Below are 55,604 nucleotides of genomic sequence, written 5' to 3' on the forward strand. Positions count from 1 at the left end.
TGATCTTGTCCTTGCGCTCGAGCATGCGCAGCAGCTCGGCAGTGGCCTCCTGCGGGCTCTGGAAGCGCTCGATCAGCTCCATGGCTGCTTCGTTGGCGCCGCCGTGCAGCGGGCCGCGCAGCGAACCGATGGCCGCGGTAACGCAGGAATACAGGTCGGACAAGGTCGAGGCACACACGCGGGCGGTGAAGGTCGAGGCGTTGAACTCGTGCTCGGCGTAGAGAATCAGTGACACGTTCATGACCTTGACGTGCAGCTCGCTCGGCTTCTTGCCGTGCAGCAGGTGCAGGAAGTGGCCGCCGAGGGTGTCTTCATCACTGGTGCAATCGATGCGCACGCCATGGTGGGTGAAGCGGTACCAGTAGCACATCACCGCCGGGAAGAGCGCCAGCAGGCGGTCGGTCTTGTCGCGCTGGGCTTCGAAGGTCAGTTCGGGCTCCAGGGTACCGAGCACCGAGCAACCGGTGCGCATCACGTCCATCGGGTGGGCATCACGGGGGATACGCTCAAGCACTTCTTTCAGGGCTTGCGGCAGGTCGCGCAACCCCTTCAGCTTGTGCTTGTAGTCGGTCAGCTCGGCCTGGGTTGGCAGCTCGCCGTACAGCAGCAGGTAGGCGACTTCTTCGAATTCGGCGCCGGCGGCCAGGTCGCGCACGTCATAACCACGGTAGGTCAGCCCGGCACCGGCCTGGCCCACGGTCGACAGTGCCGTCTGGCCAGCCACCTGGCCGCGCAGGCCTGCGCCACTGAGTACTTTTGCTTCGGCCATGGTGTTTCTCCTTTCTTGAATTTGTTATGGAATCTTTCTGGCTAATCGGGTTTGCCTGTGCCGGCCTCTTCGCGGCTAAAGCCGCTCCTACAAGGTCCTGCACAGGTCTTGAGCGCCGTGGGGTCTCTGTAGGAGCGGCTTTAGCCGCGAAGAGGCCGGCACAGGCACCATCGCTTACCCTTTCTTCTGCGCAAACAGCGCATCAAGGCTTTGCTCAAAGGCGTGGTAACCAATGGCATCGTAGAGCTCCATGCGGGTCTGCATGGTGTCGATCACGTTCTTCTGCGTGCCGTCGCGGCGCAGCGCGGCGTACACGTTTTCGGCCGCCTTGTTCATGGCGCGGAACGCCGACAGCGGGTACAGCACCAGCGACACGTCGACCGAGGCCAGCTCTTCGGTGGTGTACAGCGGCGTGGCGCCGAACTCGGTGATGTTGGCCAGGATCGGGGCCTTCACCCGGGCTGCGAAGGTTTTGTACATCTGCAGTTCGGTAATGGCTTCCGGGAAAATCATGTCGGCGCCAGCTTCGATGCAGGCCTCGGCACGGTCCAGGGCGGCGTTCAGGCCTTCGACGGCCAGGGCGTCGGTGCGCGCCATGATCACGAAGCTGTCGTCGGTACGGGCATCGACTGCGGCCTTGATACGGTCGACCATTTCCTGCTGGGTGACGATTTCCTTGTTCGGGCGGTGGCCGCAACGCTTGGCACCGACCTGGTCCTCGATATGGATGGCAGCAGCGCCGAACTTGCTCATCGAGCGCACGGTACGGGCCACGTTGAAGGCCGAAGCACCAAAGCCGGTGTCGACATCCACCAGCAATGGCACGTCGCACACGTCGGTGATGCGGCGCACGTCGGTGAGTACATCGTCCAGGCCACTGATGCCCAGGTCCGGCAGGCCCAGGGAGCCTGCGGCCACGCCGCCACCGGACAGGTAGATGGCCTTGAAGCCGGCGCGCTTGGCCAGCAAGGCATGGTTGGCATTGATGGCGCCAACCACCTGCAGCGGGTGTTCAGCGGCTACGGCATCGCGGAAACGCTGACCTGGGGTGCTCTTCACAGTCATTTCTCACCTCGTGGGCTGTTGTTGTGGGCGTCCAGATAATGACGCTCGATATTGCGCTTGGACGCGCCGATGTGGCGGCGCATCAGGAGTTCGGCCAGTTCACCGTCACGGTCGGCGATGGCATCCAGAATGCGGTGATGCTCGGCAAAGGCCTGGCGTGGCCGGTTGGGCGTGGCCGAAAACTGGATGCGGTACATGCGCACCAGTTGGTACAGCTCGCCGCAGAGCATCTTGACCAGGGTCTGGTTGCCGCTACCCTGAATGATCCGGTAATGGAAGTCGTAGTCGCCTTCCTGCTGGTAGTAACCCAGGCCCGCCTGGAACGCGGCATCGCGCTCGTGGGTGTCGAGCACCCGGCGCAGCTCGTCGATTTCGGCCTGGCTCATGCGTTCGGCAGCCAGGCGGCAAGCCATGCCTTCCAGCGATTCGCGAATTTCGTACAACTCGATCAGTTCGGCGTGGTTGAGCGACACCACCCGCGCGCCCACATGCGGTACGCGCACCAGCAGGCGCTGGCCCTCCAGGCGGTGGATGGCCTCGCGCAGCGGCCCGCGGCTGATACCATAGGTGCGCGCCAGCTCTGGCTCGGAGATCTTGCTGCCGGGGGCGATCTCACCCTTGACGATGGCCGCCTGAATGCGCCGAAAGACGTTTTCGGACAAGGTTTCCGTTTCGTCTGTCAACACAGGGCTAAGGGTGGAAAGGTCTTGCATATTGTCGACACCTTGAAAATCTCTTCGCCAGAAATTAGCGAATCAAGCCCTGTAAGTCAAAGACAAAATCAATATTGTCGACAATCGTCTAAGAACGAACTAACGCTGGCCAAGCGCTGTCAGATCGCGCACCGCTGGCGTCAAGACGTCGGCGTGATAGAATGCCGCGCCTCCGATGGGGTATGGATAGCCTGTCTGTCATACATTCATGCTTGTTGACAGATGAACGAGGAAGCTTGCGCAGTAGTTGCCAGTCACCTTGACCTGAACCTTGCCTAGAACCTTGCACTGCACCGCGCCAGGATTATGAGACTTACACCTGTTTTATTGCTGCTATGCCTCACCCTGCTGCCGGCCCTTGGCCACGCGGCGGGCAAGACCGTGTACGGTCTCAACGAATACGCACGCTTGGGCGACCTGGACCTGGAAGTGGCGGCCAAGCTCGATACCGGCGCCAAGACCGCTTCGCTCAGCGCCCGCGACATCAAGCGCTTCAAGCGCAATGGTGAAAGCTGGGTGCGTTTCTACCTGGCGATCGATGCCGCCCATTCGCACCCGATCGAGCGGCCCCTGGCGCGCGTGAGCAAGATCAAGCGCCGGGCGGGCGACTATGATGCCGAATCCGGCAAGGCCTACACCGCCCGCCCGGTCATCGAACTCGAAATCTGCATGGGCCAGGCCTTGCGCACTATTGAAGTCAACCTCACCGACCGCAGCGCCTTCCAGTTCCCGCTGCTGATCGGTTCCGAGGCACTCAAGCACTTCGATGCGCTGGTTGACCCAAGCCTTAAATACGCGGCCGGCAAACCTGCCTGTGCCACCGACGCTCCCAAAGCAGAGTAATCCCGATGCGCTCTCTTACCCTCCATCTGAAAGTCCTGATCACCGTACTGGTGCTATTGGGCGTGGCGGTCACGGCTTATCAGATCTTCTTCCTCGGCATCCCGGTGACCGAAGATGAAACCGACGACCTGTGGAACATCGACGCCAAGGTCGAGTTCGTGGCCAGCACCAAGGACCCGGTCAAGGTGCAGATGTTCGTGCCGCCGCTGAACCGTGACTACGTCAGCCTCAACGAGAGCTTTATCTCCAACAACTACGGTGTCAGCGTCAACCGTGCCGATGGCAACCGCAAGGTGACCTGGTCGGCCCGCCGCGCCAACGGCAACCAGACCCTCTACTACCGCCTGGTGCTGACCAAGCGCTACAGCAACGAGAAGACCACGGTCAAAGGGCCGACCTTCCGTGACAGCCTGGCCATCGAGGGCCCGGAGAAGATCGCCGCCGAAGCGCTGATGGCCCCGATTCGCCAGCACTCGGCCGACGTCGAGACCTTTGTCAGCGAGACCATCAAGCGGGTCAACAACCTCAACGATGACAACGTCAAACTGCTGCTGGCCGGTGACACTTCGCCGATGAAGAAGGCCCAGGTCATCGACCTGCTGCTGTCGATTGCCCACGTGCCAATGGAGAAAGTGCACACCATCCGCCTGGTGGCAGACACCCCACAAACCCCGGAGCTGTGGCTGCGCAGCTTCAACGGCAACGACTGGCTGTACTTCAACCCGGACACCGGTGAGCAAGGCCTGCCGAATGATCGCCTGCTGTGGTGGACCGGTGACGACAACCTGATCACCGTCGATGGCGGCAAAAAGGCCAACGTCACCTTCAGCATGAACAACAGCGAGATGAACGCCATCCGCCTGGCCAAGCTGACCGACGAGAACACCGACGCCGACTTCCTCGAATACTCGCTGTACAGCCTGCCGCTGCAAACCCAGCAAACCTTCATGATCATGGTGATGATCCCGATCGGCGTGCTGGTAATCCTGGTCCTGCGCAACCTGATCGGCATCCAGACCCTGGGTACCTTCACCCCGGTGCTGATCGCCCTGGCCTTCCGCGAAACGCAACTGGGCTTCGGTATCGTGCTGTTCACGGTGATCACAGCCCTGGGCCTATCGCTACGTTCATACCTGGAGCACCTGAAGCTGCAGATGCTGCCACGGCTGTCGGTGGTACTGACATTTGTCGTGGTACTGATCGCGGCCATCAGCCTGTTCAGCCACAAGCTGGGCCTTGAGCGCGGGCTTTCGGTGGCACTGTTCCCGATGGTGATCCTGACCATGACCATCGAGCGCCTGTCGATCACCTGGGAAGAGCGTGGCGGTGGCCACGCCATGAAAGTGGCCATCGGCACCCTGTTCGCCGCCTCGCTGGCGCACCTGCTGATGATGGTGCCGGAGCTGGTGTACTTCGTGTTCACCTTCCCGGCCGTGCTGCTGATTCTGGTGGGCTTCATGCTGGCGATGGGCCGTTACCGCGGCTACCGCCTGACTGAGCTGATGCGCTTCAAGGCATTCGTGAAGAAGGCAGACGCCTGATGTTTGGCCTGATCAAGACGTGGAAGGCCCTGGAAGCCCGGGGCATCATGGGGATCAACCGGCGTAACGCGGACTATGTGCTGAAGTACAACAAGCGCAGCCTGTACCCGATCGTCGACGACAAGATCATCACCAAGGAACGCGCGCTGGCGGCCGGCATCCATGTACCGGAAATGTACGGCATCATCGAGACCGAAAAAGAGATCGAGAAGCTCGACCAGATCATCGGCGGGCGCAACGACTTCGTCATCAAGCCCGCGCAAGGCGCTGGCGGTGACGGCATCCTGGTAATTGCCGACCGTTTCGAAGACCGCTACCGCACAGTGTCGGGCAAGATCATCAGCCACGAGGAAATCGAACACCAGATTTCCAGCATCCTCACCGGCCTGTACTCGCTGGGCGGGCACCGCGACCGCGCGCTGATCGAGTACCGGGTGACCCCGGACCAGATCTTCAAGAGCATCAGCTATGAAGGCGTGCCGGACATCCGCATCATCGTGCTGATGGGCTACCCGGTAATGGCCATGCTGCGCCTGCCGACCCGCCAGTCCGGCGGCAAGGCCAACCTGCACCAGGGTGCCATCGGTGTGGGCGTCGACCTGGCCACCGGGGTCACCCTGCGCGGCACCTGGCTGAACAACATCATCAGCAAGCACCCGGACACCACCAATGCGGTGGACGGCGTGCAACTGCCGAACTGGGACGGTTTCATGAAGCTGGCCGCCGGCTGCTATGAACTGTGCGGGCTGGGCTATATTGGCGTGGACATGGTACTGGACCAGGAGAAAGGCCCCTTGATCCTGGAGCTGAACGCCCGCCCGGGGCTGAACATCCAGATTGCCAACGACTGTGGGCTGACCCAGCGCACCCATGCCATCGAGGCGCACATCGAGGCGCTGGCCAAGGAAGGTGTTTCCGAGGATGCCGAGCAGCGGGTTCGGGTGGCACAGGGGTTGTTCGGGCACGTACATCCGGGCTGAAAATGCCGGGGCTGCCCTGCAGCCCATCGCCGGCAAGCCAGCTCCCACAGGTAACGCATGATCCTGAGGGCTGTGCCGCACTTGTGGGAGCTGGCTTGCCGGCGATGGGCCGCAAAGCGGCCCCTTCGGGTCAAACACACTGTTGAATGTCGCGCCCAGTGCTAGGCGCTTTTCCTGCACAGGTCTACAATCGCCCTCCTCGCTTTTACATCGCCGTCCACACTGATGCCGACCTGTACGCTTCATCCTCTGCCTTACCAGCCCGACCCAGCCGCCTATTTCGCCCGCCTGCGCCAGGCCCCCGGCGCGATCCTGCTCGACAGCGCCCGCCCCGGTGCCGAGCGCGGCCGCTTCGACCTGCTTAGCGCCTGGCCCCTGCTGCACCTGCAAGCACAGCCAGAAGAGAATGGCCGCGCCTTCCTCCAGCGCCTGCGCGACGGGCTGGCACAGTTGGGCCACGCCGATTTGCCCGGTGGCATACAACTGCCCTTCGCCGGCGGCCTGATCGGCTACCTGAGCTACGACTTCGGTCGCCGCCTGGAACACCTGCCAAGCCTGGCCGTGGACGACCTCGGCCTGCCCGATGCGCAGCTGGGCCTGTATGCCTGGGCACTGGTCAGCGACCACCTGCTCGGCACCAGCCAACTGGTGTTTCACCCAAGCCTGGCAGGCACTGAGCGCGATCGCCTGGTCAGGCTGTTCGAAGCCGGCCAGCAATCCAAGACCGGCGATTTCCAGTTGCTCGCGCCGATGACCGGCGACCTGCAACCCGAGCAGTACAAGGCTAGGTTCGACCGGGTACAGCGCTACATCCAGGCCGGTGACTGCTACCAGATCAACCTCACCCAGCGCTTTCGCGCGCCTTGCCAAGGCGACCCGTGGCGCGCCTACCAGGCCCTGCGCCAGGCCTGCCCGACGCCATTTTCCGGCTACCAGCAACTGGCCGATGGCAGCGCCTTGCTGAGCTTTTCGCCCGAGCGCTTCATCCGCGTCAGCCAAGGCCAGGTGGAAACCCGGCCGATCAAGGGCACGCGCCCGCGCGCCAGCGACCCGGCCAAAGACCAGCGCAATGCCGAGGAGCTGTTGCACAGCCCCAAGGACCGCTCGGAAAACCTGATGATCGTCGACCTGCTGCGCAACGACCTGGGGCGCACCTGTGAGATCGGCTCGGTGAAGGTGCCAGAGCTGTTCAGCCTGGAGAGCTACCCCAATGTCCATCACTTGGTCAGCAGCATTACCGGCCAGCTGGCCAGCGACAAGGATGCCCTCGACCTGATTGGCGACAGCTTCCCTGGCGGCTCGATCACTGGCGCGCCGAAGATCCGTGCCATGCAGATCATCGACGAGCTGGAGCCGGCGCGCCGGGCGTTGTACTGCGGCTCGTTGCTGTACATGGACGTGCGCGGCGAAATGGACAGTTCGATTGCCATTCGCAGCCTGCTGATCAAGGACGGGCAAGTCAGCTGCTGGGGTGGCGGTGCGGTGGTGGCTGATTCCGAGTGGCAGGCTGAATATGAAGAATCGATCGCCAAGGTGCGGGTGTTGATGCAGACCTTGCAGGGCTTGTAATCGGCGGCGCCTGCTTCGCGGGTAAACCCGCTCCCACAACCTATGGGAGCGGGTTTACCCGCGAAGAGGCCAGCCCCGATATCAAGCCGTCTAGCCCGCGATTTTTTGTTACCATCACCCCACTACGAGCGCACAGCGCCACAGCCAAGATGGAAACCGCCTGATGAGCCAACCCTTCGACGTCGCCGCCCTGGCGGCGACTTATGCCAACAAGTCCCCGCAGGACATCCTCAAGCTCGCCTTCGAGCACTTCGGTGACGACCTGTGGATTTCCTTCAGCGGCGCCGAAGACGTGGTGCTGGTCGACATGGCCTGGAAGCTGAACAAGCAGGTCAAGGTGTTCAGCCTCGACACCGGCCGCCTGCACCCGGAGACCTACCGGTTCATCGACCAGGTACGCGAGCAGTACAAGCTGCCGATCGAAATCCTCAGCCCTGACCGCGACAAGCTCGACCCGTTCGTCAAGGACAAGGGCCTGTTCAGCTTCTACAAGGACGGCCATGGCGAATGCTGCGGCATCCGCAAGATCGAGCCGCTGCGTCGCAAGCTGGCTACCGTAAGCGCCTGGGCCACCGGCCAGCGCCGCGACCAGAGCCCGGGCACCCGCAGCCAGGTGGCGGCACTGGAAATCGACAGCGCCTTCTCCACGCCCGAGCGCACGCTGTACAAGTTCAACCCGCTGGCACAAATGAGCAGCGCAGAAGTGTGGGGTTATATCCGCATGCTGGAGCTGCCGTACAACAGCCTGCATGAGCGTGGCTTCATCAGCATCGGCTGCGAGCCATGCACCCGGCCGGTGCTGCCGAACCAGCATGAGCGCGAGGGGCGCTGGTGGTGGGAAGAGTCGACGCAAAAGGAATGCGGGTTGCACGCGGGCAACCTGATCAGCAAGGCTTGAGGTAGCCGGGGCTGTTTCACAGCCCATCGCCGGCAAGCCAGCTCCCACAGGGTTACCGTTGCCTCAAGGCTTGTGATATTCCTGTGGGAGCTGGCTTGCCGGCGATGGGCCGCAAAGCGGCCCCAATATTTTCGGATCAGTGCACCGGCAGTTCGACCCCTTCGAACAGCTCTTCCAACTCCTGCTTGTTATGACACTGAATGGCTTTGGCCATCACCTCACGGGTCAGGTGCGGGGCGAACTTCTCGATGAAGTCGCACATGAAACCACGCAGGAAAGTGCCACGGCGGAAGCCGATCTTGGTAATGCTGGCTTCGAACAGCTCGCTGGCATCCAGTGCCACCAAGTCACTGTCGAGCTTGGCGTCTACCGCCATGCCGGCCACGATGCCCACACCCAGCCCCAGGCGCACGTAGGTCTTGATCACGTCGGCATCGGCTGCGGTGAACACCACTTTCGGCGTCAGGCCGCGGTGGTTGAAGGCTTCGTCCAGCTTCGAGCGCCCGGTAAAACCGAACACGTAGGTAACGATCGGGTATTCGGCAACGGCTTCCAGCGTCAGCTTTGGCAGCTTGGCCAACGGGTGCCCCTGGGGCACCACCACGCAGCGGTTCCACTTGTAGCACGGCATCATGATCAGGTCGCCGAACAACTCCAGCGCCTCGGTGGCGATGGCGAAGTCGACCGTACCGTCTGCGGCCATTTCGGCAATCTGCATCGGCGAACCTTGGTGCATGTGCAGGGACACTTCCGGGTACTGCTTTATAAAGCTGCTGATCACCGGCGGCAACGCGTAGCGCGCCTGGGTGTGGGTGGTGGCGATGGACAGCGTGCCCTTCTTCTCGTTGGAGAACTCCTGGGCAATCTGCTTGATGCTCTCGACTTTGCGCAGGATCTCGCCGGCCGTATTGATGATGCGCTCACCCGCCGGGGTTACCCGGGTCAGGTGCTTGCCGCTACGGGCAAAAACCTCGACACCCAGCTCATCTTCGAGCAGGCGGATCTGCTTGCTGATACCTGGCTGGGAGGTATACAGGCTCTGCGCCGTCGCGGAGACGTTGAGGTCATGGTGCGCCACTTCCCAGATGTAGCGCAGTTGTTGAAGCTTCATAGATTCCCCTCGGTTCAGCGATGAGTCCGCAGCAGCAGGCAGCGACGATATATAACTATATTAGTGGTTCTGGAAATAAATCTAGAACTATTTTGTTACCTGCCCCGGAAATGGCCTACGGCCAGCTTCATGATTTCCTACGTCCTAAATGCTGCGCCAACGGCACCATGTACACCGGCACCGGTGACAGCTGCAGCAACCGCACCGCCGTACGCCCCAACGGCACATCCACGCCGGCACCGGCGCTGTGGCTGCCGAAAATCAGCAGGTCGACGCTGAGCCGTTGCGCCTGGTCAAGAATCACCTGCGCCGGGTCGCCCTGGCGCACCCGCACCGCCTTGATCACAGCCAGGTCGGCCTCCTCGCCCAGTTCATCGCGAAAACTCTCCAGCACGCGTTGCTCTATGTTTGCCATCACCGTGTTGACGCCTTGGCTGTGCAACTGGTCGAGCGTCTGCTCATCGAGGTAGCTTTGCAGGAGGGATTCGGCGAACTGGCCCATCGGTTCGACCGCATGAATCACATACAACTCGGCGCCGAAAGTACGCGCCAGCGCCAGCGCGTGCTGCATGACAAAAGGGGCGTAGACACCGAGGTCAGTGGCGTACAGCATGGAGCGGATCATTCGACCTCCTTGACTGCCGCAACGGCAGAGCAAGCTTCAGCTTAGCAGCGCGCCAGACCCACGCTTTGCCGTCTGGCGCACTGCTGGCGCGGGCTTGGGGGCAAGCACGCCCTTAGCCGGGGCGGTCGCTGCTGTCGATGAAACCTAGCGCCTGATACAGCATTTCCATGCGCGGCAAACTGCAGCCGGCCGCCCGTGCCTGTGCCAGCGGCTCGGCATAGATGGCCTGCAGTTCCAGCGGGCGTTTATGGGCATGGTCGTGGTACATGCTGGGCCAGTAATCGGGCATGCGCTCGGTCAACTGGAACAGGTGCTCGGCATAACCCTCGGGCAATACGTGCCCACATGCCGCTGCGCCCTGCACCACCTCGGCCATCAGGGCCTGGATCAGCGCGCGGCTATGGCCGTCAGCCATCAGCGGCGTGGTGCTGGCACCGAGCAGTACCGACAGACCATTGTAGGGTACGTTCCATACCAGCTTCTGCCAGCGCGCCAGCGCCAGGTTCGGCATGGCTTGCGAATCGATGCCGGCCTCCTGGAACAACCCGGCGCCTTCACTGACCAATGCGGCGCCACCATCAGTGGCTGGCCCACTGTGATAACCCAGGTTCACAGCCCCCAGCGCCTGGTGACGGATCTCCCCCGGTGCCTGGCGGTTGACGCAGATGAAGCACAGCCCGCCGAGCAGGTGCATGTCGCTGCGCAAGGCCGGGCGCAACTGCTCCTCCACACCCAGGCCGTTCTGCAACAGCACCACCTTGGCCCCGGGCGCGGCGGCCTGGACGATCAACGGTGCCAATTGATCGTTGCTGGTGGCCTTGGCCCCGATCAGCAGCCAGTCACAGGCCGGCATGTCGGCAGCGCTGGCGTACGCCTGCACGTTCATCTGCAACGCGCCATACACGGCACTGTCCAACGTCAGCCCTTGCTCATGCACCGTCTGGTACTCGCTGCGCAGCAGAAAATGCACATCGAAACCGGCCCGGGCCAGCATCAACCCATAAAAGCCGCCAATGGCGCCACTGCCGATGATGCCAATGCGTGGTGTACGCGTGTGCATGCCGATCTCCAGCTATTTAAAGTCAGCACTCTTTTTACACAGGTTGCGCGGCGCTGGGCAGCCCATTTGCACTCAACCCTCTTTATCAGGGAAAAACCCCACGATGACGGGGCTCAGCCCATTGTCGCGCCACCTGTAACGCGCTAAGGTTCGGCTCCCCGCTGCGATTATTCTTGCTGCTGGGCCGCACGGGGATAGTTGGCGGCCGGCACCCGTGACCTGACGAGTAACACGATGGCTGATTTACCGATCGATGACTTGAACGTTGCCTCCAACGAGACCCTGATCACCCCAGATCAACTCAAGAAGGAAATCCCCCTCAGCGCCAAGGCCCTGCAGACCGTGACTGCCGGCCGTGAAGTGGTGCGCAATATTCTCGACGGCAAGGACCATCGCCTGTTTGTCGTGGTCGGCCCTTGCTCTATCCATGACATCAAAGCCGCCCACGAATACGCCGAGCGCCTGAAAGTCCTGGCCGCAGAAGTGTCCGATACACTGTACCTGGTCATGCGCGTGTACTTCGAAAAACCGCGCACCACCGTCGGCTGGAAAGGCCTGATCAACGACCCGTACCTGGATGACTCGTTCAAGATCCAGGACGGCCTGCACATCGGCCGCCAGTTGCTGCTGGACCTGGCCGAAATGGGCCTGCCGACCGCCACCGAAGCGCTCGACCCGATCTCCCCGCAATACCTGCAGGACCTGATCAGCTGGTCGGCCATCGGCGCCCGCACCACCGAATCGCAAACCCACCGCGAGATGGCCTCCGGCCTGTCCTCTGCGGTTGGTTTCAAGAACGGCACCGACGGCGGCCTGACCGTTGCCATCAATGCCCTGCAGTCGGTGTCCAAGCCGCACCGCTTCCTGGGTATCAACCAGGAAGGCGGCGTGTCGATCGTCACCACCAAGGGCAACCCTTACGGCCACGTGGTACTGCGCGGCGGCAACGGCAAGCCGAACTATGACTCGGTCAGCGTTGCCCTGTGCGAACAGGACCTGGCCAAGGCCAAGATCAAGGCCAACATCATGGTCGATTGCAGCCACGCCAACTCCAACAAGGACCCGGCCCTGCAACCGCTGGTAATGGAGAACGTCGCCAACCAGATCCTCGAAGGCAACCAGTCGATCATCGGCCTGATGGTCGAAAGCCACCTGAACTGGGGCTGCCAGTCGATTCCAAAGAACCTGGAAGAGCTGCAGTACGGCGTGTCGGTTACCGATTCCTGCATCGACTGGTCGGCTACCGAGAAGACCCTGCGCAGCATGCATGCCAAGTTGAAGGATGTGCTGCCGCAGCGTAAGCGCAGCTGATTGATGTAATAAAGCGGGGCCGCTGCGCGCCCCATCGCCGGCAAGCCAGCTCCCACATTCAAGCGTATCGCTGTACGTGTGGGAGCTGGCTTGCCGGCGATGGGGCGCGCAGCGGCCCCGCTTTTTATTTACAGACTCAGGCCTTGCTCGAATGCCGCTGCTGGCGCTCCATGTAGCGTTCCACATACGAGCAGGAAGGGATCACCGTATAGCCCATCTGCTCGGCATACGCCAGCGCCCGCTCGGTCAGCGCAGCAGCAATCCCGCGGCCGCGAAGGGCGTTGGGCACGAAGGTGCGATAGATGTCCAGCGTCTGTTTGCCCAGATCCATGTACGTCAGATAGGCACGATGACCGTCCACAGTGGTCTCGAACTGATGACCGGCCTGGTCATGGTGGATGGTCAACGCTTCGCTCATCACTACTCCTCGCAGGTCTTCTTGGCAGACCCATACCTTCACCGATAGTGGTTAATCCGGCACAGAATCCTCTACGCCACCTGTTGCCCCTTCGACCACTGGACGATTGCAATCGTTCGGGTCTTCTGGCACTCACAAGATAGTAGGCGCGGCAAGCGGGATTGCTCAAGGTGGCGGCGGTTAAAAATGGCCAGAACGCCATCAGGGCGACTTTCCCCTGCCCGCCCTAACAGCCGCCGGATGCTCTAGGGCTTAAGACGCCAGAGGACAGTTAAAGTCACCCTTAGTTCACCAAAAAAGTTCCTGTACTACAATCGCTTGCGCACCCTGTACGTTTTTTTCACACCCACGTCGTAAATCTTGTCGGCGCGACGTCAAGCAACATTTTTTTTGCAGTTCTTGCGCTCAGTCAGTTTACTTACTACAAGTAATGAGTACTATGTACGCCGGCCAGTTTCTCTTTTCCGAGAGATGGCTATTTAATAGAAAGTCCTTGAAGGGGAACACGATGAACAACGTTCTGAAATTCTCTGCTCTGGCTCTGGCCGCAGTTCTGGCTACCGGTTGCAGCAGCGTATCCAAAGAAACCGAAGCTCGTCTGACTGCGACTGAAGACGCAGCAGCTCGCGCTCAAGCTCGTGCAGATGAAGCCTACCGTAAGGCTGACGACGCACTGGCAGCCGCTCAGAAGGCTCAGCAGACCGCTGACGAAGCCAACGAGCGCGCTCTGCGTATGCTGGACAAAGCCAGCCGCAAGTAATAATCCTCCCGGATTGTTATGAAGCCGACCCACTTGTGGGTCGGCTTTTTTATTGCCTGCGAACAACACCGGCGCACCTGGCAGATACGAAAAGGCCCGCACTAAGGCGGGCCTGGGTGTGTCGCAAATAGCTTACTGCAGTTCGGGCGGCATACTCGAGACCATCGGCGCACCCCCCGGGTTCTCGACCGGCACGGCAATTTCGACCGGCATGCCATCTTCGGCTGCCACCACATCACGCACCATGTCCCAGTTCATACGCAGGTTGTTGGCCAGGTCCTCACGCTTGAGCAAGGCATTGATAACTGCAGTGTGCTTGTCGACCACCGACGGGTTGCCCTGGTCGTCCAGTGGCGTGTGCGCCTCCAGGTAGACCTTGCCGCCACTGATGCCGAACTTGTAAGGCTCGTTGATGATGCGCACTGGCGTACCCACCGGCACCATCTTCGACAGCTCCAGCACGTTGTTGTTGAGCATGCGGAAGCAACCGTGGCTAGTGCGCATGCCAATACCGAACTTCTTGTTCGAACCGTGGATCAGGTAGCCCGGCACGCCCAGGGTGAACTTGAACGGCCCCAGTGGGTTGTCCGGGCCCGCCGGCACCACCGCAGGCAGGATGTCACCGTCTGCCGCGTGCTCTTTACGGATGGATGCGGGCGGCGTCCAGGTCGGGTTCGGCGTCTTGGCGGTGATCTTGGTGTTGGCGATCGGCGAGCCCCAGCCTTCGCGACCGATGCCCAGCGGGAAGGTGTACACCACGTTCTGGCCTTTCGGGTAGTAGTACAGGCGGTACTCGGCCAGGTTGATGACCACACCTTCACGCGGCCCCGGCGGCAGGATATAGCGGGTCGGCAGGATGATTTCGGTACCGGCGCCAGGCAGCCACGGGTCGACGCCCGGGTTGGCCGCGATCATTTCCAGGTAGCCGAGGTCGTTGGCAGTGCCGATGTCGGCGAAGGTGTCCTCGTACTTTGCCTGGATCGTATGCACCTGGCCGACGATGTCTTCACCGGGCGGTGGCAGTGGCAGCTCCAGCGCAGCAGCGGGGCCCGCTACCAGCAGGGCGGCCAGGGACAGGCTACGGGTGACGGCAGGAAAGCGCGGCAACATCCGGTAAATCCTTCGAAAGGTGGGTCAAGAGGACCGATTGTACACCCACGCCGATGCAAGCGGGAGGCATTGGCGTGAAGCAAGCGTATCAGTTGATGAAAGGTGGCTGGCGTTCAGCTGCCGTGCAGCTCCGGCCACACCGGGCGCATGCCGCGCCGCTGGGCATCGAGGATGGCACGGCACAGGTCGCACAGGCGGCCATCGCGGTAGATCGAACGCGGCACCCCCGACCAGCGCGGCTGCGCCGGCAGCAGGCCACCGCACAGGGTGCGATCGACCGGCACGCCCAGCTCAAGCTGGCGGGCCACGAGGTGGACGCGGATTTCCTGGCAGGCAAACAGGTCGAGCTGTTCATCAGGCTCGATCAGTTGGTAGGCGTACAGGGACCAGGCAGGGCGCGGCATCGGGGGCACTCGAAACGGGGGGCGCAACATTAGCCGAAAGCGGCCCCCGTTTAAAGCGTCAGAGCAAGGGTTTTATCGCCGGCCAGGCATTTTCCAGCAGTCGCTGCTGGGCACCCTGGGCCGGGTGGATGCCGTCGGCCTGCATCAGCTCGGGCACGCCCCCTACCCCGTCAAGAAAAAACGGCACCAACGGCACCTGCTGCTCTGCCGCCAACTGTTCATACACCTTGGCAAACGCCGTGGTGTAGCGCACGCCATAATTGGGTGGCAGGCGCATGCCCAGCAGCAGCACCTTGGCACCCGCCTGGCGGGCGCTTTCGATCATCGAGGCAAGATTTTGTTGCAATTGCGCCGGCGGCTGCCCGCGCAAGCCATCATTACCGCCCAGCTCCAGCACCACCAGGCTCGGCTTATGCGCTGCAAGCAGCGCCGGTAGGCGCGCCTGGCCACCTGCACTGGTATCGCCGCTGATCGACGCATTGACCACTTTATCGTCGAAACCTTCGTCCTTGAGCCGGGTCTGCAACAGAGACACCCACCCCTGGCGGCTATCCAGGCCAAAACCGGCGCTGATACTATCGCCAACAACCAGCAGTGTTCCCGCCGCCGCGCTCTGGGCCAGGCAATACAGGGCCAGACCGGCACTCAACCACCACACTCGCATCGGATTCTCCATGGGCCCCAGCATTCTCGTTGCGCAGAACCTTAGCAAAGTGGTCCCCAGCGCGGAAGGTGACCTGACCATTCTTCACGCACTCTCCCTTGACCTGGCCCAGGGCGACAGCCTGGCTATCGTAGGCGCCTCGGGCTCGGGCAAGTCGACCCTGCTCGGCCTGCTCGCAGGCCTCGACCAGCCCAGCGCCGGCAAGGTCATCCTTGCCGGCCACGACCTGGGGCCACTGGATGAAGACCAGCGCGCCCGGATACGCGCCGAGCATGTGGGCTTCGTGTTTCAGTCGTTCCAGCTGCTCGACAGCCTCAATGCCCTGGAAAACGTCATGCTGCCACTGGAGCTGGACGGCCGCCGCGATGCCCGCGAGCACGCACGCACCCTGCTGGAGCGGGTCGGCCTGGGCAAGCGGCTGAGCCACACCCCGCGCCAGTTGTCGGGCGGCGAGCAGCAGCGGGTTGCCATCGCTCGCGCCTTTGCCGCCCAGCCCGCCGTGCTGTTCGCCGACGAGCCTACCGGCAACCTCGACAGCCATACCGGCGAGCGCATCAGCGATTTGCTGTTCGAGCTTAACAAGGAGCGCGGTACCACCCTGGTGCTGGTCACCCATGACGAACGCCTGGCCCGCCGCTGCCGGCGCCAGATCCGCCTGGACGCAGGCCGCCTCGTGGCGCCGGTGGAGGCCTGATGACCCACATGCCGCTGTCCCGCTTGTGCGGCCTGGCCCTGCGCCAGTTGCTGCGCGACATACGCGCCAGCGAAGTGCGCGTGCTGTTCTTTGCCCTGCTGGTGGCCGTGGCGGCCAGTACTGCCATCGGCTATTTCGGGGCGCGCCTCAATGGTGCCATGCAACTGCGCGCCAGCGAATTCCTCGGCGCCGACCTGGTGCTGCAGGGCAGCGCCCCGGCCCGTGAGCAACAGCTTGATGCCGGCAAGGCGCTGGGCTTGCGCCATGCTCAGGTGGTCGAGTTCACCAGCGTGGTCGGTGGTGACAATGGCATCCAGCTGTCCAGCGTCAAGGCGGCCGACGGCGCCTACCCGCTGCGTGGGCAAGTGCGCAGCGCCCCGGCGCCGTATGCCGCAGAAACCCCGGGTGGCGGCCCGGCGCCTGGCGAGGCGTGGGTCGAGCCACGCCTGCTGGCGGCACTGGGGCTGTCGATTGGCGACAGCATAGACGTCGGCATGAAAACCCTGCGCATGAGCCGCGTGCTCACCTATGAACCGGACCGCGCCAATAATTTCTACAGCCTCACCCCCCGGGTCATGATCAACCTGGCCGACCTGCAAGCCACTGGCGTGATCCAGCCCGGCAGCCGCGTCACCTACCGCGACCTGTGGCGGGGCGATACCGAAGCGCTGGCGCAGTACCGCCAGACCGTGGAAAAAGACCTGGCGGCCAACCAGCGCTTGCGCGACACCCGCGATGGCAACCAGCAGATCGGTGGCGCCTTGGGCAAGGCCGAACGCTACCTGAACATGGCCAGCCTGGTGGCTGTGTTGCTGGCCGGCGTCGCCGTGGCCCTGTCGGCCAGCCGCTACGCCGCACGCCGCCTGGACGCCAGCGCCCTGCTGCGCTGCCTGGGCCTGTCGCGGCGCCAGGCCTTGGGCCTGTATTGCCTGCAACTGGCCATGCTTGGCCTGGTCGCCGCGCTGGCCGGCGCCTTGCTCGGCTGGCTGGCCCAATTGGGCCTGTTCCGCCTGCTGCATGGCCTGTTACCCAGCGTGGTGCCTGCCGGCGGCGTCGTGCCGGCTTTGGCCGGTATTGCTACCGGGCTGGTGGCGCTGGCCGGTTTTGCCCTGCCGCCGATCGCGGCACTGGGAAAGGTGCCACCACTGCGCGTACTGCGCCGCGACCTGTTGCCGATTCCGCCGAGCAGCTGGTTGGTGTATGGCGCTGCCCTGTTTGCCCTGGGCCTGATCATGTGGCGCCTGAGCCTCGACTTGCTGCTTACTTTTGCCCTGCTCGGTGGCGGCCTGGTCACAGCGCTGCTGCTCGGCAGCCTGCTGATGCTCGGCTTGCGCAGCCTGCGCCAACTGCTGGCCGGGGCGCCACTCACCTGGCGCCTGGGGCTGGGCCAACTGCTACGCCACCCCATGGCGGCCGCTGGCCAGGCACTGGCCTTCGGCCTGATCCTGCTGGCCATGGCCCTGGTCGGCCTGCTGCGCGCAGAACTGCTCGACACTTGGCAGGCGCAGTTACCCAAGGATGCACCCAACCATTTCGCCCTGAATATTCTCCCGGATGACCGTGAACCGTTCGCTCGGCACCTGCAGCAAGTCAACGCCACGGCGGCGCCGCTGTACCCGGTGACACCCGGGCGCCTGGTGCAGATCAACCAGCAACCGGTGCAACAGATCGTCAGCAAGGACTCTGCAGGCGAACGCGCCGTGCAGCGCGACCTCAGCCTGACCTGGGCCGCCGAATTGCCCGAGGGCAACCAACTGACTGCGGGCAGCTGGTGGCAAGCCCTGCCAAGCGGGGACGAAATCCCCGGCGTGTCGGTAGAGGCAGAACTGGCCAGCAGCCTGAAACTGCAAATGGGCGACCTGCTCACCTTCGACATCGGCGGCCAGCAGCGCCAGGCGCGGGTCAGCAGCCTGCGCAGCGTGCACTGGGACAGCTTCCAGCCGAACTTCTACATGATCTTCCAGCCCGGCACGCTGCAAGGGCTGCCGACCACCTACCTCACCAGCTTCTACCTGGCAGCAGGGCATGACCTGGAGGTGGTGGCACTGTCACGGGCATTCCCGGCGGTGACCATCCTGCAGGTGGACGCGCTGCTTGCCCAGCTGCGCAGCATCCTCGCCCAGGTGACCCTGGCGGTGGAGTATGTGCTGCTGTTCGTGCTGGCGGCCGGGTTGGCGGTGCTGTTCGCCGGCTTGCAGGCGACACTGGACGAGCGCATTCGCCAGGGCGCCCTGCTGCGAGCACTGGGCGCCGCGCGGCCACTGCTGGTCAGGGCGCGACGGATCGAGTTCGGTTTGCTGGGGGCGGCTAGCGGGCTATTGGCGGCGGTGGGGTGTGAACTGATTACCCTGGTGCTGTACCGCTATGCGTTCGATTTGCAGTGGAGCCCGCATCCTTGGTTGCTGGTGCTGCCGCTGGCGGGGGCGCTGCTGGTGGGCGGTGCGGGGGTGCTGGGGACGCGGCGGGCGTTGAATGCCAGCCCGTTGGCGGTGTTGCGGGAGAGTTGAGGGCTGTCTGCCAGGGCCCTATCGCCGGCAAGCCAGCTCCCACAGGGTCTCCACAGGTCTTAGATATGATGTAGATTCTGTGGGAGCTGGCTTGCCGGCGATAGGGCCAGAACAGGCAACATCAATTTACTGCCCGTAGCTGATGCTGTTCACATACCAGGTCGCCTCACCGGTAGGCGTGTGCACCACCACCTCATCGCCTTCCTCCTTCTTTAGCAAGGCGCGGGCCATGGGCGAATCGATCGAGATGTAGTCGTTGCGCCCGTAGATCTCGTCATAGCCGACGATGCGAAACTTCATGGTCTCGCCCTCGTCATTCTCGATCTCGACCCAAGCGCCGAAAAACACTTTGCCTTCCTGCTCCGGCGAGTAGGCTACCACCTTCACATCCTCAAGGCGCTTGCGCAGGTACCGCACCCGGCGGTCGATCTCGCGCAGCAGCTTCTTGTTGTACTGGTAGTCGGCGTTCTCACTGCGATCACCCAGCGACGCCGCCCAGGCCACCTTCTGGGTGATTTCCGGGCGATACACCCGCCACAGGTGGTCGAGTTCTTTCTTCAGCGCCTCATGGCCTTCCGTGGTGATGATGTTGGTGCTCAACAGGCGCTCCTCAGCGGCGGGTAATCAAGCCCTGGCGCGCGATGCGGGTAAGGTGGCCGATAACTTCGGCGGCCTCTTGCGCTGCCGGCGCCTGGATGACGGCGAGGTCGAAACGATCATTGCCATACTCCGCCAGATTGCAGGCGCTATCGGCGAACTGAATCAGAAACGCGCGCGCCTGGCGCTTGCGCCGGGACAGGCCTTCGAGGTGACGTAAAAGAGTGGGCTGATGCTGGCCGCCGAGCAGGATGCGCGGTGTGCGGGATGCCTGGCTGGCAGGCAAAGGGCTTAGACAGACACTGGTACGTGGGCAACTCATGGAGCTTTTCTCCGCCTCGCGAATCCCGCTGGGCAGCGGTGGGAGGCGTCACCGAACCAGCGCTTTAGCGGTATTTCGGATGACCCGGAGGTGGGGCTTTCCTGCGCCCCGCAAGTAGCTGTTTAAATCGGCGCAGCCGGTATGCTAGAGCGACGAGCCTCAAGTTGCAAGCCACAAGCCGCAAGCAGAAGCGGTCCGATACTCGGCTTACTCTTGCCTAAAGCTTGGGGCTTGAGCCAAGGGGTTCGCCGAGAGTCTCCCAGCGCCTACGAGATCGAGCGCCGCCCGCGCGGCGCTTCGCGGCACAAGGCCGCTCCCACATCTGTTTCGGGCCAATTATTCCTGTGCCTTCGGCGCGCGCACCCTGGATGCATGGTTGGAGATTGATAAAAAGCACAGACGCAGCCGATATTCAATGAAAAAACAAGGCAGGCGCAGGAGATCTCACTTGAGTAACTGGCCCGAAACAGATGTGGGAGCGGCCTTGCGCCGCGAAGCGCCGCGCGGGCGGCGCTCGATATCATTGGCACCCAACATCCCGAGGCGTGCACCTGTCAGCCCATACCGCTTAACTGACTGGCATTGGGCCTTTTTCAGCGCTTGGCAACACGCTCCAACACCGCACGCTCGCGGTTGAACGCGAGGTAGTATTTGTTGACGCTGTTGACGAAGTTGACCGGCCCCATGCCCACCTGCTCCATGGCAATGCGTTCGGTCTGGAAGAACCACTGGTTGCCATTGAGCCCGCGCCGCCGGGCCTCGGCGCGCATGGCCTGCACGCGCTCGGGGCCAAGGTTGTACGCGGCGAGCACAAAGGCCATGCGCTCTCGCTCATTGATCTTGGCACTGGCAAAGAACTTGCGCCGGATCAGCGCCAGGTAGCGGGCGCTGGCAAGGACATTACCATCCACCGTGGCGGTATTGCTCACCCCCACGCGCTGGGCCGCCGAAGGGGTGATCTGCATCAGGCCGTGGGCGCCCCCGCTACCGCGAGCGCCCGGGTTCAGCGTTGACTCTTTGAACGCCAGCGCGGCCAGGTTGAGCCAGTCGATCTGCTGCGCCTCACCATGCTTCTGCAATACCGCCCGCACCGATGCCAGGCGCTGGCGGTCCTTGCTGGCCAACGGGTTGTGCACCCGGTACTGGCGGCGGTAGATGCGCTCGAACGCGGCATCCTGGTTGTCCGGCGCGCGATAACCCTTCAGGAAGTGATCGACCGCAGCCAGCAACTGCGGCGCATCCTGCCCGACATACCAGCGCATGGCTTGCGGTGCCCCCAGACTCACCCGGCTGTCCAGGCGCAGCCGCGGCATCACCCGCGCCCAACGCCGAGCAATGGGCTGCTCGACCACGGTCAGGTGGTAGATGCCGGCCTGCACCATTTCCAGCACATCTTCCACGGCCAGCGTCGCGTCGACCCATTCCACCTTGATAGGTGGCCGCTTGCGCAGCGCCAGTTGCTGGTTGGCCTGCTGGATCAGCGGGCCAGCGGCACTGGCGCTGGTCAACGCCACGGTGCGCCCGGACAGCTGTTCGAGCTTGCTGAAGCTGCGTTCGCCTTTGCGCCCCACCAACGTCAAAGGCACCTGGTCAAGAATCGGCGCACTGCCACTGACACCACGCACAGTACCGGGGTCGAGCAATTCGCCCGGTGCAGCCAGGTCACCCTCGCCTCGTGCCAGGGCGCCCAGCAACTGCTCCTTGGCCCGCGGGATGAGCTTCAGCTGGATCTGCTGGTCGTCATTACTACGGGCGTTGAGGAAATGCTCCAGGGCACGCAGGCGATAGTATTCGATGCCGACCGGTTCGCCTTTGACCTCACCAGAGCTGTTGCGACTCTGGTTGACCAGTACCCGCAGTACCTTGGTGCTGCGAATCTGCTGCAGGTCACGAACCTTGGCGGGCGGAATGTTCTGCTGCGGACCTGGTACTCGCGCCTGGGCCGGGCCAGGCAAGGCCAACCCAAGCGTGAGCAAAATAGTGAGCCAGAATCGCGGCATGCGAAAGCGTGTCCATGGTCGGTGGCGGCATCCATGGGTTGCACCGCCAAGTGATAAATGACGGCAAAAGACCACGGCAACAGCATGAAGTTCTTGGTTTTTTCAGAAAAACCCGGTTTTTGCTATGCTGGCCGCCCCGCGGCACGAGATAACACCATGCAACTGATCGATATCGGCGTCAACCTGACCAACAGCAGTTTCCACGACCAACAGGCAGCCATTGTCGAGCGCGCCATCGAGGCCGGGGTGACGCAAATGGTGCTGACGGGCACCAGCCTGGCCGTCAGCGAACAGGCTCTGGAGCTGTGCCAGCAACTGGATGCCAGCGGCGAACACCTGTTCGCCACAGCGGGTGTACACCCCCATGATGCCAAGGCCTGGGATGCCGGCAGCGAGCGCCAGCTGCGCCAACTGCTGAGCGAGCCGCGGGTACGTGCCGTGGGCGAATGCGGCCTGGATTTCAACCGCGACTTCTCCCCTCGCCCGCTCCAGGAAAAAGCCTTGGAGGCCCAGCTGGCGCTGGCTGCCGAACTTGGCCTGCCGGTGTTCCTGCATGAACGCGATGCCAGCGAACGCTTGCTGGCAATTCTGAAGGATTACCGCGACCAGCTGACCGCTGCGGTGGTGCACTGCTTTACCGGGGAGCGCGAGGCGTTGTTCGCCTACCTCGACATGGACCTGCACATCGGCATTACCGGGTGGATCTGCGATGAGCGCCGTGGCACCCACCTGCACCCGCTGGTGGGCAACATTGCCAAAGGCCGGCTAATGCTGGAAAGCGATGCGCCCTACCTGCTCCCGCGCAGCCTGCGGCCAAAGCCGAAGAGCGGGCGCAACGAGCCGGCGTTTCTGCCGGAGGTGCTGCGCGAAGTGGCCTTGCACCGGGGTGAAACGGCCGAGCGCACGTCGGCGCATACCACCGCCACCGCGCGGGCGTTTTTCCAGATTTGTTAAGGTTTTGATGGCCCTATCGCCGGCAGGCCAGTGAGATATGTGTGGGAGCTGGCTTGCCGGCGAAAGGGCCATCACAGGCTGCAGATTTTTCTTGATACATATCAACAAAGGCCCTGGCTTGAGCAGGCACAATGATGGCACCTTGCCAATATTGTTTCCGCTCAACTCAGAGAAGACCTGCCCATGGGTGCCTGGCTTAGCAATGTTTCGCTGAAGTACAAATTCTGGGCCGTCAACGCGGTGGCCTTTGTCACGACCCTGTTGCTGGTGCTCTACGCCGTGCACCTGGAGCAACGCGCCCGCGCCGAGGCGGCGCAAGCCCAGGCCGCTGCGCAAGCCCAGCTGCTGGCTGCCTGGCCAGGCGGGCAAGCGCTGCCGCGGCCGGCCAATGTCATCAGCTGGTCAGCCGGGCAAACCCCGAGCTTCGCCGGCGAACCCCTCGATACCCTGCGCAATGCCCAAGGCTGGGTCGAACTGCCAGGCGCCTGGATTCTTGGTGATAACCCGTTACGCGGTGCGCAGGTACTGCGCAGCGGCGATCAGCAAATGGCCGTGTTGGCCCAGTCGCCCAGCCTCCGCCAGGTGTTCTTCGACCGTTTCAGCAATTACGCGGCGTGTGTGCTGATCCTGATGCTGGCCATGCTCGGCGCCTCGCAACTGCTGATCCGCTTCTTGCTCACCCAGCTCAATACCCTGAAGGATGTCATGCTGCACGTGGAAAAGACCGGCGACCTGGCGGCCCGCGTGCCCTTGGCCTGTGGCGACGAAGTCGGCCAGATGGCCGGCGCTTTCAACGCCATGCAGGCTACCTACCACCGGGTCGTCAGCACCGTCGCCCACACCGCGGCACAGCTCGACTCGGGTGCCGCACGCCTGGCCGCCAGCATGAATGACGTGCGCCACGGCATGCTTGGCCAGCAAAGCGAGACCGACCAGGCCGCCACCGCCATCAACGAAATGTCGGCGACCGTGCACCACATCGCTCAGCATGCCGGCGCCACCCGTGACCTGTCACAAACCGCCGACACCCTCGCCGGCAGCGGCAAAGAGGTGGTCAGCCGCGTGCAGGATTCAATTTCCGGGTTGTCCAGCGGCGTGCAGCAAACCGCAGAAATGATTCGCCAGCTGGCTGAAGACAGCCAGAAAATCAACGGCGTGGTCAGCGTGATCCACAGCATCGCCGAACAGACCAACCTGCTGGCCCTGAACGCAGCCATCGAAGCGGCGCGCGCCGGCGACCTGGGCCGCGGCTTTGCCGTGGTGGCCGACGAGGTGCGCAACCTGGCCAAGCGTGTGCAAACGTCGACCGATGAAATCACCACCATGGTCTCGGCGCTGCAGTCGGGCACTCGCGATGCAGTGGAGTTCATGCAGGAAAGCTCGTACAAGGCCGACGACTGCGTGCGCCAGGCACAGGAAGCCGGCGAGGCGCTGGCAGAAATTACCGGCGCGGTGGCGCAGATGCGCGAAAGCAACACCCAGATCGCCGTAGCGGCCGAACAGCAAAGCCAGGTGGCCGAGGAAATGAACCGCGCCGTGGTGAGCATTCGCGATGTCACCGAGCAGACCGTGCAGCAGACCGTGGGCTCAGCCACCACCAGCAGTGAACTGGCGACCCTGGCCGGCGAGCTGAGCAAGGCCATTGGCCAGCTCAAGCTATAGTCGCCATAGCCAGCCTCGATTGGCCCCTTGACGGGGGCCGCACTAAGCTTTGGGCATGACGACGAGGAACTGCCCATGAGCAAACGCCTGCCCAACCTGCCCGCCTGGCAATGGCGCGGCTACCACCACAATCACCGCCACCCGGCCAACCTGGTGCTGCACCTGATCGCCGTGCCGTTGTTCATCCTGGGTGCGCTGCTGATGCTGTCCGGCCTGTTCGGCCTTGATCTGGGTCAGATCGCGGTGGGTATCATTGCCTTGATTGCCGGCCTTGGCCTGCAGCGCCACGGGCACCGGCTGGAAGCCGAACAACCCGAGCCTTTCGCCAACCGCCAGGATGCCGTGCAACGGCTGCTGACCGAGCAATTCATCACCTTCCCGCGCTTTGTGTTGAGCGGGGCCTGGTGGAAGGCCTGGCGGGAGCGGCATAAGCATCGGCGCTAATCCACCAGCCTAGTGCGGTCCCTGTAGGAGCGGCCTTGCGTCGCGATAGGGCTGCGCAGCAGCCCCAGAATTGCAGCTTCGCAGTGGAGGTTGCCGGGGCCGCTATGCGGCCCTTTCGCGACACAAGGCCGCTCCTACAGGGAATTGTGGCTGCCCGTTAAGCGAACACGGTGACGGTCTGCCTGCTCAGGGCCAGCAACTCCCCTTGCGCCGTCCACAGCGCTGCTGCAGCATGCCCATAACCGTCCCGCGCATGCTCGGTTTCCACACAGTACCGGCACCAGTCCAGCGTCGACAGCGTGGCCGTGGGCTGGATGAATTCGATGGTCCAGGTCAGGGTACTGCCCGCAGCGGGCTGCTTGAGAAACGGCATCAGGCTCGGTGGCCAGGCATCCACCAGCGCCAGCAGGTGCGCTTCGTTGACCTGCTCTTCGGCCACATCGCGCAAGCGCACCCAACCGCCCATCTTTCGCGACTGATTGCCACTGAACGGCAACCCACCCACTGCCCAGCGCAAAGCCACGTGGCGCATGAACTCCGGGGTCAAGCCCTTGATATAGGGCAATTCGGGGGCCGCGTCTTCAAGCGCCTTCATTTCCATGGCCGGTAGCGCCGGCACCTCTACCACCGAAGGCCGCCCCGCACCGAAGTTGCCCTGTACCAGGGTCACCACCTGGCCATCCTGAACGGCACGACCGAGCAAGGTACTGACCGCCTTGCCTTCGCGCAGCACTTCGACCTCGAAACGGATGGGCACATCCGCAGCCGCCGGCGCTACAAAGCTGATGGCCAGCGAGCGCACCGGGCGGCTGTCGCAGAGTTTCAGGCGCATGGCCTCATACACCATGGCCGCCATCAGCCCGCCAAAAACAGCACGCCCCTGGGCCCAGCTGGGCGGAACACTGACGGCATTCGGGTTGGCGCGCACGGCGTCGAGCAATTGGTTGAAGTTCATGGACCGGCTCCTGCCTGCAGCGAAAAGGGTCTGCCCATCCTAGCCAGCAAACCCCGGGCGATCAGCCCGCATTTCGGTCATTGTTCGGGCTAGCGTCGCGCCAACGCCTGTTGCAGGGCGTCCAGGGTCACATCCGACTTGCGCTCGGCCTCGTGCAACTCCTGCTCCCAGTCGACCTTGCAGGGCGCCAGGTCGGCGTGGTCCCGGGCTTGCAGCAGCCATTGCAGGCGATCGTGCCAGTCGCCCAGGTCGCCCTGGGCCTTTTTCAGCAAGCGTTGCAGCTTTTTCCCGGCGTGGTCGAGCTGCGGGTAGGCCTCATCGCCATAGCGCGCACGCTTGATCAGCAGGCGCAGGCGATGGCGATCGTGGGCCGGGTCCTGCAAGGCTTGGTGCAACTTGCGCCACTGTTTGACCAGGCGCTTGTCGATATGTTTGTCCAGCGACTTGACCAAGCCTTCACGGCCCGCCGCACGCAGAAACAACGGAAATGCATCGACAATGGCCAACACCCGCGCCAGTTGCGGGCTGGCCGCGATACGGGCGAAGGTCCTGGCGCGCCCTTCCTGGCGCCGCTGACCGGCTTCGGTATAGCCGCGACTGATCAGTTCGCCCGCCAGCACCTCGCGGTCGCGCAGCGGCGTGGTCAGGGTGCCCAGCGAACTGGCAGCGTCCTCCAGCTGCTCCACGCCTGGCAACCCGCGCAGTGGTCGCAGCAGGCTGCGCAGGCGGCGCACGGCGATGCGCAGGTCGTGCAGCGCCTCGCTGTCGGTATCGGCTGCCAGGCGTTCGCGACAGGCCAGCAGGCGTACCTGCAAGGCCAGTATCTGGGCAACGACATGGTCGAGCATGGCAGACATAAGACGCTCCTTGGTCAGCGCCCGGCGCGGGACTCACGAATGTAGAAGCGCGCCTTCTCGGCTTTGTGGGTGCAGCTTTCGTAACCTTCGAACTGCTGCTGGGTCTTGGCCCCGGTCAACAGTGACAAAGCCTTGGAGTAACTCACGGCACCGGCAAAGCCTTCTGCCTTGGCCAGGTCCAGTTCCTTCCAGGCGGCATCCAGCTGGGTAGCACAACTCTCTCGGTAGGCCGTCTTGCCCGCGCAGCCAGCAAGGGCCAGGGCAATCAGTGGAAGGCAGATCCAGGCTTTCATCAGTAATACCTCAATGGAAAAACGGTGGCTGTTCGACGCCCCGGTAGCAGAAAAGTGCCCTGTCCAGCCGGCTTTGCCTCACCGGCATTATTACAGTAGCTCAGCACGATCAACATTGAAGCACAGGCAGCGATGGGTGCATTGTAGGACCATGGTGGCACTGGCCGGGGAATGTTCATGAGTAAACGCGTGGCACTGGTACTGGGATCGGGCGGAGCCCGGGGGTATGCACATATTGGCGTGATCGAGGAAATCGAGCGCCGTGGCTACGACATCGCCTGCATCGCTGGCTGCTCCATGGGTGCCGTCATTGGCGGGATCTATGCCGCCGGCAAGCTCGACGACTACCGCAACTGGATCGAGAGCCTTGATTACCTCGACGTTTTACGCCTGGTCGACGTCAGTTTTCGCCTCGGCGCGATACGCGGCGACAAGGTGTTCGGGCAGATTCGCAAGATCGTTGGCGAAATCAACATCGAACAACTGCGCATCCCCTACACGGCGGTGGCTGCCGACCTGACCAACCAGCAGGAAATCTGGTTTCAGGAGGGTTGCCTGCACCAGGCCATGCGCGCCTCGGCGGCCATCCCCAGCCTGTTCACCCCGGTGATGCAGGGCAACCGCATGCTGGTCGATGGTGGCATCCTCAACCCGTTGCCGATCGTGCCGGTGGTGTCCAGCCATTGCGACCTGATCATTGCGGTCAACCTCAACGCCACCAACCAGAAACAGTACCAGTTACCGGTGATCGAACGGCCGGCAGCGTTCAAGATGCGCTTCGACGCCTTGCTCAGCTCACTGGGTTCACGCCTGCCGTTCCGGCGCAAGCCGGCGGAGGAGCTGATGCGCATCGAACAGGAAATCGTCGCCGAAGGGCTGGCACCGCCGAGCCCGTGGATGAGCGACGGCGTTGCCCCGGAAGGCCAGCAGCCGGCAGCGGCACCGGAGCGCGAGGGCGCGCCGAAATCGGCGACCGGTTCGTTCATCATCGACAACGTCGGGCCGGCCTCATTGCTGGACTTGATCAACCAGAGCTTCGAGGTCATGCAGACTTCGTTGGCGCAGTACAAGATCGCCGGCTACCCGCCAGATGTACTGATCAACGTGCCCAAGCGGGTGTGCCGGTTTTTCGAGTTCTACAAGGCGCCGGAGCTGATCGCCTTGGGGCGGGAGATTGCGCGGGATACGCTGGATAGTTATGAAGGGGTAAAGCGGTAGGCCTGTATTGCCTGTACTGTCCTCATCGCCGGCAAGCCAGCTCCCCCAGGCCCCCACAATGCCTGAGGCCTGTGTAATACCTGTGGGAGCTGGCTTGCCGGCGATGAGGCCCTCACAGGCGACATAAAACGAAACAGGCCGCACAAGGCGGCCTGTTTATCATGCAACAATCACCTTAGTAACGGGTGATGTCCGCATTGGCTTCCAGCTGCTTGCGGTAGGCCGCGAAGTCCTGCTGGCCAGCACGCGATGCGAGGTAGCGGCGAATCTGCTGCTTCTCTTCATCGGTGGCGGTCGCGCCTTCGTTGACACCCTTGAGCTGCAGCACCACCAGGCTACCGTCACGCAGCACGACGCTGCCATACACCGGCTTGTCTTTGGCTTGCGGCTTGCCCAGGCGGAACAGCGCCTGCAGTTCGGCCGGGTCGATGCCGTCCTGACCACGGGTGACCGCTTCGTAGGCTTTCCAGCCCTGCCCTTCGTGCGCACTGCCCGCTGCGATGGAACCGTCACGCAGGCCGGCAATCAGCTTGTCCGCCTTGGTCTTGAGTTCGGCAGTCGCCTTCTCCTTGGCCAGGTGCTCACGGATATTCTGGGCTACGGCCTCCAGCGGCAGTTGCTCTGGCTTGCGGTGTTCCTTGACGCGCAGCACCACGGTGGTTTCCGGGTCAAGCTCGATGGCGGTGCTGTTGGCACCCTCGTCAAGCACTTCTTCGGAGAACGCAGCCTGCACCACCGAACGGTTGGCAGTAATGCCTTCACCACCCTCGCGGCCAAAGGCTGCGGAGGTGTGCACCTTGAGGTTCAGGTCCTGAGCCGGTTGGGCCAGGTCGGAAGCCTCGTAGGCAGCATCCTGCAACTGCTTGCTGGCGTCGACGTAACGCTGCTCGACCAGCGGGATCTTCAGGTCGCGGGTCAGCTTGTCTTTCAGGCTGGCGAAGCTCGGCACCTCAGGTGCCTCTACGCCTAGCAGCTTGATCAGGTGGTAACCGAACTCGGTGCGTACCGGCGCCGATACCTGACCATCCTGCAGCTTGTACAGTGCCTCTTCGAACGCCGGGTCGTAGACACCCGGGCCAGCGAAGCCAAGATCACCACCGTTGCGGGCCGAACCTGGGTCCTGGGAGAATTCCTTGGCCAGTGCGGCAAAATTTTCACCCTTGGCCAGGCGCTGTTCGATCTCTTCGGCACGGGCCTTGGCCTGGGCGTCGGTGACCTTGTCGTTGACTTCGATGAGGATGTGCGACGCGTGGCGCTGCTCGGCAAGGTTGGCGATTTCCTTCTCGTACTGCGCCTTGAGCTCTTCATCGGTGACCTTGACCTGGTCGAAGTACGCCGACTTCTTCAGCTCGATGTAGTCGATCACCACCTGGTCAGGCGACATGAACTCCTTGGCATGCTGATCGTAGTGCGCCTTGACCTCCTCGTCGCTGACCTTGACAGCGGCCGGGTCGGCCTTGAAGGTCAGGGAGGCGAAGTCGCGGGTCTGCTTCTCCAGGCGGGCGAAGGCATCGACCTGCTGGTCGGTGACGAAGCTGCTGCCGGCCAGGCCGGTGCGCAGCTGGCCGATGAGCATTTCCTCGGCGAGCATCTCGCGGAACTGCATGCGGCCGTAGCCCATCTGGCGGATGACCTGGTCAAAACGGTCGGCACTGAACTTGCCGTCCACCTGGAACTCTGGCGTCTGCAGGATCACCTGATCCAGCGCGGCCTCGGAGAAGGCAAACTTGGCGTCTTCGGCACCTTGCAGCAACAGCTTGCGGCTGATCAGGCCCTTGAGGGCCTCTTCACGCAGCAATTTGTCATCCAGCAACGCCGGGTCGAAATCCTTGCCCAACTGTTGCATCAACTGACGGCGCTGCATGTCGGCCGCCTGGCTCAGCTCGTTCTGGCTGATGGTCTGGCCGTTCACCTTGGCGGCGTCCTGGCTATGGGTGGCGGCCTGGAAAATAGCTTCGAAACCGGTCAACGCCATCAACACGACGATAAGGCCGATGATGGTCTTGGCAATCCAACCTTGTGAATTGTCCCTGATATTTTGCAGCATGCGTCCCCCAGAAACGGCTGTACCACTGCGTCGACAACCGCGGAGCGTGGGTAGAATCCTGATAAAAGAAAGGCGCATCCGAGGATGCGCCTTTGCTTAGCAAACGTGTCAGGCGGGAACGTTTGCGCCCCGCCATCAGCGCGCTCGGACCTGGCCAGGCCGGGTCCGGCTGAAAGACGACTTAGTTGACGGCGTCTTTCAGGCCTTTGCCTGCCTTGAAACCTGGAACCTTGGCGGCTTCAATCTTGATCGCCTTGCCGGTTTGTGGGTTGCGGCCGGTGCGCTCGGCGCGATCCTTGACCGAGAAGGTACCGAAGCCAACCAGAACGACGTCGTCGCCTGCTTTCAGGGCACCGGTTACGGAGTCGATCACAGCGTCCAGAGCCTTACCTGCGGTAGCTTTGGAAATGTCAGCCGATGCAGCGATAGCGTCAATCAGTTCCGACTTGTTCACTCTAAGTCCCCTTATTTCTCTATTGAGTTTGTTTCTAAGTATGTAATGAAAAGCTTATGAAACGTACGTTGGGAGGCTTTGTTGACAATAACGTGCCGCTTTATAGCAAGGCCTCGAAAAAACTGTCAAGGAAAGCCCCCCAAGCAAAAACTACTAATGCGTGCTGATTCTTTCCTTGGCATCGCCGTCGCGCTTTTCTTCTTTCGCGACAATCTCAGGAGCCACATCTGGCAAGGGCTCCGGGGCGTATTGCAGCGCAATTTGCAGGACTTCGTCAATCCATTTGACCGGTTTGATCTGCAGATCCTGTTTGATGTTCTCCGGAATCTCCTTCAGATCGCGAACATTCTCCTCCGGAATGATCACCGTCTTGATCCCGCCACGGTGTGCTGCCAGCAGTTTTTCCTTGAGCCCGCCGATGGCCAGCACCTGGCCGCGCAGGGTAATTTCGCCGGTCATGGCCACGTCGGCACGCACCGGAATCTGCGTCAGCGCCGACACCAGCGCGGTGCACATGCCGATACCGGCACTTGGGCCGTCCTTCGGCGTGGCGCCCTCAGGCATATGGATGTGCACGTCGTGCTTCTCGTGGAAGTCGGCGGCAACACCCAGGCTGCGGGCGCGGCTGCGCACCACGGTCTGTGCGGCGGTAATCGACTCGACCATGACATCGCCCAGCGAGCCCGTCTTGATCAGCTGACCCTTGCCGGGGATAACCACGGCTTCGATGGTCAGCAGTTCGCCGCCCACCTGGGTCCAGGCCAGGCCGGTAACCTGGCCGATCTGGTCTTGCTGCTCGGCCAGGCCGTAGCGGAACTTGCGTACCCCCAGCAGGTGCTCCAGCTGCTCGCTGGCCACCTTGACCTTGACCTGCTTCTGCCCGGTATGTTCCTTGACCACCTTGCGGCAAACCTTGGCGATTTGCCGCTCCAGGCCACGCACACCGGCTTCGCGGGTGTAATAACGGATGATGTCGCGGATCGCCGAAACATCGACCTCCAGCTCTTCCTTCTTCAAGCCGTTGGCCTTGACCTGCTTGGGCACCAGGTACTTGACCGCGATGTTGATCTTCTCGTCCTCGGTGTAGCCCGGCAGGCGGATGACTTCCATGCGGTCAAGCAGCGCCGGCGGGATGTTCATCGAGTTCGAGGTGCACAGGAACATCACGTCCGAGAGGTCGTAATCAACCTCCAGGTAATGGTCGTTGAAATTGTGGTTCTGCTCCGGGTCGAGCACTTCCAGCAGTGCCGAGGCCGGGTCGCCACGCATGTCGCTGCCCATCTTGTCGATTTCGTCGAGCAGGAACAGCGGGTTGCGCACCCCCACCTTGGTCATCTTCTGGATCAGGCGGCCTGGCATCGAGCCGATGTAGGTACGGCGGTGGCCACGGATCTCGGCCTCGTCACGCACGCCACCCAAGGCCATGCGCACGAACTTGCGGTTGGTGGCCGCAGCGATCGACTCGGCCAGCGAGGTCTTGCCGACGCCAGGTGGACCGACCAGGCACAGCACCGGGCCACGGATTTTCTTCACGCGTTTCTGTACGGCAAGGTACTCGAGGATGCGTTCCTTGACCTCTTCCAGACCATAGTGGTCGGCATCAAGGATTTCCTCGGCCTTGGCCAGGTCAAGGCGCACCTTGCTCTGGGCCTTCCACGGCACCTGCACCAGCCAGTCGAGGTACGACCGCACCACGGTGGCTTCGGCTGACATCGGCGACATCTGCTTGAGCTTGTTCAGCTCGGCCTGGGCCTTGGTCAAGGCATCTTTGGGCAGGCCAGCAGCTTCGATGCGCTTTTTCAGCTCTTCGACTTCGTTGTGGCCTTCGTCGCCATCACCCAGCTCTTTCTGAATGGCCTTCATCTGCTCATTCAGGTAGTACTCGCGCTGGCTGCGCTCCATCTGCTTCTTGACCCGGCCGCGAATGCGCTTTTCAACCTGCAGCAGGTCGATTTCGGCATCCAGCAGCGCCAGCACGTGTTCGACACGCGTGGTCAGGTCGACGATTTCAAGGATTTCCTGCTTCTGCTCGATCTTCAGGGCCATGTGTGCGGCCATGGTGTCGACCAGGCGCCCCGGCTCTTCGATGCTGTTCAGCGACGACAGCACTTCGGCAGGGACCTTCTTGCCCAGCTGCACGTACTGCTCGAATTGCGACAGCAGCGTGCGCACGAACACTTCCGACTCGCGCTCGGCGGTGTCGGTTTCGTCGATCAGGGAAACTTCGGCACGGATGTGCCCTTCTACTTCGGTGAAACGCTCAACGGCGCCACGCTGCTCGCCCTCGACCAGCACCTTGACGGTGCCATCAGGCAGCTTCAGCAGTTGCAGCACGGTGGCAACGGTACCGACGCGGTACAAGGCGTCCTCACCCGGGTCGTCATCGGCTGGGTTCTTCTGGGCCAGCAGCAGAATCTGCTTTTCGCCCGTCATCGCTGCCTCGAGGGCTTCGATGGATTTTTCGCGCCCCACGAACAGCGGGATAACCATGTGCGGGTAAACAACGACATCGCGCAATGGCAAAAGAGGCAAGTCGAGGGTGGTCTTCATGATTTCGCCTCTACAGCGGCCTTGTGGCCGGAAACCGGTGGAAATGATGCTTGGACCTAATGTGGGGGCACGCTTGGGAAATTACAAGCGCTAGCGCAGGAAAAGCAGAAAGGGGCCCGTAGGCCCCTTCATGCTTGCAACCGCGAACCGGCCATTGCCTGGATCAGGCGTCTGGCGCGGCCTTGGCTTGCGGCTCGCTGTTCTCGTAGATCATCAGCGGCTGCGAGGTGCCTTCGATGACGCTCTCATCGATCACCACCTTGCTGACATCCTTCTGCGAAGGAATCTCGTACATGGTGTCGAGCAGCACGCCTTCGAGGATCGAACGCAGGCCACGGGCGCCGGTCTTGCGCTCCAGGGCCTTGCGTGCAACGGCCTTGAGTGCATCGCTGCGGAACTCGAGGTCGACGCTTTCCATCTCGAACAGCTTGGCATACTGCTTGGTCAGGGCGTTCTTCGGCTCGGTGAGGATCTGCATCAAAGCAGCCTCATCCAGCTCGTCGAGGGTAGCCAGAACCGGCAGGCGGCCGACGAATTCCGGAATCAGGCCAAACTTGACCAGATCGTCCGGCTCGACCTCACGCAGGGACTCGCCAACCTTCTTGCCTTCTTCCTTGCTGCGCACTTCGGCGCCAAAACCGATACCACCCTTGGTGGAGCGGTTCTGGATGACCTTTTCCAGGCCCGAGAACGCGCCACCGCAAATGAACAGGATGTTGCGGGTATCAACCTGCAGGAATTCCTGTTGCGGGTGCTTACGGCCACCCTGCGGCGGCACCGAAGCCACGGTGCCTTCGATCAGTTTCAGCAACGCCTGCTGCACGCCCTCGCCCGAAACGTCACGGGTGATGGACGGGTTGTCCGACTTGCGCGAGATCTTGTCGATTTCGTCGATGTAGACAATGCCCATCTGGGCCTTTTCCACGTCGTAGTCGCACTTTTGCAACAGTTTCTGAATGATGTTCTCGACGTCTTCACCCACATAACCGGCTTCGGTCAGGGTGGTGGCGTCAGCAATGGTGAACGGTACGTTCAACAGGCGTGCCAGGGTTTCGGCGAGCAGGGTCTTACCCGAGCCGGTCGGCCCGATGAGCAGGATGTTGCTCTTGCCCAGTTCGACTTCGTCACCCTTCTTGTCACGCTGGTTCAGGCGCTTGTAGTGGTTGTACACCGCTACGGCCAGCACCTTCTTCGCGCGCTCCTGACCAATGACGTACTGGTCCAGGATGCCGCTGATTTCTTTCGGCGAAGGCAATTTGTGCGCGCTGCTCTCGGCCTGGGCTTCCTGCACCTCCTCACGGATGATGTCATTGCACAGGTCGACGCACTCGTCGCAGATAAATACCGAGGGCCCGGCAATCAATTTGCGCACTTCGTGCTGGCTTTTGCCGCAGAAGGAGCAATAGAGCAATTTGCCGCTGTCCTCGCCGTTACGGGTGTCAGTCATTCGATCGATCCAATCCGGTAGGCTTGCAACACAAGATGAAGGCAATTGCGGGCTTTTTCAAGTCCGCAGGTAGGCGCTTTCGGCGCCTACCTGCTCTGGCACCCCGGTTCAGGAGGCCAGTTGCCGCTTGTCGTAGACCGAGTCGATCAGGCCGTACTCGGCCGCGCGCGAGGCGCTCATGAAGTTGTCACGCTCGGTGTCGCGCTTGATGGTCTCGAGGTCCTGGCCGGTGTGGTAGGCCAGCAGCTCGTTCAGACGCGCCTTGATATTGAGGATTTCCTGGGCATGGATCTCGATATCGGTGGCCTGGCCCTGGAAACCACCCAGCGGCTGGTGAATCATCACACGCGAGTTCGGCAGGCAGTGACGCTTGCCCTTGGCACCTGCGGTCAGCAGGAAGGCGCCCATGCTGCAGGCCTGGCCGATGCAGATGGTCGAGACGTCCGGCTTGATGAACTGCATGGTGTCGTAGATCGACATGCCGGCGGTGACGGAGCCACCCGGCGAGTTGATGTAGAGATGGATATCCTTGTCCGGGTTTTCCGCTTCGAGGAACAGCATCTGCGCGACGACGAGGTTGGCCATATAGTCTTCAACCGGGCCAACCAGGAAGATCACTCGCTCCTTCAACAGGCGCGAATAGATGTCGTACGCGCGCTCGCCACGGGCGGACTGCTCGATAACCATCGGGACCAGGCCGCCTGCGGCCTGGATGTCAGAGCTCTGCTGAATATAAGAATTGCGGGACATGTCCTGCGCTCACTCCCAAATAGTCATGGCTTGATAACGCACAAGCCAGCTCGAAGGCTGGCTTGTGGGGTTTCCTACGAGAGAAAACGTATTACTCGGCTTCGGCAGGTGCCTGGGCTGGTTTTACGGCATCTTCGTACGAGACCGACTTGTCGGTCACAGTCGCTTTCTGCAGAACAGTATCTACAACTTGCTCTTCCAGCACAACCGAACGCACTTCGTTCAGTTGCTGGTCGTTCTTGTAGTACCAGGCGATGACCTGCTCAGGCTCTTGGTAAGCCGAAGCCATTTCTTCGATCATCTCGCGAACCTTGGCGTCGTCCGGCTTCAGTTCGAACTGCTTGACCACTTCGGCGACGATCAGGCCCAGCACCACACGGCGCTTGGCTTGCTCTTCGAACAGCTCGGCTGGCAGCTGCTCAGGCTTGATGTTGCCACCGAACTGCTGAACGGCCTGCACGCGCAGACGGTTGACTTCGTTTTCCAGCAAGGCTTTCGGCACTTCAATCGGATTGGCGGCCAGCAGACCGTCCATGACCTGGTTCTTCACCTTGGTCTTGATTGCCTGACGCAGTTCACGCTCCATGTTCTTGCGAACTTCGGCGCGGAAGCCTTCCAGGGTCGATTCCTTGATGCCGAACTGGGCGAAGAACTCTTCGTTCAGTTCTGGCAGCACCGGGGCCGAAACGCTGTTGACGGTGATGGTGAACTCGGCAGCTTTACCTGCCAGGTCCAGGTTCTGGTAGTCCTCTGGGAAGGTCACGTTGACAACGCGCTCTTCGCCAGCCTTGGCGCCAACCAGGCCGTCTTCGAAGCCTGGGATCATGCGGCCGGAACCCAGTACCAGCTGGGTGCCCTTGGCCGAACCACCGGCGAACACTTCACCGTCGACCTTGCCGACGAAATCGATGTTGACCTGGTCGTCGTTCTGCGCAGCGCGCTCAACGGCCTCGAAGCGGGTGTTCTGCTTGCGCAGCACTTCCAGCATGTTGTCCAGGTCGGCGTCAGCCACTTCAGCGGTCAGGCGCTCGACGTTGATCGACTCGAGGCCGGCAACGGTGAACTCCGGGAACACTTCGAAGATGGCGACGAACTCCAGGTCCTTGCCCTTTTCGAAGGACTTCGGCTCTACAGCCGGGGCGCCGGCCGGGTTCAGTTTCTGCTCGACGATGGCTTCGTAGAAGGAAGCCTGGACCAGATCACCGAAAGCCTCTTGACGGGCATCGGCCTCGAAGCGCTGACGGATCACGCTCATTGGCACCTTGCCTGGGCGGAAGCCGGCAACCTTGGCGCGCTTGGCAGTCTGTTGCAGACGCTTGTTGACTTCGTTCTCGACGCGCTCGGCCGGAACGGCGATGGTCATGCGGCGCTCGAGAGCGGAAGTGTTTTCAACAGAAACTTGCATGGATATTCCTCGTTGCACAGACGTTAGCCGGCGTTAGCCCGACTCCAGAATCAAGGGCAAGCATTCTAGTGAGTCGCGCAGCAGAAGTCACCCCACACGGGACGACGGGAAACCACGCCGGTCGATTAGCTTTCAAGGCCCGCACGGCTTGCCGCCGGGCCTCCTTCATAAAGAGCCGCACCACGCCCATGGCGCAGTACAGCCGTAATAACTTGTCAAACAACTGCCAGTGGCGAATTCGCTTCCTTTTATTCAGGATCGATTTCATTGAACTGACAGTATTCTTCCCACTCCAGCCCCAGCGCCTCGGCCACCTCGCGGTGCGTTTCCAGGCGCATGGCCTGTAACTGTTCCGGGGTTTCGGCGATCAGCTGCAGCGCCAGTTCCCAGGGCTGTATACCCTGCTCGTCGGCCGCATCTTCGAACGCCCACTCGATCTGCTGGGCCTGCTCACGCGCATCCAGCTCGCGGACCTCCTCAAGCAGCTGCGGATTGGCTTCGGCAAAGCGCTGCAGCGCCAAGGCTTGACGGGCTTCTTTTGCAATCATTGGGTTGTTCCTCTGCCGGCCAACCGGGCCGGTATTTCAACCGGCTGAAATCTAACAGCTTTTATTGGGGTGCCACCAGAGGATTGCAAGGGGTGAGAGGTGATTTGGCCGGGAGGTGGTTAGCCTCAACATTTTCAGCGCCTGGGAGATCGAGCGCCGCCCGCGCGGCGCTTCGCGGGGCAAGCCCGCTCCCACATCTGTTTCAGGCCCATTATTCCTGCGCCAGAGGTGCTCGCACCCTTGGTGCATGGCTGCAGGCGGCGCCGATATCGAAGGGAGCAAACAAGGCGGGCATAGGCGACCTCACAGGGTTGACTGGCCCGAAACAAACTGTGGGAGCGGGCTTGCCCCGCGAAGCGCCGCGCGGGCGGCGCTCGATTTCACAGGTGCCAAATCTCTAAAGGCATGCACACCACAACCACACATAAACCCAAAAATCCAAAAACAAAAAAGCGCCCGATCTTTCGATCAAGGCGCCTTTTTCAAGAATATGGGGTGGACGATGGGAATCGAACCCACGACAACCGGAATCACAATCCGGCGCTCTACCAACTGAGCTACGCCCACCATATTGCGGTGTTTCGGTACAACCTTACAGAAGCATGGTGCGGACGAAGAGACTCGAACTCTTACAGCTTGCGCCGCTGGAACCTAAATCCAGTGTGTCTACCAATTTCACCACGTCCGCGTAACGCTTAAAACAAAGGCGCCAGATGCTATCGAGGCGCCTTCGAAAAATATGGGGTGGACGATGGGAATCGAACCCACGACAACCGGAATCACAATCCGGCGCTCTACCAACTGAGCTACGCCCACCATATTGCATTACCGCCTACTTGCTTGCCAAAGCTGCCTAAATGGCGCACCCGGCAGGACTCGAACCTGCGACCATCCGCTTAGAAGGCGGATGCTCTATCCAGCTGAGCTACGGGCGCTTAAGCTTGAAGCCTAACCGAACAAGCATTTAACAGGTAACTGCCAAACCACTCATTCTGCCCGACTTAGCCAACCAGTGCTAGGCTGTGCCCGACAAGTGCGGCGAATCTTATAGGCGACCCCGAAAGTCGTCAACACCTTTTTCAAAAAAATTTAAATTATTTAAGGGCTTAGGGGATTTGCCCGACCACCCGCCTTTGCCCTTGGCCCGTGTCGTGCGAGAATGCGCGTTCTTTATTGTTTCCTTCTCGATGGTTAATCACGCGTCTATGACTGCACACCTAATCGATGGCAAGGCAATCGCCGCCAGCCTGCGCCAGCAGATCGCTCAACGTGTCGTGGAGCGTCGCCAGCAAGGCCTGCGTACGCCGGGCCTGGCGGTGATCCTGGTCGGCACCGACCCCGCCTCCCAAGTCTATGTCTCGCACAAGCGCAAGGACTGCGAAGAGGTCGGTTTCATTTCGCAGGCTTTCGACCTGCCCAGCGAGACCACACAAGAAGCCCTGACCGAGCTGATCGACCGCCTCAACGACGACCAGGCCGTCGACGGCATCCTGCTGCAACTGCCGCTGCCGGCACACCTGGACGCCTCGCTGCTGCTGGAGCGCATTCGCCCAGACAAGGATGTGGACGGCTTCCACCCTTATAACATCGGCCGTCTGGCCCAGCGTATCCCGCTGCTGCGCCCGTGCACGCCAAAAGGCATCATGACCCTGCTGGAAAGCACCGGTCAGGACCTGTACGGCATGAACGCCGTCATCGTCGGCGCCTCCAATATCGTGGGTCGCCCGATGGCCATGGAGTTGCTGTTGGCCGGCTGCACCGTGACCGTCTGCCACCGCTTCACCAAGGACCTGGCCGGCCATGTCGGCCGCGCCGACCTGGTGGTGGTGGCCGCCGGCAAGCCGGGCCTGGTCAAGGGTGAGTGGGTCAAGGAAGGCGCCATCGTCATCGACGTGGGCATCAACCGCCAGGAAGACGGCAAGCTGGTTGGCGACGTAGTCTACGAGACCGCCCTGCCACGCGCTGGCTGGATCACCCCGGTGCCGGGTGGCGTCGGGCCGATGACCCGGGCGTGCCTGCTGGAAAACACGCTGTATGCGGCGCAAGAGCTGCACAAGTAATAGCGCGTGACATGAAAACGGCACCTCTGGCAGGTGCCGTTTTATTTGCCTGGCGTGGGAGGTGTAGCGCCTGTGAGATCGAGCGCCGCGCGGGCGGCGCTCGATTCACGCATCAACCTGAATCCTCAGCCGATCACTTCCTGGCCGCCTCCCAAGACTTCAGCAATTCGTTGTAGCTGACCGTCTCGCCCTTGGGCTTTTCGTTGGCCAGTTTGGGCTTTGGTGCACCGGGCTGGTCGAACCAGTACTGGGCATCTTTCTCCGGGTTCAGCTTCGGTGCGCAGGTGGCTTGGGCGTTGGAGCGCTGCAAGCGCTCCATCATCCGGTCCTGGTCGCGCGCCAGGCCGTCCAGGGCCTCCTGCGGCGTCTTCTCGCCACTGGCCACCTCGGCGATATGGCTCCACCACAACTGCGCCAGGCGTGGGTAATCCGGCACGTTGGTGCCGGTCGGTGTCCACTGCACCCGCGCCGGGCTGCGGTAGAACTCCACCAGCCCACCCAGCTTGGGCGCCAGCTCGGTCATGGCCTGGGAATTGATGTCCGACTCGCGGATCGGGGTCAGGCCGACGATGGTCTTTTTCAGCGACACGGTCTTGGAGGTGACGAACTGGGCGTACAGCCACGCTGCCAGGCGCTGCTTTTCGGGGGTGGACTTGAAGAACGTCCACGAGCCGGTGTCCTGATACCCCAGCTTCATGCCCTCCTCCCAGTACGGCCCTTTCGGCGAAGGCGCCATGCGCCACTTCGGCGTGCCATCGGCATTGACCACCGGCAGCCCGGGCTTGGTCATGTCGGCAGTGAACGCGGTGTACCAGAAAATCTGCTGGGCAATGTTGCCCTGGGCCGGTACCGGGCCGGCTTCGGAGAAGGTCATGCCCTGGGCTTCTTTCGGTGCGTAGGCGCGCATCCAGTCCACGTACTTCTGCGTGGCATAGACTGCCGCCGGGCCGTTGGTATCGCCGCCCCGGGTCACGCTGGAACCCACCGGGTGGCAGTCCTCCACGCGAATCCCCCACTCATCAACCGGCAGGCCGTTGGGCAAGCCTTTGTCGCCACCGCCAGCCATCGAGAACCAGGCGTCGGTGAAGCGCCAGCCCAGCGACGGGTCTTTCTTGCCATAGTCCATGTGACCGTAGACGCGCTTGCCGTCGATTTCCTTGACATCTTCGGTGAAGAATTTTGCGATGTCTTCATAGGCCGACCAGTTCACCGGTACACCCAGCTCGTAACCGTACTTTTCCTTGAATTTCGCCTTCAGGTCCGGCCGTTCGAACCAGTCGGCGCGGAACCAGTACAGGTTGGCGAACTGCTGGTCGGGCAGCTGGTAGACCTTGCCGTCGGGCGCGGTGGTGAAGGAAATGCCGATGAAGTCCTTCAGGTCCAAGGTCGGCGAGGTGTAGGCCTTGCCCTCGTTGGCCATCAGGTCGGTGATCGATTCCACCTTGCCGTAGCGAAAGTGCGTACCGATCAGGTCGGAGTCGTTGACCCAGCCGTCGTAGATGTTCTTGTCCGACTGCATCTGTGTTTGCAGTTTTTCCACCACGTCGCCTTCCTGCAGCAGGTCGTGGGTCAGCTGAATGCCGGTGATCTCGCTAAAGGCCTTGGCCAGCACCTTGGCTTCATATTCATGGGTGGTGATGGTTTCAGACACCACGTTGATCTTCATGCCACGGAACGGCTCGGCCGCCTTGATGAACCACTGCAACTCGGCCAGTTGCTGTTCAGGGGTAAGGGTCGAAGGCTTGAACTCGCTGCCGATCCATTTTTTTGCCGCGTCCTCGTACTGGTCGGCCCAGGCAGTGCCCTGCACGCTGGCCAGCACCAGCAACGCGGCCAGGGTCAAATGTCGCCTGTTGTGCTTGTTATCGAACATTGTGATCTCCCGTTTCAGTTATCCCACAGGGCCGCTCGCTCAGCCCCAGCGCAGCACCAGCACCAGCCACGCCAGCGACAGCAGCGAGGCCACCCACAACGGCCACTCGCTGACGCCGACCACCAGCAGGTGCAGGTAGGCGCTGGCCAGCAGGCCGATGAACAAGCGGTCACCACGGCTGGTGACCAGCGGCAGAAGGCCCCGCCGCTCCACGCAGGGGCGGCGCAGCTCAAGCAGGGTCATGCCCAGCAGCAGTACACCCACGGCGGCGAAGAACAGCGCCGTCGGCAAGGTCCAGGCCATCCACTCCATGCGTTGCCCTCCTTACACCCGGCCCAGGGCAAAGCCCTTGGCCACATGGTTGCGCACGAACCAGATCACCAGCATGCCCGGCAAAATGGTCAGTACCCCCGCCGCGGCCAGCACGCCCCAGTCGATGCCCGAGGCGGATACGGTGCGGGTCATTACCGCGGCAATCGGCTTGGCATTCACCGAGGTCAGGGTGCGCGCCAGCAGCAGTTCGACCCAGGAGAACATGAAGCAGAAAAATGCCGTGACGCCGATGCCCGAGCCAATCAGCGGAATGAAGATCTTCACGAAGAAGCGCGGGAAGCTGTAGCCGTCGATGTAGGCGGTTTCGTCGATCTCCTTCGGCACGCCAGACATGAAGCCCTCCAGAATCCACACCGCCAGCGGCACGTTGAACAGGCAGTGGGCCAGGGCCACGGCGATATGCGTATCGAACAGGCCGATCGATGAGTACAGCTGGAAGAACGGCAGCAGGAACACCGCCGGCGGCGCCATGCGGTTGGTCAGCAGCCAGAAGAACAGGTGCCGGTCACCAAGGAAACGGTAGCGCGAGAAGGCATACGCCGCCGGCAGCGCCACCAGCAGCGAAATCAGCGTGTTCAGGCACACGTAGTACAGCGAATTGATATAGCCGTTGTACCAGCTGGGGTCCGTGAAGATCACCCGGTAGTTGTCGAGGGTGAACGCCTGCGGCCACAGGGTCAGGCCGCCGAGGATCTCGCTGTTGCTCTTGAACGACATGTTCAGCAGCCAGTAGATCGGCACCAGCAGGAAGAAGAAGTACAGCAGCAAGGCCAGCGATTTGCGTGTGCTCATGGGCTAGTCCTTATCGGCTTGGGTCATGGCTGTGTAAAAGAGCCACGACACCAGCAGGATGATCAGGAAGTACACCAGCGAAAACGCCGCCGCCGGGCCCAGGTCGAACTGCCCCACGGCCATGCGGGTGAGGGTCTGGCTGAGGAAGGTGGTGGCGTTGCCGGGGCCGCCACCGGTCAGCACGAACGGCTCGGTGTAGATCATGAAGCTGTCCATGAAGCGCAGCATTACCGCGATCAGCAGTACGTTCTTCAGCTTGGGCAACTGGATATGGCGGAACACCGCCCAGCCCGAGGCACGGTCGATGCGCGCAGCCTGGTAATACACGTCGGGGATGGCGCGCAGGCCTGAATAACACAGCAGCGCCACCAGCGAGGTCCAGTGCCACACATCCATCACCAGCACCGTGAGCCAGGCGTCGGACGGGTCGCCGGCGTAGTTGTAGCTGACCCCGAGCTTGGCCAGGGTGGCGCCGAGCAGGCCGATGTCGGCGCGGCCGAAGATCTGCCAGATGGTGCCGACCACGTTCCACGGGATCAGCAACGGGATGGCCATGACGATCAGGCACACCGAAGCCATGCGCCCCTTGGTCGGCATGGTCAGGGCAATGCCGATGCCCAGCGGGATCTCGATCAGCAGCACGCAGGCGGAATAGATGAACTGGCGCAGCAGTGCGTCGTGCAAGGCCGGATCGCGCAGCACCTGGCGGTACCAGTCGGCACCGACAAAGTAGCGGTTGGACGGGTCGAAGATGTCCTGCACCGAATAGTTGACCACCGTCATCATCGGCACTACCGCACTGAACGCCACCAGCAGGAACACCGGCAGCACCAGCCACCAGGCCTTGTTGTTCTGCACCTTGTTCATGCCTCGGCCTCCAGCAGCACGTCATCGACATACAGCATCAGCCACTGCGTCGGCAGGCTGACCCAGGCTTGGCTCACAGGCAACGGGCGATCCTCGCCCAACCGCGCCTTGAGCGTAACGCCGCCCAGTTCGAGGGTGACGATGCGGTAGGTGCCAAGGTCCTCGACATCCAGTACTTGCGCCGGGTAGGTACCCTCGAACGGGCTGACCCACAACTGCACGAACTCTGGGCGAATACCCACCTGCAGGCGCCCGCCTGGCGTCGCAGCCAGGCGCTCGCGCAGGCCGTCGGGCAGTGCCAGGTGAACATCGCCGAATACCACCCCGCCAGCCTCGGCGTGCACCTCGATCAGGTTCATCCCCGGGCTGCCGATGAAGTAGCCGACAAAGGTGTGCCGCGGCCGCTCGAACAGCTCGCGCGGGGTACCGAACTGGACGATGCGCCCGCCGTGCATCACCGCGATCTTGTCGGCGAAGGTCGAGGCCTCCAACTGGTCGTGGGTGACGTAGATCATGGTGATGTTGAACTGCTCGTGGATCTGCTTGAGCTTGCGCCGCAGCTTCCACTTGAGGTGCGGGTCGATCACCGTCAGTGGCTCGTCGAACAGAATCGCCGACACATCGTCGCGCACCAGGCCGCGGCCCATGGAGACCTTCTGCTTTTCGTCGGCACTGAGGTTGCGCGCCTTCTTGCGCAACACGCTGGCCAGGTCGAGTACTTCGGCAATCTCCTCCACCCGGGCACGCACCCGGGTTTCGTCCAGCCCTTGGTTGCGCAACGGGAAAGCCAGGTTGTCGAACACCGTCATGGTGTCGTACACCACCGGGAACTGGAACACCTGGGCGATGTTGCGCGCCTGCGGTGACAGCTGGTTGACCGGCTTGCCGTCGAACAGCACCTCGCCGTGGGAGGGCGTCAGCAGCCCGGAAATGATATTGAGCAAGGTCGACTTGCCACAGCCCGACGGCCCGAGCAAGGCATAGGCACCGCCCTGCTCCCATACGTGCTCCAGTGCGTGCAGGGCATAGTCTGCCTCGCTGGTGGGCTGGCGGCTGTAGCTGTGCGCCAGTTGGCGCAGGCGGATTTCGGCCATCACCCTCTCCTTGCCTGGCGCAGCCCCGGGGCCTGCACCAGCGCCCCCATGCCGTCGAAGACGAACAGCTTGTGCGTGGGGATGAACACGCGGATCGGCGTATCCACCTGGTATTCGTGCACCCCGGGCAGGTGCAGGATCATGCGCCAATGCTCGTTGCGCACATGCAGGAAAGTCTCGGAACCACTGATTTCGGCCAACTCCACCAACACCGCCAGTTCCAGGTCATCGTCATGCGCCGGCACCAGGGTGATATGGCTGGGACGCGCGCCAAAGCGGTACTCGCCCTCGGCAAGCTGCTGCAGGTCGGCATTGCGGGCGAAGTGCACGGCCTGGGCCAGGCTTACTTCATTGCCACTGATACGGCCAGGAACCAGGTTGATCGGCGGCTCGGAAAACAGCTCGGCGGCCAGCACACTGCCCGGGCGCTGGTAGACTTCGGCGGTGGGCCCGCTCTGCACGATACGGCCCTCGTGCACCAGGGTAGTGGTGCCGCCCAGCGCCAGCGCCTCGGTCGGCTCGGTTGTGGCGTAGACGGCTATGCACTGGCGCGCCGCAAACAGTTCGCGCAGCTCCTGGCGCAGGCCCTCGCGCAGCTTGTAGTCGAGGTTGACCAAGGGCTCATCGAACAGGATCAGCGAGGCGTCCTTGACCAGCGCCCGGGCCATTGCCGTGCGTTGCTGCTGGCCGCCGGACAGCTCCAGCGGCAGGCGCTGCAGGTAGGTTTCGATGCGCAGCATCTCGGCGGTTTCCTGCACCCGCCGGCGAATTTCCGGCTCGGCCATGCGCGCCTGGCGCAGTGGCGAGGCGATGTTTTCGTACACGCTCAGGGTCGGGTAGTTGATGAACTGCTGATACACCATCGACACGTTGCGCTCGCGCACCGGCACCCCGGTGACGTCCAGGCCGTCCACCAGCACCCGCCCGCGATCCGGGCGGTCCAGCCCGGCCATCAGGCGCATCAGGCTGGTCTTGCCGGCCAGGGTGCGGCCCAGCAACACGTTGAACGAACCGGGCTCGAAACGCAGCGAGGCATCGACGACCCAGGCCTGGTTGTCGACGCTGCGGCTGACCTGCTCCATCACCAAAGACATGGCGTGGCCTTTTTGTGGTTGTTGTCTCCGGGGTACAGCCAGTTCCGTGCCAGATTCGCCACGCTGCTCTGGCCCGGGGCCCGTGGGCCAGCCCCGGGAAATCACGGGTTCACAAGTGAACACATTCACTGAACAACTGAACACTTGCCGGTTTGACAATGAACACCGGTGGACAACACTGAACAGCGGTCCGCCCATAACAACAACCACACAGGACAGGCCCATGGCCGCATCCGCTTCCACCCACGCCCAACTGATCCAGGCCTCCTGGGCCCGCTGCCGCGAACATGGCCTGCAACCCCAGCATGTGCCGGACTTCGACTGCCTGACCCGCGCCGAGCTCAATGGCCTGCTGGAGCGGCGCCAGGCCCTGCTGGAAGTGACCCGCGACGAAGTGCTGCCGCACTATGCACACCTGCTGGGCAACGCCAGCTACCTGGTGATGCTGGCCGATGCCAGTGGCTGCCTGCTCGACAGCTGGGGCTCACGACGCTTCATCGAGCCGCGCCAGCAACATGGTTTCAACGCCGGCGCCCATTGGCATGAACGTGGTGTCGGCACCAACGCGCTGGGTACCGCGCTGATCTGCGCCGAGGCGATTCACGTTGGCCAGGACGAACACTTCCTGCGCCAGAACCGTTACCTGTCCAGCGCCGCCGCGCCGCTGTTCAACGCTGCGCGGCAGCTGGTCGGGGTGCTCGACGTGGCCAGCGACGGTTACCTGCCGGCCAGCCAGACGCTGGGCCTGGTGCGCATGATGGGCCAGAGCCTGGAGAACCGGCTGATCCTCGCCGAGCATGCCGGGCAGCATGCCCAACTGATCTTCAACAGCGCCCCCGACAACCTCGACAGCCCGTGGGCCGGCTTGCTGGTATTCGATGAGTGCGGGCAGGTGCTGGCCGCCAATCACCGCGCCGACAGCCTGCTCGGCGGCAACCCGCTGCGGCAGAATATCGAGCAACTGTTCCAACTGCCCCTGCAACGGTTGCTCGGTCATCCCCAGCAACAGCCCTTTGCCCTGCAGGCCACCGGGCGCAACCGTTTCCATTGCCAGTGGCAACCAGCGCGCGAAGCCAGGCGCAGCTGTGCGGCTGGCAGCAGCGAACCGCGGCTGGCGAAGGCCCTGGCCCAGGCCGGGCTGCTGCTGGAGAAGGACATTCCGGTATTGGTGCAAGGCGAAACCGGCGTAGGCAAGGAAGTGTTTGTCGACACCCTGCACCGTGCCAGCAGCCGCGCCAATCAACCGCTGGTAGCCGTCAATTGTGCAGCGATCCCGGCCGAGCTGGTCGAGTCGGAGCTGTTCGGCTACGACAAGGGCGCGTTCACCGGCGCCCACCACAAGGGCAACCCAGGGCTGATCCGCAAGGCCGACCACGGCATCCTGTTCCTCGATGAGATCGGCGACATGCCCCTGCCAACCCAGGCCCGCCTGCTGCGTGTATTGCAGGCGCGCAGCATCCAGCCGCTGGGCAGTGGCGAGCCGGTGGCGGTGGACATTCGGGTAGTGTCGGCAAGCAACCGCGACCTTGTCGAAGACGTCCGCGCCGGGCGCTTTCGCCAGGACCTTTACTACCGTATCGCCGGGCTGGCGGTGGTCTTGCCGCCACTGCGCGAACGCAGTGACCGGCGACAGCTGATCGAACAGGTGCATGCCCGCTACCGCGATCCCGGGCAGCCCGCGCGGCTGCCTGCGGGCATTGTCGACTTGCTCGACCGGCACCCGTGGCCAGGCAACCTGCGGGAACTGGTGAGTGTGCTGCAGGTGGCGCTGGCCCTGGCCGGTGATGGACCGGTTGGTGTGGAGCACCTGTCTGCGGGCTTTCTGGCCGAGTTGCAGGTGCCGGTGCCGGTGGCGGCTGAGGATGCGGACTTGCCAGCGCTGGTGGCACAGGCCAACGGCAACCTGTCGGCGGTGGCGCGCGGATTGGGGATCAGCCGCACCACTTTGTACAAACGCTTGCGTGAGCAATGATTGCCTTGACCTGTACCGGCCCTATCGCCGGCAAGCCAGCTCCCACAGAGCTGCACATAAATCTTGATTTAGCAGGCACTCTGTGGGAGCGGGCGTGCCCTAATGCCAGTCAGTTAAGAAAAGGCGAGGTGTTCGGCGGGCTTTTAGCATCGCCTGTGAGATCGAGCGCCGCCCGCGCGGCGCTTCGCGGCACAAGGCCGCTCCCACAGTCTGTTTCGGGCCAATCACTCCTGTGAGTTCACCGCTGGCCGCCTTGTTTGTTCCATTCGATATCGGCTGCGCCACTTCTCTTCATCAATCTCCAGCCATGCACCCAGGGTGCGCGCGCCAAAGGCACAGGAATAATTGGCCCGAAACAGACTGTGGGAGCGGCCTTGTGCCGCGAAGCGCCGCGCGGGCGGCGCTCGATCTCCCAGCCCCCCAACATCTCAAGGCATGCACCTGTCAGCCCATACCGCTTTACTGACTGGCATTAGGGCGTGCCCGCGAACACCGGCGCAGCCGGTGCCATGCACCGCGTTGGATTCTTCGCGGCTAAAGCCCACACGGTATGCGGACCGCTTGCGAATTCAATTCTCTGCACGACAGCGCAGCTAAAAAGCTGGATGATCTCCCACAGTGACGGCGCCGACCTCAGACCCTGCTCCGCCAAGCCCGCGCCACTCGGGTGGCTGCCGGTAAGCCTGCGCCCAGGCGTGCACTTCACTGGCAGGCATCGGCCGGGCAATGCAGTAGCCCTGCGCCAGCTCGCAGCCCAGCCCCATCAGCACCCGGCCATGTTCGACGCTCTCCAGCCCTTCGGCAATCACCTCGCGGCCAAATGCCCGGGCCAGGCCGATCACCGCCGCCGTCAACGCCAGGTCGTCCTGATCGTGCAGGATGTCACGCACGAACGACTGGTCGATCTTGATCGTCTGGGTCGGCAAGCGCTTCAGGTAACTCAGCGACGAGTAACCGGTGCCGAAGTCATCCAGCGAAAATTGCACACCCAACGCACGGCAGGCATCGAGGCAGCGGCTGACGTGCTGCAGGTTGTCGATCGCCACAGACTCGACGATCTCCAGGTCCAGCCGCGACGGTTCCACTTCCGGGTACGCCGACAGCAACTGCTGCAGGCGCTCGGCAAAGTCGCCGCGCTGCAAATGCCGCGCGGCGATGTTCACACTCAACGACCAGAGCTGCCCCTGGCGCTGCCAGGCCTGCAGCTGGCTGAGCGCCTGGTCGAGCACCCACTCGCCGATTTCGACGATCAGGTCGGTCTGCTCTACCCAGGGCAGGAAATCACCGGGCGGCACCAGGCCACGGCCTGGCCGTTGCCAGCGCAGCAAGCCCTCGAAGCCCAGCACCTGACCACTGCGCAGGTTGACCTTGGGCTGGTAGTACAGGCGTAGCTCATGGTTGTTCAAGGCCCGCCGTACCCGCGCCACCGTCTGGTGGGTGGCCTTCAGCTCCTGCTCCTGCGACACGTCGAACAGGTGGTAGCGGTTACGCCCGCGCTGCTTGGCCACGTACATGGCCTGGTCGGCATGGCGCACCAGGGTATCGGCGTCTTCATCATCCTGCGGGTACAGGGTTACACCGATACTGGCGCTGAGCGACAGCGTGTGTTCACGCACCACACAGGGCGCAGCCAACGCCCGCAACACTCGCCGCAGGGCCGCATGCAGCTGGCGTTCATCATCGACATCGCGCAGGATCAGCACGAACTCGTCGCCGGACAAGCGGGCTACGGCATCACCACCGCGCAGGATGCGCTTCAAGCGCTGCGCCACCTCCACCAGCAGCAAGTCGCCTACGGCATGCCCGTAGCCATCATTGACCGCCTTGAAACCATCCAGGTCAAGCATGCACACTGCCAACGGCACGTCTTCGCGGCGCGAATAGGCCAGGGCCTGGTTCAGCAAGTCGGACAAATAAGCGCGGTTGGGCAACCCGGTAAGCACATCGTGGCCCACTCGCCATTGCAAGGTGTGCAGCAACTGGCGTTTCTCGGTGACGTCAAAGCGAATCGACACATACTTGCGTACCAGGCCGGTCTGCGGGTCGACCAAGGGCACCATGGTGCTGTCGACCCAATACAGCGAACCGTCTTTGGCCCGGTTGCAGATCTCGCCCTTCCACACCCGCCCTGCAGCCAAGGCCTGCCACATGCCGACAAAGAATGCCGGCTCGTGCAGGCCGGAGTTGAGGATGCGGTGGTTGGCCCCCAGCAGCTCTTCGCGGCTGTAGCCCGAGATGCTGCAGAACTGCTGGTTGACGTAGGTGATGTTCCCACGCAGGTCGGTTTCGGAAAAGATCGCGGCCGCGTCCACGGCCGCGCGATAGTTATCATCCATAAAGCATCCTGCCTTAGCGGTTGAAGCGCTCCACCAGGGCGCGCAATCCAGCGCACACCTGTTCCAGCTCGGCGCCGCGCGAGGCGGCAGCGTTGGCGCTGTGGGCGCTATGCTGGGCAATACCGGCCACCCCGTTGATCTGCCGCGAAACCGCTTCGGCCACCGCCGATTGCTGCTGCGAGGCGGTTGCCATCTGCTGGCTCATGTCGCTGATGCGCTGCACCGCATCACGAATGCCATGCAGCGCCTGGCGGGCCTCCTGCACCTGGGCAACGCCCTGCTCGGCACCGTCGATGCCCTGGCTGGCAATCGCCACGGCTTCTTCGGCGCCACTGCGCAGGGCATCGATGATGGCCTGGATGTGCAGGGTCGACTGGCGGGTCTTGTCGGCCAGGGCCCGCACCTCATCGGCGACCACGGCAAAGCCGCGGCCCTGTTCACCGGCACGGGCCGCTTCGATGGCGGCGTTGAGCGCCAGCAGGTTGGTCTGCTCGGCAATGCCGCGGATCATCCCGGTGGCCTCGGCAATGGCACCGGTCTGGCCGGCCAGGTGGCTGACCGCCTGGTTGATCTGCGTGACAGTGCCAGCCAGGGTACGAATGGCCGCGCCACTGGCATCGGCCACCTGGCTGCCCTGCTCGGCCAGCAAGTGGGCGGTGTGTGCTTCGGCGGCGGTCAGTTGCACGTGGTTGGCCACTTCACCGATTGAGGCGGCCATCTGGTTCATCGCCGTAGCGCTCAGGTCGGTTTCGGCGCGCTGCTTCAGCAGTGCCGATTCGGTGCTGCGTGACAACTGCCCGGCATCGTGGGCGGCTACTGCCATTTGCCCAGCCAGGTCGCTCAGGCGTGTCAACGCGGTTTTCAGGCGCGCCTCGTCGCTGATCAGCATCAATTGCAGTTGCCCGGCGGCACCCGGCAGGTCGCTGTAGGTCAAGGCGGCGATCGGGTCGGCAAAGGTGCCTTCGGCGCCCTGCACAACGTGCTGCAACTGCCGTCCAATGGCATTGCGCACCCACAGGCCGTAGGCCACGAACAGCCCCACCGTCAGCCCCTCCCCTAGCAGGCCAGGCCATAGTTGGTTGGTGCCCAGCGCCAACAGGCCACCCGCCACTGGCAAAGCCAGGCCTTGGGCCAGCAAGCCCAGCCGGCGTGGCGCCGAAAGCGCCGCCTGGCCGTTGCGCAGCCGCGCATACAGGGCCTCGGCGCGCGCCACCTGCTCACGCGTCGGGCAAACCCGTACCGACTCGTAGCCGACCACACGCCCACCTTCGAGGATGGGGGTAACGTAGGCGTTGACCCAGTAGAAGTCGCCGTTGCGGCAGCGATTCTTGACGATGCCCATCCAGCTCTTGCCGGCCTTCAGGTAGCGCCACATCAGTTCGTACACCGCCGGCGGCATGTCCGGGTGGCGTACCAGGTTGTGCGGGCTGCCGATCAGTTCGCCCTCGCTGTAGCCGCTGATGGCGGCGAATTCGGGGTTGCAGTAGGTGATCAGGCTGGCGGTGTCGGTGGCTGAAATCAGCCGCTGATCTGCGGGAAAACGTTGCTCGACCGGGGTTACCGGCAGGTTGAGGCGCACGATGAGACTCCATTCATTTTTTACGCCGGGCGCCTGCGGTTGAGTGATTAACGGGGTGTATAGCCCGCGATCGGCCTCTTTTTGACTGCCCGGTCGGGCGCGGATTCTACGAGCTCAGCCAAGGATTGCAAATAAACCTTATGAATCATGTCGTTATCGGGAATACCCGCATCGCGACCTGGTTGGCAGGTTGCTTGCAACACTCTTCGCGGTACCGGACTGCACGTGCCCCGGCTCGCGCACGCGCCCCCTGTAGGAGCGGGTTTACCCGCAAAACGGCCATAAAGCGGCCGATCCAACGGCACGCACCGAACTAGAGCCCGGCGCTCCGGATTGCCCCACAACTGGTCAGACCGGTAAGGCCAAAAACCCTTGCAATATCGGATTTTTCGCGCTTTTATGGCTTCGCGCTGAACAAACCGGTAAGACCACAATAATTAAGTCCTGCGCTCTTTCGCCCCGTGCGGCTACCGAAGCAAGGACACCGATCTGAGACTCCTCCCATGCTCAAATGGTGCTCGCGTTCGATATTCCTGCAAGTCGTGCTCGGCCTTGCCCTCGGCATCGCCTGCGGCCTCAGCTTCCCCGACCTCTCCCTGCAACTCAAACCTCTCGGCGACGGCTTCATCAAGCTGATCAAGATGCTCATCGGCCTGATCGTGTTCTGCGTGGTGGTCAGTGGTATCTCCGGTGCGGGCGACCTGAAAAAGGTCGGCCGCATCGGCCTGAAATCGGTGATCTACTTTGAAGTGCTGACCACTCTCGCCTTGGTGATCGGCCTGGTGTTCGCCTTCGGCAGCGGCATTGGCAGCGGCGCCAATATCCACCTGGACCAGCTGTCCAGCGCCGATGCCAACGGCCTGGCCGAGCGCGGCCAGCACATTCACGGTGCCACGGCATTCTTCATGGACCTGATCCCCACCTCGGTGGTCGGAGCCTTTGCCGACAACAACATCCTCCAGGTGCTGCTGTTCTCGGTGCTGTTCGGCAGTGCGCTGAACCTGGTGGGAGATTCGGCCGCCGGCATTTCGCGGCTGATCAACGAACTGAGCCACGTGATCTTCCGCATCATGGGCATGATCGTGCGCCTGGCGCCAATCGGCGTGTTCGGCGCCATCGCCTTCACCACCAGCAAGTACGGCCTGGAATCGCTGCAGCACCTGGGCGGCCTGGTGGCGCTGTTCTACCTGACGTGCGCCGGCTTCGTGCTGATCGTGCTGGGCACGGTCATGCGCCTGTCGGGCCTGAAGCTGCTGCCGCTGATCAAGTACCTGCGTGAAGAACTGACCATCGTCCTTGGCACCGCCTCTTCCGACGCCGTGCTGCCACAAATAATGCGCAAGCTGGAGCACCTGGGCATTGGTAGCTCCACGGTCGGCCTGGTCATCCCCACCGGCTATTCGTTCAACCTCGATGGTTTCTCCATCTACCTGACCCTGGCCATCGTGTTCATCGCCAACGCCACCGGCACACCACTGGAAATGACCGACCTGCTGACCATCCTGCTGGTGTCGCTGGTGACCTCCAAGGGGGCTCACGGCATCCCAGGCTCGGCGCTGGTGATCCTTGCCGCCACCCTGACCGCCGTACCGGCGATTCCGGTGGTCGGCCTGGTGCTGGTATTGGCGGTGGACTGGTTCATGGGCATCGGCCGGGCATTGACCAACCTGATTGGCAACTGTGTGGCGACCGTGGCCATCGCCCGCTGGGAGAAGGACATCGACCTGGAGCGTGCGCACAACGTACTCGCTGGCAAACCTGGCTTTGCTCCCGTGCCACGCAAGCAGCCCAGCGCCCATCAACAGGAATTTTGAGCGAACGTGGCCGGCACTGATGCCGGCCCTTCCAGGAGCGAAACGTGATCAGCTCATCGACCGTCGTCAACTCAGTGGTGGAGAAACTCCGCCAGGCCTTGGCCCGCGGCCAGTGGCGCAGCGGTGACATGCTGCCAGGCCAGCGCGAACTGGCCGAACAACTGGGCATCAGCCGCCCCAGCCTGCGCGAAGCGGTAACCGTGCTGGAAACCCTGGGCCTGGTACGTGCGCTGCCGGGCAAGGGCGTACTGGTGCTGGAGGCCGATGCCACCGCCCAGGAACCGGGGCAGGACACCAGTGCCGCGGCCAGCCTGGCCGATGTACTGGAACTGCGCTATACCCTGGAACCGTTCATTGTCGGCCTGGTGGCGCAATCGGCCAACAGCCAGGATGTTGGCCAATTGCGGCTGACGTTGATGGACATGCGCGAAGCGCTGGAGGCCGATGACAGTGAAGCCGGGGCCAAGGCTTACATCGCCTTCCATGAGGCACTGTTCGCCCTGACCACCAACCCGATCTTCCAGAGCGTGGTGCAGCAGACCGGCAATGCCCTGAAGCAAAGCGCTGACATGCTGCGCAATTCGCCCGAACACCTGGCCGCGCGATTGAAGGAAAACGAAGCGGTGGTACGCGCCATACGTGAGCGCAACAGTGCTCAGGCCAGTGCCCAGATGCGCCAGCACATCCTCGCCGAAGGCTCGCGCATGGGCATATCGCTGAACATCCCGGACGACCATCCGCACCCATGACCCGAGGAGAGCGACCATGAACGCCGCCCCCCATTTGCCAGCCCTGCTCGCGGCCGGCGAAACCCGCCTGTCGGCCGAGCAGATCTACCCGCGGCTGTTTGACGCCATTCTTGAACAGCGCCTGCCACCCGGCAGCTTGTTGCCCGAGCAGGCGCTGGGCCATGCCTTTGGCGTCAGCCGCACGGTGATCCGCCGCGTGCTCGGGCGCTTGTCCGACCAGCAGGTGGTGGTGCAACGCCCCAGCCACACCGCGCACCTTGCGGCGCCCGACCCGGACCAGGCACGCCAGGTGCTCAGCGCCCGGCGCTTGGCCGAAACCACGCTGATTACCCTGGCCGCGCAGCGCGCCCGCCCGGCACAGGTACGGCAGTTGCGGCAACTGGTGGAGCGCGAGCGCCAGCACCATGAAAGTGGCGAACGCTGCGCGGCGATCCGCCTGGGCGGCGAGTTTCACCTGAAACTGGCGCAGGTGGCGGCCAATGCGCCCTTGGCACGATTCCTCAACGGGCTGGTGCCGATGACCTCGCTGATCATTGCCCGCTACGAGTCGCCGTGCTGCGACCACTGCGCGTGGCAAGAGCATGCTGCGATCATCGATGCCGTGGAACAAGGCGATGCCGAGGCGGCACTGGGGCTGATGCACAAGCACCTTGACCGCCTGGAAGAAAAGCTCGACCTGGCCTAATTCCGCGGTCCCGTGTAGGAGCGGCCTTGCGTCGCGATGGGGCGCGAAGCGGCCCCTGCAATATCTGCTGCGAAGCTGAAAACCTGGGGCCGCTTTGCGCCCCATCGCGACGCAAGGCCGCTCCTACAGGGGACCGCGTTGCCAGGGCGATAGGCTGCACGGCAGCACCTCGCGCCCCGCCCTATACTCGGAACACCACCCCAGCCTCTACCAGGGAGGCGGTCGCGTGAGTTCTCGAACCCTGTTATTGCTGTGCCTTCTGCTGGCGCTTGGCGGTTGCACCGGCAAGCGCCCGCCTGCCCCGCCGCCACCCGCCGTACTTACCCCGGCCGCCTGGCAGCGCATCGACCAGGAACTGATCGATGCCTCGGCCGGCGCCGCCGGCTCGGCCAACGACTATGCCCGGCGCTCGATGCGGGTGTGGAAGGAGCAGGTACAGCAACGCACCGAAAGCGACTTCATCCCCTGGTTCACCGGTTACTGGACCCAGCAATGGCTGACCCTCAAGGTGGCCTGGTACAAGCTCGACAGCGGCGAAGGCCGGGAGCCGGCGGAAAAGCGCCTGGCCCTTTACCTGCAGGAACAGTACCACGCCCGGGTTATCGAGCCGGTGGCCGAGCAGATAAACCCCGAAGGCATCCGCGATCGCGCCTGCGAACTGTACCTGCAACTGCTCGGCCAGCAACTGCCGGCCATTATCAGCCGCTACAACGCGCCGCCCGAGCAATTCAGCCAACGGCTTACCCGCATTCCCGCCATCCACCTGGGGCCGCCGGATGCACGCAATGCCAGCCTGTATACGTTGCTGCGG

50 protein-coding genes, 4 tRNA genes and 1 pseudogene (2 of these 55 cut by a window edge) are annotated in these 55,604 nt (G+C 62.7%); 19 read left to right on the forward strand and 36 right to left on the reverse strand.

What is annotated here, in order from left to right:
• The 3 genes from prpC to ACI2KG_RS14365 all read right to left on the reverse strand — a co-directional run.
• Window positions 1-769, reverse strand: partial view of a 2-methylcitrate synthase gene (prpC, locus tag ACI2KG_RS14355; protein WP_404662354.1) — the 5' portion only. Its footprint begins 359 nt before the window's first position; 769 of the gene's 1,128 nt are visible here — the first part of the coding sequence; its start codon is at window positions 767-769; the stop codon falls past the left edge of the window.
• A 174-nt stretch (window positions 770-943) separates the two neighbouring features.
• Window positions 944-1,834, reverse strand: a complete 891-nt coding sequence (prpB, locus tag ACI2KG_RS14360) for a methylisocitrate lyase (RefSeq protein ID WP_404662355.1) — start codon at window positions 1,832-1,834, stop codon at window positions 944-946.
• Window positions 1,831-2,547 (reverse strand): GntR family transcriptional regulator, encoded by a 717-nt coding sequence (locus ACI2KG_RS14365; protein ID WP_404662356.1) that lies wholly within the window; start codon window positions 2,545-2,547, stop codon window positions 1,831-1,833. The genes prpB and ACI2KG_RS14365 overlap by 4 nt, the downstream gene beginning before the upstream one ends.
• A gap of 306 nt (window positions 2,548-2,853) precedes the next feature.
• Between ACI2KG_RS14365 and ACI2KG_RS14370 the strand changes: the two genes are divergently transcribed.
• From ACI2KG_RS14370 to ACI2KG_RS14390, 5 genes are all read left to right on the forward strand, one after another.
• Window positions 2,854-3,390: an ATP-dependent zinc protease gene (locus ACI2KG_RS14370; RefSeq protein ID WP_400617482.1), complete on the forward strand. Its 537-nt coding sequence runs from the start codon at window positions 2,854-2,856 to the stop codon at window positions 3,388-3,390.
• A gap of 5 nt (window positions 3,391-3,395) precedes the next feature.
• Window positions 3,396-4,931: an inactive transglutaminase family protein gene (locus ACI2KG_RS14375; protein ID WP_404662357.1), complete on the forward strand. Its 1,536-nt coding sequence runs from the start codon at window positions 3,396-3,398 to the stop codon at window positions 4,929-4,931.
• Window positions 4,931-5,911: an alpha-L-glutamate ligase-like protein gene (locus ACI2KG_RS14380; protein ID WP_404662358.1), complete on the forward strand. Its 981-nt coding sequence runs from the start codon at window positions 4,931-4,933 to the stop codon at window positions 5,909-5,911. The genes ACI2KG_RS14375 and ACI2KG_RS14380 overlap by 1 nt, the downstream gene beginning before the upstream one ends.
• 225 nt (window positions 5,912-6,136) lie before the next feature.
• A complete protein-coding gene (gene pabB, locus ACI2KG_RS14385; protein WP_404662359.1) occupies window positions 6,137-7,480 on the forward strand; it encodes an aminodeoxychorismate synthase component I in 1,344 nt (447 codons plus the stop codon).
• Window positions 7,481-7,643: 163 nt separating this feature from the next.
• Window positions 7,644-8,378, forward strand: a complete 735-nt coding sequence (locus ACI2KG_RS14390) for a phosphoadenylyl-sulfate reductase (protein WP_400617486.1) — start codon at window positions 7,644-7,646, stop codon at window positions 8,376-8,378.
• Window positions 8,379-8,514: 136 nt separating this feature from the next.
• Here ACI2KG_RS14390 and cysB read toward each other — a convergent pair whose 3' ends face one another.
• The 3 genes from cysB to ACI2KG_RS14405 all read right to left on the reverse strand — a co-directional run bounded on the left by cysB (window position 8,515) and on the right by ACI2KG_RS14405 (window position 11,174).
• The gene (cysB, locus tag ACI2KG_RS14395; protein WP_010953293.1) at window positions 8,515-9,489 is read right to left on the reverse strand and encodes an HTH-type transcriptional regulator CysB; all 975 of its coding nucleotides are present in this window, start codon (window positions 9,487-9,489) and stop codon (window positions 8,515-8,517) included.
• Window positions 9,490-9,616: 127 nt separating this feature from the next.
• The gene (locus ACI2KG_RS14400; RefSeq protein WP_110745005.1) at window positions 9,617-10,114 is read right to left on the reverse strand and encodes a universal stress protein; all 498 of its coding nucleotides are present in this window, start codon (window positions 10,112-10,114) and stop codon (window positions 9,617-9,619) included.
• 112 nt (window positions 10,115-10,226) lie between these two features.
• Entirely contained in the window at window positions 10,227-11,174 is a 948-nt protein-coding gene (locus ACI2KG_RS14405; RefSeq protein WP_404662360.1) for a putative 2-dehydropantoate 2-reductase, read from the reverse strand.
• Between the two features lie 234 nt (window positions 11,175-11,408).
• Here ACI2KG_RS14405 and ACI2KG_RS14410 point away from each other — a divergent pair, with 234 nt between their 5' ends.
• Window positions 11,409-12,485, forward strand: a complete 1,077-nt coding sequence (locus tag ACI2KG_RS14410; RefSeq protein ID WP_404662361.1) for a 3-deoxy-7-phosphoheptulonate synthase — start codon at window positions 11,409-11,411, stop codon at window positions 12,483-12,485.
• A gap of 136 nt (window positions 12,486-12,621) precedes the next feature.
• On the opposite strand, the gene ACI2KG_RS14415 is transcribed toward ACI2KG_RS14410, so the two are convergent.
• The gene (locus ACI2KG_RS14415; RefSeq protein ID WP_404662362.1) at window positions 12,622-12,903 is read right to left on the reverse strand and encodes a GNAT family N-acetyltransferase; all 282 of its coding nucleotides are present in this window, start codon (window positions 12,901-12,903) and stop codon (window positions 12,622-12,624) included.
• Window positions 12,904-13,411: 508 nt separating this feature from the next.
• On the opposite strand from ACI2KG_RS14415, the gene oprI reads away from it, so the two are divergent.
• A complete protein-coding gene (oprI, locus tag ACI2KG_RS14420) occupies window positions 13,412-13,663 on the forward strand; it encodes an outer membrane lipoprotei OprI (RefSeq protein ID WP_003259780.1) in 252 nt (83 codons plus the stop codon).
• 132 nt (window positions 13,664-13,795) lie between these two features.
• Here oprI and ACI2KG_RS14425 read toward each other — a convergent pair whose 3' ends face one another.
• The 3 genes from ACI2KG_RS14425 to ACI2KG_RS14435 form a co-directional block, all read right to left on the reverse strand.
• Window positions 13,796-14,773, reverse strand: a complete 978-nt coding sequence (locus ACI2KG_RS14425) for a L,D-transpeptidase family protein (RefSeq protein WP_404662363.1) — start codon at window positions 14,771-14,773, stop codon at window positions 13,796-13,798.
• A gap of 113 nt (window positions 14,774-14,886) precedes the next feature.
• On the reverse strand, window positions 14,887-15,177 hold the full coding sequence (locus ACI2KG_RS14430) for a hypothetical protein (protein ID WP_110745001.1): 291 nt from the start codon (window positions 15,175-15,177) through the stop codon (window positions 14,887-14,889).
• 58 nt (window positions 15,178-15,235) lie between these two features.
• Entirely contained in the window at window positions 15,236-15,841 is a 606-nt protein-coding gene (locus ACI2KG_RS14435; RefSeq protein WP_201207634.1) for an arylesterase, read from the reverse strand.
• 10 nt (window positions 15,842-15,851) lie between these two features.
• Between ACI2KG_RS14435 and ACI2KG_RS14440 the strand changes: the two genes are divergently transcribed.
• Window positions 15,852-16,535 carry an ABC transporter ATP-binding protein gene (locus ACI2KG_RS14440; protein ID WP_404662364.1) on the forward strand — a complete coding sequence of 228 codons (684 nt, stop codon included), beginning with the start codon at window positions 15,852-15,854 and terminating at the stop codon, window positions 16,533-16,535.
• Complete coding sequence (locus ACI2KG_RS14445) at window positions 16,535-19,042, forward strand: ABC transporter permease (protein ID WP_404662365.1); 2,508 nt, start codon at window positions 16,535-16,537, stop codon at window positions 19,040-19,042. The genes ACI2KG_RS14440 and ACI2KG_RS14445 overlap by 1 nt, the downstream gene beginning before the upstream one ends.
• A 126-nt stretch (window positions 19,043-19,168) precedes the next feature.
• Here ACI2KG_RS14445 and greB read toward each other — a convergent pair whose 3' ends face one another.
• From greB to ACI2KG_RS14460, 3 genes are all read right to left on the reverse strand, one after another.
• Window positions 19,169-19,642: a transcription elongation factor GreB gene (gene greB, locus ACI2KG_RS14450; protein WP_404662366.1), complete on the reverse strand. Its 474-nt coding sequence runs from the start codon at window positions 19,640-19,642 to the stop codon at window positions 19,169-19,171.
• A gap of 10 nt (window positions 19,643-19,652) precedes the next feature.
• Window positions 19,653-19,961, reverse strand: a complete 309-nt coding sequence (locus ACI2KG_RS14455; protein WP_404662367.1) for a hypothetical protein — start codon at window positions 19,959-19,961, stop codon at window positions 19,653-19,655.
• A gap of 593 nt (window positions 19,962-20,554) precedes the next feature.
• Complete coding sequence (locus ACI2KG_RS14460; protein WP_404662368.1) at window positions 20,555-21,961, reverse strand: transglycosylase SLT domain-containing protein; 1,407 nt, start codon at window positions 21,959-21,961, stop codon at window positions 20,555-20,557.
• Window positions 21,962-22,117: 156 nt separating this feature from the next.
• On the opposite strand from ACI2KG_RS14460, the gene ACI2KG_RS14465 reads away from it, so the two are divergent.
• From ACI2KG_RS14465 to ACI2KG_RS14475, 3 genes are all read left to right on the forward strand, one after another.
• On the forward strand, window positions 22,118-22,915 hold the full coding sequence (locus tag ACI2KG_RS14465) for a TatD family hydrolase (protein WP_404662369.1): 798 nt from the start codon (window positions 22,118-22,120) through the stop codon (window positions 22,913-22,915).
• A 183-nt stretch (window positions 22,916-23,098) separates the two neighbouring features.
• Window positions 23,099-24,577 (forward strand): methyl-accepting chemotaxis protein, encoded by a 1,479-nt coding sequence (locus ACI2KG_RS14470; RefSeq protein WP_404662370.1) that lies wholly within the window; start codon window positions 23,099-23,101, stop codon window positions 24,575-24,577.
• A gap of 75 nt (window positions 24,578-24,652) precedes the next feature.
• The gene (locus ACI2KG_RS14475; RefSeq protein WP_404662371.1) at window positions 24,653-25,021 is read left to right on the forward strand and encodes an Mpo1-like protein; all 369 of its coding nucleotides are present in this window, start codon (window positions 24,653-24,655) and stop codon (window positions 25,019-25,021) included.
• Window positions 25,022-25,178: 157 nt separating this feature from the next.
• Here the strand turns inward: ACI2KG_RS14475 and ACI2KG_RS14480 are convergent, their stop codons facing one another.
• The 3 genes from ACI2KG_RS14480 to ACI2KG_RS14490 all read right to left on the reverse strand — a co-directional run bounded on the left by ACI2KG_RS14480 (window position 25,179) and on the right by ACI2KG_RS14490 (window position 27,126).
• A complete protein-coding gene (locus ACI2KG_RS14480; protein WP_404662372.1) occupies window positions 25,179-25,976 on the reverse strand; it encodes an acyl-CoA thioesterase in 798 nt (265 codons plus the stop codon).
• 89 nt (window positions 25,977-26,065) lie between these two features.
• Entirely contained in the window at window positions 26,066-26,833 is a 768-nt protein-coding gene (locus ACI2KG_RS14485; protein WP_404662373.1) for a CHAD domain-containing protein, read from the reverse strand.
• Window positions 26,834-26,847: 14 nt separating this feature from the next.
• Window positions 26,848-27,126 (reverse strand): hypothetical protein, encoded by a 279-nt coding sequence (locus ACI2KG_RS14490; protein ID WP_060507980.1) that lies wholly within the window; start codon window positions 27,124-27,126, stop codon window positions 26,848-26,850.
• 177 nt (window positions 27,127-27,303) lie between these two features.
• Between ACI2KG_RS14490 and ACI2KG_RS14495 the strand changes: the two genes are divergently transcribed.
• The gene (locus ACI2KG_RS14495) at window positions 27,304-28,344 is read left to right on the forward strand and encodes a patatin-like phospholipase family protein (RefSeq protein WP_404662374.1); all 1,041 of its coding nucleotides are present in this window, start codon (window positions 27,304-27,306) and stop codon (window positions 28,342-28,344) included.
• Window positions 28,345-28,519: 175 nt separating this feature from the next.
• On the opposite strand, the gene ACI2KG_RS14500 is transcribed toward ACI2KG_RS14495, so the two are convergent.
• The 11 genes from ACI2KG_RS14500 to ACI2KG_RS14550 all read right to left on the reverse strand — a co-directional run bounded on the left by ACI2KG_RS14500 (window position 28,520) and on the right by ACI2KG_RS14550 (window position 38,480).
• Window positions 28,520-30,391, reverse strand: coding sequence for a SurA N-terminal domain-containing protein (locus ACI2KG_RS14500; protein ID WP_404662375.1), 1,872 nt, complete (start codon window positions 30,389-30,391; stop codon window positions 28,520-28,522).
• 181 nt (window positions 30,392-30,572) lie between these two features.
• Window positions 30,573-30,845 carry an HU family DNA-binding protein gene (locus tag ACI2KG_RS14505; RefSeq protein WP_016485887.1) on the reverse strand — a complete coding sequence of 91 codons (273 nt, stop codon included), beginning with the start codon at window positions 30,843-30,845 and terminating at the stop codon, window positions 30,573-30,575.
• Window positions 30,846-30,998: 153 nt separating this feature from the next.
• Complete coding sequence (gene lon / locus ACI2KG_RS14510; protein WP_404662376.1) at window positions 30,999-33,395, reverse strand: endopeptidase La; 2,397 nt, start codon at window positions 33,393-33,395, stop codon at window positions 30,999-31,001.
• 163 nt (window positions 33,396-33,558) lie between these two features.
• Window positions 33,559-34,842 carry an ATP-dependent Clp protease ATP-binding subunit ClpX gene (gene clpX / locus ACI2KG_RS14515; RefSeq protein ID WP_110744985.1) on the reverse strand — a complete coding sequence of 428 codons (1,284 nt, stop codon included), beginning with the start codon at window positions 34,840-34,842 and terminating at the stop codon, window positions 33,559-33,561.
• A 108-nt stretch (window positions 34,843-34,950) separates the two neighbouring features.
• Window positions 34,951-35,592 carry an ATP-dependent Clp endopeptidase proteolytic subunit ClpP gene (clpP, locus tag ACI2KG_RS14520; protein ID WP_027593952.1) on the reverse strand — a complete coding sequence of 214 codons (642 nt, stop codon included), beginning with the start codon at window positions 35,590-35,592 and terminating at the stop codon, window positions 34,951-34,953.
• A 91-nt stretch (window positions 35,593-35,683) separates the two neighbouring features.
• Window positions 35,684-36,997 carry a trigger factor gene (gene tig, locus ACI2KG_RS14525; RefSeq protein WP_404662377.1) on the reverse strand — a complete coding sequence of 438 codons (1,314 nt, stop codon included), beginning with the start codon at window positions 36,995-36,997 and terminating at the stop codon, window positions 35,684-35,686.
• A gap of 248 nt (window positions 36,998-37,245) precedes the next feature.
• Window positions 37,246-37,545: a DUF6388 family protein gene (locus ACI2KG_RS14530; RefSeq protein ID WP_404662378.1), complete on the reverse strand. Its 300-nt coding sequence runs from the start codon at window positions 37,543-37,545 to the stop codon at window positions 37,246-37,248.
• Between the two features lie 491 nt (window positions 37,546-38,036).
• Window positions 38,037-38,112, reverse strand: a tRNA-His gene (locus ACI2KG_RS14535).
• Window positions 38,113-38,148: 36 nt separating this feature from the next.
• Window positions 38,149-38,233: transfer RNA gene (locus ACI2KG_RS14540), tRNA-Leu, on the reverse strand.
• 52 nt (window positions 38,234-38,285) lie between these two features.
• Window positions 38,286-38,361, reverse strand: a tRNA-His gene (locus ACI2KG_RS14545).
• A gap of 42 nt (window positions 38,362-38,403) precedes the next feature.
• A tRNA-Arg gene (locus ACI2KG_RS14550) sits at window positions 38,404-38,480 on the reverse strand.
• 270 nt (window positions 38,481-38,750) lie between these two features.
• Here ACI2KG_RS14550 and folD point away from each other — a divergent pair.
• Window positions 38,751-39,605 carry a bifunctional methylenetetrahydrofolate dehydrogenase/methenyltetrahydrofolate cyclohydrolase FolD gene (folD, locus tag ACI2KG_RS14555; protein WP_201207662.1) on the forward strand — a complete coding sequence of 285 codons (855 nt, stop codon included), beginning with the start codon at window positions 38,751-38,753 and terminating at the stop codon, window positions 39,603-39,605.
• Between the two features lie 133 nt (window positions 39,606-39,738).
• Here folD and ACI2KG_RS14560 read toward each other — a convergent pair whose 3' ends face one another.
• Genes ACI2KG_RS14560 through ACI2KG_RS14585 form a run of 6 tightly spaced genes read right to left on the reverse strand, consistent with a single transcriptional unit; the run spans window position 39,739 to window position 45,658 of the window.
• Window positions 39,739-41,478: a carbohydrate ABC transporter substrate-binding protein gene (locus tag ACI2KG_RS14560; protein ID WP_404662379.1), complete on the reverse strand. Its 1,740-nt coding sequence runs from the start codon at window positions 41,476-41,478 to the stop codon at window positions 39,739-39,741.
• A gap of 39 nt (window positions 41,479-41,517) precedes the next feature.
• Window positions 41,518-41,790 carry a DUF2160 domain-containing protein gene (locus ACI2KG_RS14565; RefSeq protein ID WP_346642934.1) on the reverse strand — a complete coding sequence of 91 codons (273 nt, stop codon included), beginning with the start codon at window positions 41,788-41,790 and terminating at the stop codon, window positions 41,518-41,520.
• 12 nt (window positions 41,791-41,802) lie between these two features.
• Window positions 41,803-42,603 carry a carbohydrate ABC transporter permease gene (locus ACI2KG_RS14570; RefSeq protein WP_404662380.1) on the reverse strand — a complete coding sequence of 267 codons (801 nt, stop codon included), beginning with the start codon at window positions 42,601-42,603 and terminating at the stop codon, window positions 41,803-41,805.
• A 3-nt stretch (window positions 42,604-42,606) separates the two neighbouring features.
• Window positions 42,607-43,470: a carbohydrate ABC transporter permease gene (locus ACI2KG_RS14575; protein ID WP_404662381.1), complete on the reverse strand. Its 864-nt coding sequence runs from the start codon at window positions 43,468-43,470 to the stop codon at window positions 42,607-42,609.
• Window positions 43,467-44,564, reverse strand: a complete 1,098-nt coding sequence (locus ACI2KG_RS14580) for an ABC transporter ATP-binding protein (protein ID WP_404662382.1) — start codon at window positions 44,562-44,564, stop codon at window positions 43,467-43,469. The genes ACI2KG_RS14575 and ACI2KG_RS14580 overlap by 4 nt, the downstream gene beginning before the upstream one ends.
• Complete coding sequence (locus ACI2KG_RS14585) at window positions 44,564-45,658, reverse strand: ABC transporter ATP-binding protein (RefSeq protein ID WP_404662383.1); 1,095 nt, start codon at window positions 45,656-45,658, stop codon at window positions 44,564-44,566. Before ACI2KG_RS14585 ends, ACI2KG_RS14580 begins: the two co-directional genes overlap by 1 nt.
• Before the next feature lie 223 nt (window positions 45,659-45,881).
• Between ACI2KG_RS14585 and ACI2KG_RS14590 the strand changes: the two genes are divergently transcribed.
• Complete coding sequence (locus tag ACI2KG_RS14590; protein ID WP_404662384.1) at window positions 45,882-47,630, forward strand: sigma-54-dependent Fis family transcriptional regulator; 1,749 nt, start codon at window positions 45,882-45,884, stop codon at window positions 47,628-47,630.
• A gap of 593 nt (window positions 47,631-48,223) precedes the next feature.
• Here the strand turns inward: ACI2KG_RS14590 and ACI2KG_RS14595 are convergent.
• The 3 genes and pseudogenes from ACI2KG_RS14595 to ACI2KG_RS14605 all read right to left on the reverse strand — a co-directional run.
• Window positions 48,224-49,966 (reverse strand): putative bifunctional diguanylate cyclase/phosphodiesterase, encoded by a 1,743-nt coding sequence (locus ACI2KG_RS14595; protein WP_404662385.1) that lies wholly within the window; start codon window positions 49,964-49,966, stop codon window positions 48,224-48,226.
• 13 nt (window positions 49,967-49,979) lie between these two features.
• Entirely contained in the window at window positions 49,980-50,855 is an 876-nt protein-coding gene (locus ACI2KG_RS14600; RefSeq protein WP_400617543.1) for a methyl-accepting chemotaxis protein, read from the reverse strand.
• A gap of 360 nt (window positions 50,856-51,215) precedes the next feature.
• Window positions 51,216-51,545, reverse strand: a pseudogene (locus ACI2KG_RS14605) (PAS domain-containing protein); the annotation flags it as partial.
• Between the two features lie 503 nt (window positions 51,546-52,048).
• On the opposite strand from ACI2KG_RS14605, the gene ACI2KG_RS14610 reads away from it, so the two are divergent.
• The 4 genes from ACI2KG_RS14610 to ACI2KG_RS14625 form a co-directional block, all read left to right on the forward strand.
• Window positions 52,049-53,359, forward strand: a complete 1,311-nt coding sequence (locus ACI2KG_RS14610) for a C4-dicarboxylate transporter DctA (protein ID WP_404662386.1) — start codon at window positions 52,049-52,051, stop codon at window positions 53,357-53,359.
• Window positions 53,360-53,403: 44 nt separating this feature from the next.
• Window positions 53,404-54,108 (forward strand): FadR/GntR family transcriptional regulator, encoded by a 705-nt coding sequence (locus ACI2KG_RS14615; RefSeq protein WP_201206585.1) that lies wholly within the window; start codon window positions 53,404-53,406, stop codon window positions 54,106-54,108.
• A gap of 16 nt (window positions 54,109-54,124) precedes the next feature.
• Window positions 54,125-54,793: a GntR family transcriptional regulator gene (locus ACI2KG_RS14620; protein ID WP_404662387.1), complete on the forward strand. Its 669-nt coding sequence runs from the start codon at window positions 54,125-54,127 to the stop codon at window positions 54,791-54,793.
• Window positions 54,794-55,019: 226 nt separating this feature from the next.
• Window positions 55,020-55,604, forward strand: the 5' portion of a protein-coding gene (locus tag ACI2KG_RS14625; protein ID WP_404662388.1) for a hypothetical protein. Its footprint extends 477 nt past the window's final position; 585 of the gene's 1,062 nt are visible here — the first part of the coding sequence; it begins with the start codon at window positions 55,020-55,022; its stop codon lies off the right edge, out of view.

Origin of the sequence: Pseudomonas sp. NPDC089407 (assembly GCF_044900445.1) — a bacterium.
Classification (GTDB): domain Bacteria; phylum Pseudomonadota; class Gammaproteobacteria; order Pseudomonadales; family Pseudomonadaceae; genus Aquipseudomonas.

Excerpts from the sequence above, each read along its gene's own strand:
- cysB (WP_010953293.1), bottom strand. The coding sequence starts at position 9,489 with ATGAAGCTTCAACAACTGCGCTACATCTGGGAAGTGGCGCACCATGAC.
- ACI2KG_RS14400 (WP_110745005.1), bottom strand. The coding sequence starts at position 10,114 with ATGATCCGCTCCATGCTGTACGCCACTGACCTCGGTGTCTACGCCCCT.
- ACI2KG_RS14410 (WP_404662361.1), top strand. The coding sequence starts at position 11,409 with ATGGCTGATTTACCGATCGATGACTTGAACGTTGCCTCCAACGAGACC.
- ACI2KG_RS14375 (WP_404662357.1), top strand. The coding sequence starts at position 3,396 with ATGCGCTCTCTTACCCTCCATCTGAAAGTCCTGATCACCGTACTGGTG.
- pabB (WP_404662359.1), top strand. The coding sequence starts at position 6,137 with ATGCCGACCTGTACGCTTCATCCTCTGCCTTACCAGCCCGACCCAGCC.
- ACI2KG_RS14475 (WP_404662371.1), top strand. The coding sequence starts at position 24,653 with ATGAGCAAACGCCTGCCCAACCTGCCCGCCTGGCAATGGCGCGGCTAC.
- ACI2KG_RS14455 (WP_404662367.1), bottom strand. The coding sequence starts at position 19,961 with ATGAGTTGCCCACGTACCAGTGTCTGTCTAAGCCCTTTGCCTGCCAGC.
- ACI2KG_RS14600 (WP_400617543.1), bottom strand. The coding sequence starts at position 50,855 with ATGCTGATCAGCGACGAGGCGCGCCTGAAAACCGCGTTGACACGCCTG.
- ACI2KG_RS14485 (WP_404662373.1), bottom strand. The coding sequence starts at position 26,833 with ATGTCTGCCATGCTCGACCATGTCGTTGCCCAGATACTGGCCTTGCAG.
- ACI2KG_RS14430 (WP_110745001.1), bottom strand. The coding sequence starts at position 15,177 with ATGCCGCGCCCTGCCTGGTCCCTGTACGCCTACCAACTGATCGAGCCT.
- folD (WP_201207662.1), top strand. The coding sequence starts at position 38,751 with ATGACTGCACACCTAATCGATGGCAAGGCAATCGCCGCCAGCCTGCGC.
- ACI2KG_RS14500 (WP_404662375.1), bottom strand. The coding sequence starts at position 30,391 with ATGCTGCAAAATATCAGGGACAATTCACAAGGTTGGATTGCCAAGACC.
- lon (WP_404662376.1), bottom strand. The coding sequence starts at position 33,395 with ATGAAGACCACCCTCGACTTGCCTCTTTTGCCATTGCGCGATGTCGTT.
- ACI2KG_RS14560 (WP_404662379.1), bottom strand. The coding sequence starts at position 41,478 with ATGTTCGATAACAAGCACAACAGGCGACATTTGACCCTGGCCGCGTTG.
- prpB (WP_404662355.1), bottom strand. The coding sequence starts at position 1,834 with ATGACTGTGAAGAGCACCCCAGGTCAGCGTTTCCGCGATGCCGTAGCC.
- ACI2KG_RS14585 (WP_404662383.1), bottom strand. The coding sequence starts at position 45,658 with ATGTCTTTGGTGATGGAGCAGGTCAGCCGCAGCGTCGACAACCAGGCC.
- ACI2KG_RS14365 (WP_404662356.1), bottom strand. The coding sequence starts at position 2,547 with ATGCAAGACCTTTCCACCCTTAGCCCTGTGTTGACAGACGAAACGGAA.
- ACI2KG_RS14440 (WP_404662364.1), top strand. The coding sequence starts at position 15,852 with ATGGGCCCCAGCATTCTCGTTGCGCAGAACCTTAGCAAAGTGGTCCCC.
- ACI2KG_RS14570 (WP_404662380.1), bottom strand. The coding sequence starts at position 42,603 with ATGAGCACACGCAAATCGCTGGCCTTGCTGCTGTACTTCTTCTTCCTG.
- ACI2KG_RS14595 (WP_404662385.1), bottom strand. The coding sequence starts at position 49,966 with ATGGATGATAACTATCGCGCGGCCGTGGACGCGGCCGCGATCTTTTCC.
- ACI2KG_RS14465 (WP_404662369.1), top strand. The coding sequence starts at position 22,118 with ATGCAACTGATCGATATCGGCGTCAACCTGACCAACAGCAGTTTCCAC.
- ACI2KG_RS14580 (WP_404662382.1), bottom strand. The coding sequence starts at position 44,564 with ATGGCCGAAATCCGCCTGCGCCAACTGGCGCACAGCTACAGCCGCCAG.
- ACI2KG_RS14415 (WP_404662362.1), bottom strand. The coding sequence starts at position 12,903 with ATGAGCGAAGCGTTGACCATCCACCATGACCAGGCCGGTCATCAGTTC.
- oprI (WP_003259780.1), top strand. The coding sequence starts at position 13,412 with ATGAACAACGTTCTGAAATTCTCTGCTCTGGCTCTGGCCGCAGTTCTG.
- ACI2KG_RS14425 (WP_404662363.1), bottom strand. The coding sequence starts at position 14,773 with ATGTTGCCGCGCTTTCCTGCCGTCACCCGTAGCCTGTCCCTGGCCGCC.
- ACI2KG_RS14435 (WP_201207634.1), bottom strand. The coding sequence starts at position 15,841 with ATGCGAGTGTGGTGGTTGAGTGCCGGTCTGGCCCTGTATTGCCTGGCC.
- ACI2KG_RS14470 (WP_404662370.1), top strand. The coding sequence starts at position 23,099 with ATGGGTGCCTGGCTTAGCAATGTTTCGCTGAAGTACAAATTCTGGGCC.
- ACI2KG_RS14370 (WP_400617482.1), top strand. The coding sequence starts at position 2,854 with ATGAGACTTACACCTGTTTTATTGCTGCTATGCCTCACCCTGCTGCCG.
- ACI2KG_RS14565 (WP_346642934.1), bottom strand. The coding sequence starts at position 41,790 with ATGGAGTGGATGGCCTGGACCTTGCCGACGGCGCTGTTCTTCGCCGCC.
- ACI2KG_RS14445 (WP_404662365.1), top strand. The coding sequence starts at position 16,535 with ATGACCCACATGCCGCTGTCCCGCTTGTGCGGCCTGGCCCTGCGCCAG.
- ACI2KG_RS14405 (WP_404662360.1), bottom strand. The coding sequence starts at position 11,174 with ATGCACACGCGTACACCACGCATTGGCATCATCGGCAGTGGCGCCATT.
- ACI2KG_RS14620 (WP_404662387.1), top strand. The coding sequence starts at position 54,125 with ATGAACGCCGCCCCCCATTTGCCAGCCCTGCTCGCGGCCGGCGAAACC.
- clpP (WP_027593952.1), bottom strand. The coding sequence starts at position 35,592 with ATGTCCCGCAATTCTTATATTCAGCAGAGCTCTGACATCCAGGCCGCA.
- tig (WP_404662377.1), bottom strand. The coding sequence starts at position 36,997 with ATGCAAGTTTCTGTTGAAAACACTTCCGCTCTCGAGCGCCGCATGACC.
- ACI2KG_RS14575 (WP_404662381.1), bottom strand. The coding sequence starts at position 43,470 with ATGAACAAGGTGCAGAACAACAAGGCCTGGTGGCTGGTGCTGCCGGTG.
- ACI2KG_RS14480 (WP_404662372.1), bottom strand. The coding sequence starts at position 25,976 with ATGAACTTCAACCAATTGCTCGACGCCGTGCGCGCCAACCCGAATGCC.
- ACI2KG_RS14495 (WP_404662374.1), top strand. The coding sequence starts at position 27,304 with ATGAGTAAACGCGTGGCACTGGTACTGGGATCGGGCGGAGCCCGGGGG.
- ACI2KG_RS14380 (WP_404662358.1), top strand. The coding sequence starts at position 4,931 with ATGTTTGGCCTGATCAAGACGTGGAAGGCCCTGGAAGCCCGGGGCATC.
- ACI2KG_RS14590 (WP_404662384.1), top strand. The coding sequence starts at position 45,882 with ATGGCCGCATCCGCTTCCACCCACGCCCAACTGATCCAGGCCTCCTGG.
- clpX (WP_110744985.1), bottom strand. The coding sequence starts at position 34,842 with ATGACTGACACCCGTAACGGCGAGGACAGCGGCAAATTGCTCTATTGC.
- ACI2KG_RS14530 (WP_404662378.1), bottom strand. The coding sequence starts at position 37,545 with ATGATTGCAAAAGAAGCCCGTCAAGCCTTGGCGCTGCAGCGCTTTGCC.
- ACI2KG_RS14490 (WP_060507980.1), bottom strand. The coding sequence starts at position 27,126 with ATGAAAGCCTGGATCTGCCTTCCACTGATTGCCCTGGCCCTTGCTGGC.
- ACI2KG_RS14460 (WP_404662368.1), bottom strand. The coding sequence starts at position 21,961 with ATGCCGCGATTCTGGCTCACTATTTTGCTCACGCTTGGGTTGGCCTTG.
- ACI2KG_RS14610 (WP_404662386.1), top strand. The coding sequence starts at position 52,049 with ATGCTCAAATGGTGCTCGCGTTCGATATTCCTGCAAGTCGTGCTCGGC.
- ACI2KG_RS14390 (WP_400617486.1), top strand. The coding sequence starts at position 7,644 with ATGAGCCAACCCTTCGACGTCGCCGCCCTGGCGGCGACTTATGCCAAC.